The 57,671-nt window shown below is 38.2% G+C and carries 49 protein-coding genes, 3 pseudogenes and 1 other annotated feature (2 of these 53 only partly in view); of the genes and pseudogenes, 45 read left to right on the forward strand and 7 right to left on the reverse strand.

The window, feature by feature from the left end:
- A protein-coding gene (locus ACW0TQ_RS10150; RefSeq protein WP_455725628.1) for an MFS transporter crosses the window boundary here: on the forward strand, positions 1–1,104 show its 3' portion. 315 nt of this gene lie to the left of the window's left edge; the window shows 1,104 of its 1,419 coding nt (coding positions 316–1,419); its start codon lies beyond the left edge, outside the window; its stop codon occupies positions 1,102–1,104.
- A gap of 95 nt (positions 1,105–1,199) precedes the next feature.
- Here ACW0TQ_RS10150 and ACW0TQ_RS10155 read toward each other — a convergent pair whose 3' ends face one another.
- A complete protein-coding gene (locus ACW0TQ_RS10155) occupies positions 1,200–2,762 on the reverse strand; it encodes a BCCT family transporter (protein ID WP_193063826.1) in 1,563 nt (520 codons plus the stop codon).
- Between the two features lie 411 nt (positions 2,763–3,173).
- Between ACW0TQ_RS10155 and ACW0TQ_RS10160 the strand changes: the two genes are divergently transcribed.
- The 21 genes and pseudogenes from ACW0TQ_RS10160 (at position 3,174) to dsdA (ending at position 26,516) form a co-directional block, all read left to right on the forward strand.
- On the forward strand, positions 3,174–4,214 hold the full coding sequence (locus ACW0TQ_RS10160; RefSeq protein ID WP_042533248.1) for an ornithine cyclodeaminase family protein: 1,041 nt from the start codon (positions 3,174–3,176) through the stop codon (positions 4,212–4,214).
- Between the two features lie 19 nt (positions 4,215–4,233).
- A complete protein-coding gene (gene pruA, locus ACW0TQ_RS10165; protein WP_256706015.1) occupies positions 4,234–5,781 on the forward strand; it encodes an L-glutamate gamma-semialdehyde dehydrogenase in 1,548 nt (515 codons plus the stop codon).
- Positions 5,782–5,815: 34 nt separating this feature from the next.
- Entirely contained in the window at positions 5,816–6,973 is a 1,158-nt protein-coding gene (locus ACW0TQ_RS10170; RefSeq protein WP_042533252.1) for an aromatic ring-hydroxylating oxygenase subunit alpha, read from the forward strand.
- A gap of 108 nt (positions 6,974–7,081) precedes the next feature.
- A complete protein-coding gene (locus ACW0TQ_RS10175; RefSeq protein WP_042533254.1) occupies positions 7,082–7,441 on the forward strand; it encodes a Rieske (2Fe-2S) protein in 360 nt (119 codons plus the stop codon).
- Between the two features lie 75 nt (positions 7,442–7,516).
- Positions 7,517–8,752: an NAD(P)/FAD-dependent oxidoreductase gene (locus ACW0TQ_RS10180; protein WP_256706016.1), complete on the forward strand. Its 1,236-nt coding sequence runs from the start codon at positions 7,517–7,519 to the stop codon at positions 8,750–8,752.
- A 229-nt stretch (positions 8,753–8,981) separates the two neighbouring features.
- Complete coding sequence (locus ACW0TQ_RS10185) at positions 8,982–10,079, forward strand: alcohol dehydrogenase family protein (protein WP_256706017.1); 1,098 nt, start codon at positions 8,982–8,984, stop codon at positions 10,077–10,079.
- Between the two features lie 54 nt (positions 10,080–10,133).
- Positions 10,134–11,186 carry a proline racemase family protein gene (locus tag ACW0TQ_RS10190; RefSeq protein ID WP_139089098.1) on the forward strand — a complete coding sequence of 351 codons (1,053 nt, stop codon included), beginning with the start codon at positions 10,134–10,136 and terminating at the stop codon, positions 11,184–11,186.
- A gap of 150 nt (positions 11,187–11,336) precedes the next feature.
- Positions 11,337–11,678 carry an SDR family oxidoreductase gene (locus ACW0TQ_RS10195; RefSeq protein WP_256706299.1) on the forward strand — a complete coding sequence of 114 codons (342 nt, stop codon included), beginning with the start codon at positions 11,337–11,339 and terminating at the stop codon, positions 11,676–11,678.
- A gap of 88 nt (positions 11,679–11,766) precedes the next feature.
- Positions 11,767–12,775, forward strand: a pseudogene (namA, locus tag ACW0TQ_RS10200) (NADPH dehydrogenase NamA).
- A 320-nt stretch (positions 12,776–13,095) separates the two neighbouring features.
- A complete protein-coding gene (locus ACW0TQ_RS10205; protein ID WP_256706300.1) occupies positions 13,096–14,607 on the forward strand; it encodes a BCCT family transporter in 1,512 nt (503 codons plus the stop codon).
- Between the two features lie 104 nt (positions 14,608–14,711).
- Positions 14,712–16,241: a BCCT family transporter gene (locus ACW0TQ_RS10210; RefSeq protein WP_042533262.1), complete on the forward strand. Its 1,530-nt coding sequence runs from the start codon at positions 14,712–14,714 to the stop codon at positions 16,239–16,241.
- A gap of 362 nt (positions 16,242–16,603) precedes the next feature.
- Complete coding sequence (locus tag ACW0TQ_RS10215; RefSeq protein ID WP_193063822.1) at positions 16,604–17,266, forward strand: TetR/AcrR family transcriptional regulator; 663 nt, start codon at positions 16,604–16,606, stop codon at positions 17,264–17,266.
- Positions 17,267–17,563: 297 nt separating this feature from the next.
- Entirely contained in the window at positions 17,564–18,070 is a 507-nt protein-coding gene (locus ACW0TQ_RS10220) for an O-acetyl-ADP-ribose deacetylase (RefSeq protein ID WP_042533266.1), read from the forward strand.
- Between the two features lie 179 nt (positions 18,071–18,249).
- Complete coding sequence (locus ACW0TQ_RS10225) at positions 18,250–19,875, forward strand: helix-turn-helix domain-containing protein (protein ID WP_212928301.1); 1,626 nt, start codon at positions 18,250–18,252, stop codon at positions 19,873–19,875.
- A gap of 83 nt (positions 19,876–19,958) precedes the next feature.
- Positions 19,959–21,410: an aldehyde dehydrogenase family protein gene (locus tag ACW0TQ_RS10230; RefSeq protein ID WP_212928302.1), complete on the forward strand. Its 1,452-nt coding sequence runs from the start codon at positions 19,959–19,961 to the stop codon at positions 21,408–21,410.
- 114 nt (positions 21,411–21,524) lie between these two features.
- Entirely contained in the window at positions 21,525–22,424 is a 900-nt protein-coding gene (locus tag ACW0TQ_RS10235) for an NAD(P)-dependent oxidoreductase (protein WP_341172833.1), read from the forward strand.
- Positions 22,425–22,439: 15 nt separating this feature from the next.
- Entirely contained in the window at positions 22,440–23,240 is an 801-nt protein-coding gene (locus ACW0TQ_RS10240; RefSeq protein WP_042533274.1) for a DUF3100 domain-containing protein, read from the forward strand.
- Positions 23,241–23,253: 13 nt separating this feature from the next.
- The gene (locus tag ACW0TQ_RS10245; RefSeq protein ID WP_042533276.1) at positions 23,254–23,712 is read left to right on the forward strand and encodes a hypothetical protein; all 459 of its coding nucleotides are present in this window, start codon (positions 23,254–23,256) and stop codon (positions 23,710–23,712) included.
- 277 nt (positions 23,713–23,989) lie between these two features.
- Entirely contained in the window at positions 23,990–24,376 is a 387-nt protein-coding gene (locus ACW0TQ_RS10250) for a hypothetical protein (protein ID WP_042533278.1), read from the forward strand.
- 142 nt (positions 24,377–24,518) lie between these two features.
- Positions 24,519–25,088, forward strand: coding sequence for a GNAT family N-acetyltransferase (locus tag ACW0TQ_RS10255; protein ID WP_042533280.1), 570 nt, complete (start codon positions 24,519–24,521; stop codon positions 25,086–25,088).
- 90 nt (positions 25,089–25,178) lie between these two features.
- The gene (gene dsdA, locus ACW0TQ_RS10260; RefSeq protein ID WP_042533282.1) at positions 25,179–26,516 is read left to right on the forward strand and encodes a D-serine ammonia-lyase; all 1,338 of its coding nucleotides are present in this window, start codon (positions 25,179–25,181) and stop codon (positions 26,514–26,516) included.
- 75 nt (positions 26,517–26,591) lie between these two features.
- Here the strand turns inward: dsdA and ACW0TQ_RS10265 are convergent, their stop codons facing one another.
- Positions 26,592–28,628 carry a copper-translocating P-type ATPase gene (locus ACW0TQ_RS10265; RefSeq protein ID WP_042533284.1) on the reverse strand — a complete coding sequence of 679 codons (2,037 nt, stop codon included), beginning with the start codon at positions 28,626–28,628 and terminating at the stop codon, positions 26,592–26,594.
- Between the two features lie 103 nt (positions 28,629–28,731).
- On the opposite strand from ACW0TQ_RS10265, the gene ACW0TQ_RS10270 reads away from it, so the two are divergent.
- The 3 genes from ACW0TQ_RS10270 to ACW0TQ_RS10280 all read left to right on the forward strand — a co-directional run bounded on the left by ACW0TQ_RS10270 (position 28,732) and on the right by ACW0TQ_RS10280 (position 34,061).
- Positions 28,732–29,313, forward strand: coding sequence for an Rpn family recombination-promoting nuclease/putative transposase (locus ACW0TQ_RS10270; protein ID WP_212928303.1), 582 nt, complete (start codon positions 28,732–28,734; stop codon positions 29,311–29,313).
- A 523-nt stretch (positions 29,314–29,836) separates the two neighbouring features.
- Entirely contained in the window at positions 29,837–31,738 is a 1,902-nt protein-coding gene (locus ACW0TQ_RS10275; RefSeq protein WP_042533286.1) for an endonuclease MutS2, read from the forward strand.
- 308 nt (positions 31,739–32,046) lie between these two features.
- Positions 32,047–32,310 (forward strand) — a binding site (T-box leader).
- A 65-nt stretch (positions 32,311–32,375) separates the two neighbouring features.
- Positions 32,376–34,061: a 2-isopropylmalate synthase gene (locus ACW0TQ_RS10280; protein ID WP_042533288.1), complete on the forward strand. Its 1,686-nt coding sequence runs from the start codon at positions 32,376–32,378 to the stop codon at positions 34,059–34,061.
- Between the two features lie 110 nt (positions 34,062–34,171).
- Here ACW0TQ_RS10280 and ACW0TQ_RS10285 read toward each other — a convergent pair whose 3' ends face one another.
- The gene (locus ACW0TQ_RS10285) at positions 34,172–34,654 is read right to left on the reverse strand and encodes a DUF7832 domain-containing protein (protein WP_332094143.1); all 483 of its coding nucleotides are present in this window, start codon (positions 34,652–34,654) and stop codon (positions 34,172–34,174) included.
- Between the two features lie 341 nt (positions 34,655–34,995).
- Between ACW0TQ_RS10285 and ACW0TQ_RS10290 the strand changes: the two genes are divergently transcribed.
- Positions 34,996–35,964: a 2-hydroxyacid dehydrogenase gene (locus ACW0TQ_RS10290; protein WP_341172835.1), complete on the forward strand. Its 969-nt coding sequence runs from the start codon at positions 34,996–34,998 to the stop codon at positions 35,962–35,964.
- 147 nt (positions 35,965–36,111) lie between these two features.
- Here ACW0TQ_RS10290 and ACW0TQ_RS10295 read toward each other — a convergent pair whose 3' ends face one another.
- The gene (locus tag ACW0TQ_RS10295; protein WP_341172836.1) at positions 36,112–36,855 is read right to left on the reverse strand and encodes a GNAT family N-acetyltransferase; all 744 of its coding nucleotides are present in this window, start codon (positions 36,853–36,855) and stop codon (positions 36,112–36,114) included.
- Between the two features lie 194 nt (positions 36,856–37,049).
- On the opposite strand from ACW0TQ_RS10295, the gene ACW0TQ_RS10300 reads away from it, so the two are divergent.
- From ACW0TQ_RS10300 to ACW0TQ_RS10315, 4 genes and pseudogenes are all read left to right on the forward strand, one after another.
- Positions 37,050–37,637, forward strand: a complete 588-nt coding sequence (locus ACW0TQ_RS10300; protein WP_341172837.1) for a TetR/AcrR family transcriptional regulator — start codon at positions 37,050–37,052, stop codon at positions 37,635–37,637.
- On the forward strand, positions 37,634–38,050 hold the full coding sequence (locus tag ACW0TQ_RS10305; protein WP_341172838.1) for a DUF5367 family protein: 417 nt from the start codon (positions 37,634–37,636) through the stop codon (positions 38,048–38,050). The genes ACW0TQ_RS10300 and ACW0TQ_RS10305 overlap by 4 nt, the downstream gene beginning before the upstream one ends.
- A gap of 77 nt (positions 38,051–38,127) precedes the next feature.
- Positions 38,128–38,673, forward strand: a pseudogene (locus ACW0TQ_RS10310) (bifunctional transcriptional activator/DNA repair enzyme AdaA); the annotation flags it as partial.
- Between the two features lie 60 nt (positions 38,674–38,733).
- Positions 38,734–39,213 (forward strand): annotated as a pseudogene (locus ACW0TQ_RS10315) (methylated-DNA--[protein]-cysteine S-methyltransferase); the annotation flags it as partial.
- A 110-nt stretch (positions 39,214–39,323) separates the two neighbouring features.
- Here ACW0TQ_RS10315 and ACW0TQ_RS10320 read toward each other — a convergent pair.
- Positions 39,324–40,427, reverse strand: coding sequence for a 5-methyltetrahydropteroyltriglutamate--homocysteine S-methyltransferase (locus ACW0TQ_RS10320; protein WP_341172839.1), 1,104 nt, complete (start codon positions 40,425–40,427; stop codon positions 39,324–39,326).
- Between the two features lie 303 nt (positions 40,428–40,730).
- Between ACW0TQ_RS10320 and ACW0TQ_RS10325 the strand changes: the two genes are divergently transcribed.
- The 10 genes from ACW0TQ_RS10325 to ACW0TQ_RS10370 all read left to right on the forward strand — a co-directional run bounded on the left by ACW0TQ_RS10325 (position 40,731) and on the right by ACW0TQ_RS10370 (position 50,373).
- Positions 40,731–41,540 (forward strand): DUF817 domain-containing protein, encoded by an 810-nt coding sequence (locus ACW0TQ_RS10325; protein ID WP_455725629.1) that lies wholly within the window; start codon positions 40,731–40,733, stop codon positions 41,538–41,540.
- Between the two features lie 39 nt (positions 41,541–41,579).
- Positions 41,580–42,065 (forward strand): DUF2975 domain-containing protein, encoded by a 486-nt coding sequence (locus ACW0TQ_RS10330; RefSeq protein ID WP_332094141.1) that lies wholly within the window; start codon positions 41,580–41,582, stop codon positions 42,063–42,065.
- An 11-nt stretch (positions 42,066–42,076) separates the two neighbouring features.
- Positions 42,077–42,298 (forward strand): helix-turn-helix domain-containing protein, encoded by a 222-nt coding sequence (locus ACW0TQ_RS10335; protein WP_042533305.1) that lies wholly within the window; start codon positions 42,077–42,079, stop codon positions 42,296–42,298.
- Positions 42,299–42,601: 303 nt separating this feature from the next.
- A complete protein-coding gene (locus tag ACW0TQ_RS10340; protein WP_341172840.1) occupies positions 42,602–44,188 on the forward strand; it encodes a PucR family transcriptional regulator in 1,587 nt (528 codons plus the stop codon).
- 305 nt (positions 44,189–44,493) lie between these two features.
- Positions 44,494–45,147: an aspartate/glutamate racemase family protein gene (locus ACW0TQ_RS10345; protein WP_042533309.1), complete on the forward strand. Its 654-nt coding sequence runs from the start codon at positions 44,494–44,496 to the stop codon at positions 45,145–45,147.
- A complete protein-coding gene (locus ACW0TQ_RS10350; RefSeq protein ID WP_256706022.1) occupies positions 45,137–46,705 on the forward strand; it encodes an OPT/YSL family transporter in 1,569 nt (522 codons plus the stop codon). Before ACW0TQ_RS10345 ends, ACW0TQ_RS10350 begins: the two co-directional genes overlap by 11 nt.
- A 16-nt stretch (positions 46,706–46,721) precedes the next feature.
- Entirely contained in the window at positions 46,722–47,771 is a 1,050-nt protein-coding gene (locus ACW0TQ_RS10355; RefSeq protein WP_042533313.1) for an S-methyl thiohydantoin desulfurase family protein, read from the forward strand.
- Positions 47,772–47,808: 37 nt separating this feature from the next.
- Positions 47,809–48,744 (forward strand): DUF1177 domain-containing protein, encoded by a 936-nt coding sequence (locus ACW0TQ_RS10360; protein WP_289585331.1) that lies wholly within the window; start codon positions 47,809–47,811, stop codon positions 48,742–48,744.
- A 1-nt stretch (position 48,745) separates the two neighbouring features.
- The gene (locus ACW0TQ_RS10365) at positions 48,746–49,420 is read left to right on the forward strand and encodes an AroM family protein (protein WP_256706024.1); all 675 of its coding nucleotides are present in this window, start codon (positions 48,746–48,748) and stop codon (positions 49,418–49,420) included.
- A gap of 29 nt (positions 49,421–49,449) precedes the next feature.
- Positions 49,450–50,373: an aminopeptidase gene (locus ACW0TQ_RS10370; protein ID WP_256706025.1), complete on the forward strand. Its 924-nt coding sequence runs from the start codon at positions 49,450–49,452 to the stop codon at positions 50,371–50,373.
- Between the two features lie 100 nt (positions 50,374–50,473).
- Here the strand turns inward: ACW0TQ_RS10370 and ACW0TQ_RS10375 are convergent, their stop codons facing one another.
- Positions 50,474–51,079 (reverse strand): MerR family transcriptional regulator, encoded by a 606-nt coding sequence (locus ACW0TQ_RS10375; protein ID WP_455725630.1) that lies wholly within the window; start codon positions 51,077–51,079, stop codon positions 50,474–50,476.
- Positions 51,060–51,185, reverse strand: a complete 126-nt coding sequence (locus tag ACW0TQ_RS10380; protein WP_455725631.1) for a MerR family DNA-binding transcriptional regulator — start codon at positions 51,183–51,185, stop codon at positions 51,060–51,062. The genes ACW0TQ_RS10375 and ACW0TQ_RS10380 overlap by 20 nt, the downstream gene beginning before the upstream one ends.
- A 260-nt stretch (positions 51,186–51,445) precedes the next feature.
- Here ACW0TQ_RS10380 and uvrA point away from each other — a divergent pair, with 260 nt between their 5' ends.
- The 5 genes from uvrA to ACW0TQ_RS10405 form a co-directional block, all read left to right on the forward strand.
- Positions 51,446–53,911, forward strand: a complete 2,466-nt coding sequence (gene uvrA, locus ACW0TQ_RS10385; RefSeq protein WP_455725632.1) for an excinuclease ABC subunit UvrA — start codon at positions 51,446–51,448, stop codon at positions 53,909–53,911.
- Positions 53,912–54,152: 241 nt separating this feature from the next.
- A complete protein-coding gene (locus ACW0TQ_RS10390) occupies positions 54,153–54,872 on the forward strand; it encodes a DUF998 domain-containing protein (RefSeq protein ID WP_042533324.1) in 720 nt (239 codons plus the stop codon).
- A gap of 331 nt (positions 54,873–55,203) precedes the next feature.
- Positions 55,204–55,989, forward strand: a complete 786-nt coding sequence (locus tag ACW0TQ_RS10395; RefSeq protein WP_042533326.1) for an ABC transporter ATP-binding protein — start codon at positions 55,204–55,206, stop codon at positions 55,987–55,989.
- Positions 55,990–56,084: 95 nt separating this feature from the next.
- Positions 56,085–57,182, forward strand: a complete 1,098-nt coding sequence (locus ACW0TQ_RS10400; RefSeq protein ID WP_455725633.1) for a hypothetical protein — start codon at positions 56,085–56,087, stop codon at positions 57,180–57,182.
- Positions 57,183–57,510: 328 nt separating this feature from the next.
- Positions 57,511–57,671 carry the beginning of a diacylglycerol/lipid kinase family protein gene (locus ACW0TQ_RS10405; protein WP_289585441.1) on the forward strand. It continues 739 nt past the right edge of the window, so the window shows 161 of its 900 coding nt (coding positions 1–161); its start codon is at positions 57,511–57,513; its stop codon lies beyond the right edge, outside the window.

The raw sequence follows: 57,671 nt of genomic DNA on the forward strand, positions 1-57,671 counted from the left end.
CTAAGTCTAAATATATTCCGTGGAATTCAAGGCTTGGGTTCCGCTTTAATTGCCCCTTCAGCTCTATCTATGGTTATGCGGCTATTTAGTTTCAGCTCGGCTGAAAAAGCAAAAGCACTTGCTTTTTGGGGCTTATCGGGGGCAGCAGGCGGGGCATTCGGAATTGTATTTGGCGGACTTTTAACTGGGACACTCGGCTGGCGCTGGACATTGTTCATCTATGTACCATTGAGCATTATCGTTTTGATTTTCAGTCCTAAACTATTACAAAAATCTGGTCAACGATTGAAAGGACGTATTGATTATGTCGGAGCTGTTCTAGTCACAGCATCTCTGATGTTGCTTGTTTATGGCATTGTATCAGCGGAACACAGCGGCTGGACATCAAGCAATGTTATGATTTCGCTTATTGCAGGTGTTGTTCTGTTTCTGATTTTCCTTCTTGTAGAATCCAAGATGAAAGAAGCGCTACTACCACTTAATATATTTAAAACACCTGACTTAGGTATTGGTAATATCGGTGTCTTTTTAACACAGGCAGCATGGTTCCCGTTAATATATATGTTGATTCTTTATCTGCAGCAAGTGTTACAGTACTCTCCGACAGCCGGCGCAATGGCAGTATTGCCTGTGCCATTATTTATGGCATTCTTCATGATCGTCGTAGCTGAAAAGGTATTGGCTAAGTTAGGTATAAAAATGACGATGGCTACAGGTTTTGTGATTCTCGGATTGGGTAATATTTTATTTTCACAATTTGCAACAGTGGATGGCACTTACTTTATAAGTGTATTAATCCCTTCATTTGTTGCAGCGCTTGGAAATGCACTTGCTTATTTAGCTTCTACAACAGCGTCTGTATCAGAAGTAGAGCCCAAAAAATCAGGGCTTGCTTCCGGTTTATACAATACGAACTTCCAAATCGGCTCTGCCATTGGTCTATCAATTATGGTTGCGATTGCCGGTGCAGCAACCAGAGCGAGTGACGTTGCTGATTCAGTCGTTGCTCTGAATGAAGGTTTCCAGCAAGGCTTCTTCTGGGCAGGTATGTTTGCTTTCGTTGGAGCTGTGTTGGCGTTGTTGTTTATTCAATCCAAAAAATAATGGTGAACACAAAAAGATTCCATCTATCATATTTTGATAGATGGAATCTTTTTTTACAATGTTGATCCTAAATGTTCTCTGTATAACTTGTACACTTATTTAGCGCGGGATTTATAATTGTAATCACTATATCGAGCCACTTTATATTTTTTATTTGCGATTTTAGAGTGTCTAATTTTATCTTCATTTCTTAACTCTTTCAGCACTGCCCAGCAAATAAAAACAGTAATAATGGTAAATGGGGTGGCTATGACGATAGCTATTGTTCTGACTGCTTCCAGTCCGCCGGCTAATAGGAAAACGACAGCAGACCCTGCAGTGATTAGTCCCCATGTTATTTTAAGATTTCTTGACGGATTTGGTTTACCATTGCTGCTCAGCATCCCTAATACAAATGTAGCGGAATCTGCTGAGGTGATAAAGAAAATAAAAATTAGCAAGAGAGCCAATATGCTTAAAAAGTTGCCCAGTGGGAATTCACTTAGAAAAGCAAACAAAGCTCCGTCTACATTTGCGTTTATCGTTTCCGCTAATTGGCTGTTGCCTAAATCATGAATTAAATGAATAGCACTGCCTCCGAGAACTGAAAACCAGATAAAGGATATCAAGGAGGGTACTAATAATACGCCCAAAACAAATTCCTTAATGGTTCTTCCCTTCGAAATTCTGGCCACAAATGAGCCTACAAAAGGAGACCATGTGGTCCACCAGGCCCAGTAGAACACCGTCCATGTGCCTATCCAATTGCTTCCTTCACTATTAAAAGGTTCCATCCGAAGACTCGTAGGCAGTATACTTCCTACATAACTTCCTGTAGTGGAGATCAGTATTTCAAAGATTTGTCTGGTAGGCCCTAGGATAAGTATGATAGACACAACAAAAGCTAAAAGTACTATGTTGAAGTAAGATAAATATTTCAATCCCCGATTTAATCCTGACCACGAGGAAATAATAAATAACAAAGTAGCAAATCCGATGATAAGCATTTGAATAGGGAATGTAATGGGCACTCCCCATTGAGCATTCATTCCATTGTTAATTTGTAAAGTACTTAATCCAAATGTACTAGCTACACCAACTGCAGTGATAAATACAGAAACAATATCAATTATTTTGCCAGGAGTTTCATAAATCCGATTCCCCAACAACGGATAAAAAATAGAACTTATGGAAGGTGGAAGCCCTTTTCGAAAATGAAAATAAGCTAAACCTAAAGCTACAGTTCCGAATAATGCCCAAGGGTGCATCCCCCAATGAAAAAAGGTGGCTTTCATTGCTTCGGTGGCAGCTTCTGCTGTTGCACCTTCTCCAGTTGGAGGTGTTATATAATGTGAAACTGGTTCAGCAACTGCCCAAAACACCAAACCAACCCCCATGCCTGCACTGAACAGCATGGAAATCCATGACAACGTACTATAAGCAGGCTTATCAGTGTCTTTTCCTAACCGTGTCTTTCCATATTTCGAAAACATTAGAAAAAGACAAAACCCTACAAATATAGTGCCTACAAGTAAATAAAACCAGTTGAAATAAGTGACTGTAAAATTCAAAAATACAGATGCTTTCTGCCCTAGCCAATCATTAAAAGCAACCCCGATGATTACAAACAAAATACTTAATATTAAAGATATACTAAGAACGCTATTTTCCTTAAACAAAAAATCTCCTCCCAGTTTCAATACTCCCTAAAGTAATCCGACAAATTATCCCAGCTCGTCTTATGGTAATTTTAACAAATTTTAGTAGTAGTTATAAGTTTAAAATCACTTCCTTAAAAAACAAATACTAGACTTAAATGTAATTAATAGATATAATTGGAATCGCTTACACAATCAAGATTATATCATAATCATGATTGAATACAAATAATTTTTTATAAATTTTTAATAAATAAAGTATTGCATTTATTAATAATCATGATTATAATATAACCGTAATTAACTTTTCAAACTTGATTATCTGAAAGAAGGGATTTATGAGAAATAGCATAGAACATTAACCAAAAGAACGAAATATCTTTACTTAAATGAAAGTTAACTAAAAAATAAAAAAAAGGAAGTGTTTGTTTAATGAGTAATTCTAAAGAAGTAGACGTTTTATGGTTGTCTCAAGAGGAATGTATTGAAAGCGGCGCAAAAGATATGGATATGATTCTGGAATATGTAGAAAAAGTAAATTTATGGTTGGCAGAAGATAAAGTGGTTGAACCAGAATTATTACACCTGTTATGGGAAGAAGGAAACTACTCAGGTAAAAGAATTGGTGTACACGCTGCTTTGATCCGTTCAGAAGAAATGCGTGTTGCTGCTGTTAAAGGTATCCCGAGTAATCCTTTGAACCCGGTAGAAAGACAGACACCAAGATCAAATGGAATGATTATTCTTTATAATGAAGATACAGGATATCCATTTGCGGTTATGGATGATACGATTGTAAGCGCTTTACGTACAGGGGCTTCCAGTGCTCTAGGAGCGAAGTATTGTGCCCGTCCAGACTCGGAAGTACTTGGATTAGTAGGATGCGGTGTTATTCAAAATGCTCATATCGAGGCAACAAGCAAAGTAATGAAAAATATTAAAACCGTACGACTATATGACATGAATGAGGATCGCGCAAAACAATTCGCTGATAGATGGAAGCATTTAGGCTATAATTTTGAAATCTGTAAAGATGTAGAACAGGCGGTAGCGCAATCTGATATTGTATATACAGCAACAAACGTCAACTTAGGAAATGAATATATTCCGAAAGAATGGATTAAAAAAGGATCTTTCCACTCTGGAGTGTCGATGTGGGATCATAAAAACGAAGCTATTTTAGAAGGATTTAATAAATATTGCATGGATTATAAGCTCCGTTTAAAAGATGATAAATATCCTTTATCTGAACTTACAAAAGCTGGTAAATTAGCTCAGGACGATATTATTGAATTAGGTCAGGTAATTAAAGGAGATAAAGTTATTCGGGAAAATGACGATGACAGCATCTTCTTTGTAACACTGGGTATTTGCGCAACAGATACAGCAAACAGCTATCAGATTTATCAAAATGCGAAAGAGCGCGGATTAGGTACTCCAGTGAAATTATGGTCTGAGCCTGCAATGTATTAATCTTTAGGAGGTGTCTTTATTGCCTATCACACCATTTAAAAACGATATGCCGACAGATTGGGGAAAATCTGAAAATCGAGAAGCATTAAATAAAAATTTAGAATATGTAAGAACAGAATTTGGCAAGGAATATCCTCTGATTATTGGAGGAAAAGAAGTTTCAAAAGAAAACAAACTGGCTTCTTATAATCCGGCTTCCCATCATGAAGTGATCGGTTATGTTAGCCAAGCTGGTAAAGAAGATATTGAAGAAGCAATAACTGCTGCCAAAAAAGCACATGAAGGCTGGGGCGCTATAACTTTCCTGGAAAGGGCCCGTTATTTATTCAAAGCAGCTAAAATTATGGAGCGGCGCAAACCGGAATTGGTTGCCTGGCAAATATATGAAGCAGGTAAAAATTGGGCGGAAGCTGATGGAGAAATTAACGAGGCAATTGATTTTCTGGAAATGTATGCTCGTAAAGCCATCAAGCTTGAACAGGGAGAAAATCTGGTTACCATACCGGGGATTGAAAACCATCTTGAATATAAGCCGCTTGGGGTTGGAGCTGTCATTTCTCCTTGGAATTTCCCGTTGGCAATTGTTACGGGAATGACTGTGTCCGCCATCGTTACCGGCAATACTGTACTATTGAAGCCAGCTTCCTTGACTCCAATCGTAGCAGCTAAATTTATGGAAATCATGCATGAAGCAGGTGTTCCTGATGGAGTTATTAATTATATTCCAGGTTCCTCCAGAGAAATAGGGGACGATTTAGTAACACACAGAGATATCAATTTTATTTCGTTTACCGGTTCCATGGAAGCAGGTCTGCACATCGATGAATTGGCTCATAAAAGAATACCAAATCAACGCTGGGTAAAGCGGGTTGTTGCTGAAATGGGCGGAAAGAACGGTATTGTTGTAGATGAATCAGCAGATTTAGACGCTGCTGCAGATGGAATTGTAACATCGGCATTTGGTTACCAAGGACAAAAGTGTTCTGCGGGCTCCAGAGCTATCATTCATGAGAGCGTTTACGATGAAATGGTTGATAAAATTGTTGAACGTACGAAAAAACTTCATGTCGGCCCAGGTACTGAAAATAATCCAATTGGTCCTGTGATTGATGATAAAGCGTTTAAAAATATCAACGAATATATAGAAATTGGGAAAGAAGAAGGAAAACTGGCTTTTGGCGGCAACAGTGATAATACGGAAGGGTATTATATTACGCCAACCATTTTCAAAGATGTCGCTCCAGGATCAAGGATAATGAAAGAGGAAATTTTTGGGCCGGTTCTGGCTATATGCAAAGCATCGAGTGTTGAAGAAGGAATCGATGTATATAATGATACTCAGTTTGGATTGACAGGAGCTTTATATACGAACAATCGTGAACAAATCTCCTATGCTCGAAGAAAAATGGAATGCGGAAATTTATTTTTAAACGGTAAATGTACAGGAGCATTAGTAGGAATCCAGCCATTTGGCGGTTATTATATGTCCGGTACTGGGGAGAAAACAGGAACTTTAGAGTATTTATTGCATTTTGTGCAAGCAAAAACAATTGCTGAAAATTTTTAACTTATAAATCTATTTAAAATGGGAGGTTAATAGTATGAAATCAATTGAAGGCGGTTTTCCAAGTTACGCAAAGTTTGAGCCTACGTCTCCAGGGAGTGATTATTATGATCCGAATCACTTTCATGAAGAGTTAGAGAAAATATGGTTTAAGACATGGCTGCTTGCAGGAAGAGAAGAAGAAATCCCGAACAGCGGCGATTATAAGACAGTTCAGATTGCACATGAGAATTTTATTGTTACCCGCGGTTCAGATGGCGAAATTAATACGTACTATAATGTCTGCCGCCATCGCGGTTCCCGCTTGTGTACGACAGAGGCAGGAAACTTCCCTAGAGGGAGAATCATCTGCCCTTATCATAGCTGGATGTATAGTGGGGATACTGGTGAATTGACAAAAGCGCCAAATATTTCGGATGAAGATGAAGGCTTTGATAGAAGTGAGCATTCCCTGGTTAGCATAAGAACAGAAACATGGGATGGATTTATTTGGATCAATGCGGATTCAGAAGCTCCTTCACTAAAAGAGAGTTTTAATTTGCCAGAATCCTGGTCTATTTATGAGCAATACCAAATGCACAGACTGAAAATTGGTAAAACAGGAACCTATAATGTAAAAGCAAATTGGAAATTGTTAATGGATAACGCAGAGGAATGCTATCATTGCGGCACGATTCATCCGGAATTAAGCAAAGCAACTCCGCCAATGCAGCCTAGACAATGGGTTGATGAAGAGGTGCCGGAAACAAAGGTTATCAAACACGTTGGATCTATGGGATTAAATCCTGGATTTGAGCGCGTGAATGTAGACGGGAAAGCTTACCGGCCTGTATTCCCTGGATTAAGTGAAGAGGATCAGCGTAAAATTGCTTATTTGCATATTTTCCCGCATTCTTATATCTGCATGGCTTCTGACTATGTATTTATTGCGGCAATCTTCCCGATTAAAGCAGATGAATCTGTGGTGAAAGGATACTGGTTGTTTGACCCGGATGTTTTAGAAAAAGATGACGCATATATCGATGATGCAGTTGAATTCTGGGATGTAACCTGTCAAGAGGATTGGGAGGCTTGCGCACTTGCACAGCAAGGAAATGAATCCAGATCATATAAAGATGGCGGCACGCTGACGCCAATTGACTGGCGAGTTGCCAATTTTAAGAAGTACGTGCAGGACGAAATGGAAAAGAACTAAACGATAGGTAGGGATATAGTGGTGGGAGACGATTTTAACATCATTATATCCCTTCTTCCAAAAACACTGTTTTCGTTTTGAGAAGCTATCGAGGAGGGAGATAAAAAAATGACAAATCAGACAGAAAACCTTCCGTTAGAGGAAAATAAGTATACCTTTGCAGCAGCAAGTGATTCAGTTAAAGAAGGGGAAATGATTGATATATTTCTTGGAAAAGAAACCGTAGTTCTGGCAAGAGTAGACGGTTCCGTGTATGCGGTAGATGGCATTTGTTCGCATGCCTATTCAGAAATGGTGGATGGGGAACTAGAGGACCATTGTTTATATTGCCCGCTTCACTTTGCTTGTTTTGACATTCGCGACGGCTCTGTATTAGAGGGGCCAGCTGTTACGCCATTGTCTGTCTATGACGTAATGGAACAAGACGGCTCGATATGGATAAAAGCTTTGGATATATATGGAGAATGATGAAGCGAAATAATTTAATATGATACAGAAATGTAAAATATATTCCGTTTTAAAGAAGATTGGAGAGGATGAAAGATGACTAATTCTGCTGAAACGATTATGATTATCGGAGCTGGTATAGCAGGAATACATGCAGCCGAAGCGCTGCGTAATGAGGAGTATGAAGGCCGAATTGTGTTAATTGACCGAGATACAGAGCTGCCGTATGACCGCCCGCCGCTTTCAAAGGAATTTATGCTGGGTGAATCCACAGAAACGGATATCGCTTTGCATACGCAAGAAAATCTTGAAGAGCTGCAAATCGATTTGAAGCTTGGTGTTGAAATCGTTTCGATTGATTCAGAGAAGCAAAGCGCCGTTTTATCAGATGGAGAAACAATAAACTGGGATAAGCTTTTATTAACGACAGGTTCCAGCTTAAGAAGGTTGCCGATACAAGGATCTGATCTGGAAGGTGTTCACTATTTGAAGACATTGTCTGATGCAAAAGCAATAAGGGGGAATTTGGATGATATTCAACAGATTGCTATTGTTGGAGCAGGTTTTATTGGAGCAGAGCTTGCATCTTCATTCAAAAAGCTGGGTAAAGAAGTAACTTTGTTGGAGCGTGCACCACTCCCTTTAGCTCACATTCTAGGTGACGAAATGGGAGAATATTTCCTTCAAATGCATCAAGCTGAAGGCGTAGAAGCTATTATGGAAGATACCGTTGTACAATTTAATGGAGAGACACAGGTTGAAGAAGTTCTGACAGAGAAAGGGAAAACCATTCCATGCCAGGCAGTCATTGTAGGTGTCGGAGTTATTCCAAATACAGCATTGCTTGATAAAGAATTACAGATTGACAGTGGTTATATCGTTAATGAATTTGGTGAGACATCATTACCAAATGTATATGCTGCCGGGGATTGCGCGATGTGGCCATTTTTAGGAAATAACATTCACATAGAACATTGGGACCATGCAATCAATCATGGTAAATGTGTTGCGAAAAATATGCTGGGAGGAGAGCAAACCTCTTATTCTACCGTTCCATATTTTTGGTCCGATCAATACGATTACCGGTTACAATATTTTGGACATACGAAAAATTGGGAAACGACAGTGTTACGGGGAAATGTAGAAGATAAGGAATTTAGCTATTTTTATCTAAATAAAAGTAATGTAATCGAGGCGGCTTTACTCGTAAATCAACCCAAAAATGCTTTGGCAGTGCGCAGATTAATTAACCAGCAGAAGCCTGTAGTTCCAGAGCTATTACCTAATACGGATATAAAATTGAAAGAGTGTATGTATGTAGAGGTGGATTAAGGTTATCCTTCTTCATAAAGGTGAAATTAAAAAGCAGCTCTGAGGAATAATAAATTTCAAAAAACAACTTCCTAAAATGTAGAAAATATGGAGTAATATTATTTATATTATTCCTCAGAATTGAAAAGAAATACGTTGGATGAAATTTTGTCATCCAAGTATTTAGAATGTTTTTTAATTTAGATTAATACTAGCTGGCATAGTGAAATGTTTTAAAAGGAGAGAAACGATGAATACAATACCAAAAAAAATGCGTGGAGTATATTTAACAGGAAATGGCGGGTTTGAAAAGTTAGAATACCGTACAGATATTGATGTACCAACTCCAAAAGCAGGAGAAGTACTGGTGAAAATTGGCGGAGCAGCTGTAAATAATACAGATGTGAACACGCGTATAGGGTGGTATTCAAAAAGTGTAAAATCAGAAACGAATGAAGGCGGAGCATCAGGATTCAAGGAAGAAGTAACAGATGATGGTTCATGGCTCGGGAAGGCGATGGAGTTCCCGAGGATTCAGGGAGCAGATGGCTGCGGCATTATAGTAGCTGTCGGAGAAGGTGTCAGTCAAGACAGACTTGGCGAAAGAATACTAATACGTTCCGTTCAACAAAGAGAAACAAGTGAAAATGGTTTAGAATCAATTACATTTGGTTCAGAATGTGATGGTGCTTTTGCCGAATATGCAACTGTACTGGCAGAAGAAGCTTTTGTAATCAATTCCAGTTTATCTGATAAGGAACTTGCCACTTTTCCTTGTTCATATGGAACCGCTGAAAACCTTATTTCCAGAGTGGGAGTCGAAAAAGATGATGTCGTTCTGGTAACTGGTGCTTCAGGGGGCGTTGGCGCTGCACTCGTACAGTTAGTGAAAGTAAGAGGTGCGAAGGTTATTGCTGTTTGCGGCAGTGATAAAGTAGAAAGAGTTAAAAGCTACGGCGCTGATGAAATAATCTATCGAGGGGACAGCTACGTTGAAAAAATTGGAAAAATGAAGGTGGATGTCGTTTTAGACGTAGCTGCCGGAAAGATGTGGCCGGAGCTTTTAGAAGTTTTGAAGAAAGGCGGAAAATACGGCGTTATTGGAGCAATTGGCGGGCCGCTTGTAGAGCTTGATGTTCGGGATCTTTATTTAAAAGATTTAAGTTTGTTTGGTAGTACCTATCAAACAAAAGAAGCCTTCCAGAATCTGATTCGTTATATTGAAGAAGGGAAAATCAAACCAGCCATAGCAAAAGAATTTCCATTAAAAGATATTGTAGAAGCTCAAAAAGCTTTCTTGTCTAAAACACTAGCTGGTAAATTTATAATCGATGTTACTGCGAAATAGTTACACGCGATTAATAATTAAGAATGAAAAAGCTGTCTATAGGGGGGATTTCCTGTGAGAATTAAAAGATCGTTTGATGCGATAGAAGTGCATGCCGGATTACCTATGAGGGTTGTTACGTCAGGGATTCCGACAATTCCGGGAAAATCAGTATATGAGCAAGCGCTTTGGCTTGAAAAAAATGATGATCAGCTGAGAAAATTGATGCTTAGGGAGCCCAGAGGATACCCGCCTATTTGTTGTAACCTTATTGTGCCTGCCAAGCATCCTGATGCAGCTGCGGGATATATTATAATGGAACAGCTGGAATATCCTATGATGTCAGGCGGTAATACAATAAGTGTTGCGACAGCACTTTTGGAAACTGGTATGATACCAATGCAGGAGCCTGTAACAAAGTTTGCTCTTGAAGCACCTGCAGGAGTCATTCCTATTACAGCAGATTGTAAAGATGGTAAAGTAACGCAGGTTTATTTTGATAATGTGGCATCTTATGCGGTCCATATCGATGCAGAGATTGATGTTCCTACCCTTGGTAAAGTAAAAGTCGATGTGGCCTGGGGCGGAATGTATTATTGCATTATAAATAGCAGACAATTTGATTGGCTTGAGCTTGTACCGGATCAAGGGAAAGAAATAACAAGAATTTCTGCTCTTTGTACACAAGCAGCAAAGGAACAGCTTGAAGTCCCTGAACATCCGGATTATCCAGGTATTGGGATTACGATTTCCATAATGCACGGGCCGACAGATAATCCAGATGCTGATTCTACAATTGTAAATACGATGTATACCGGTGAGATTGATTTTAATGACGAAAGTACATGGACTGGTGCTCTGGATAGATGTGCATGCGGGACTGGAACTTCTGCCCTAATAGCTGTTAAATACGCCAAGGGAGAATTAAAAGTAGGCGACAGATGGAGAAATGAAGGGCTGATTGGTATTATTTTTGAAGGAAATATTTCGGGAACCTCAAAAGTTGGGGAAAGGGATGCTATCCGCATAAAAGTAGGCGGGCAAGCATGGATTTATGGATTTACAAAGTATATTTTAGATGAAACGGATCCATTCACAGAAGGATATACCGTAGGAGATTTATGGTGAATGTTCGGAATATTGGGAATGGTGTTTGGTTAATTAAATAATTACAGCCAGTTCATTTTGATCTGTTAGCTAAGAATAATAAATTCTGGTATTACTGGAGAGATAATAAGGGATGAATCAAAGGCCGGCATAAACAACCTCATATTTAAACTGAATTTAAAGAGAGGGCGGGGAGTATTACATGAAAGTTCTTGTAATAGGAGCAAATGGTCAAATTGGAAAACATTTTGTAACCCAGTTGCAAAACATTATGCGGACAGGTTCCTTCAAGCGAGTGGTTTGAATTACACGATTCTCCACCCGGGCGGTTTGTTAAATGAACCGGGTACAGGAAAAATTAAGGCAGCAGATTATGTAGTTAGAGATACAATTCCGCGAGAAGACGTAGCACAGACTGCTGTTGCAGCTTTAAATGAAGAAAAAACATATCACCGTGCATTTGACCTTGTTACAGGTGAGACAGAAATAAAAGAAGCGCTAAAAAATATCTAGATGCAGGGGGTACAATTTTAACCCCTGCAAAATGAATCATTTAGTTAATCGATATGAGAAACTGAAAAAGGAGAGCAAAAGACTGAATATGCCCAAATTATTCACACCAATAACATTTCGTGGCATGGAGATAAAGAATAGAATTGTTATGTCACCGATGTGTATGTACTCATGTAAAGAAGATGGAATCATCACACCCTTTCACTTGACACATTTAGCGAGCCGGGCAGTCGGTCAGGTTGGACTGATTATCACGGAAGCAACCGCAGTTCAGCCAGAAGGGCGTATTTCTGTGGAGGATTTAGGAATTTGGGATGATATTCATGTAGAAGGGTTAAAGGATTTGAATGAACAGATACATGCATATGGAGCAAAAGCAGGTATCCAGTTAGCCCATGCAGGCAGAAAGGCAGTAGTAGACTCTGACATTTTCGCTCCTTCTTCGTTTCGCTTTAACAGTAAAAGTAAGGTTCCTATTGGAATGGACGCCGAAGATATCGAACGAACAGTTGAAGCATTCAGACAAGCAGCTCGGCGTGCAAAGGAAGCAGCTTTTGATGTCGTGGAAATACATGGAGCGCATGGATATTTAATCAACCAATTTTTGTCCCCGTTAGCAAATAAACGAACAGATCAATATGGCGGGTCACAGGAGAATCGTTACCGTTTTCTTTCTGAAATTATAGAAGCAGTAAAAAAAGAATGGAGCGGACCTGTATTCGTACGAATTTCTACTGATGAGTACCATAAGAGGGGAATCCTTGGAAAATATGATTTATTTCACAAATGAAATGAAAAAACAAGGTGTCGATCTTATTGATTGCAGTTCCGGCGGTGTTGTGCCAGCCGAAATCAACCCGTATCCCGGTTATCAAGTGCCGCGATGTGAAGCAATTAAACGAGAAACAATGATTGCTACTGGTGCTGTTGGACTGATCACAAATGGCATACAAGCGGAAGAAATATTACAAAATGAACGAGCAGATGTGGTAGTACTCGGGAGAGCCTTACTAAAGAATCCGTATTGGGCAAAAGCGGCAGCCGTTGAATTAGGGTATGATATTGAGGCGCCGGTTCAATATCGCGGCTGGAAATAAAAAAGATTAAGAGAGTGATATGATATATTTCAAGTTTTATAAAAGAGTAATAATTTGGTTGGATTCTTTAGTGAATTAAATATTGTCATAAAACGAAATGCACGTGTAGATACATGCAGGATTTTTTCACAGATGGCTTGAGGGTAAAAATCTTTTAATATTCATTTTATTTCAGGAAAGCAGAATGAAATAAGAAAGACCATGACTTCAAGTAGATTACCTAGCTAAATATATTCATTTATCTAGCTGTACTATAAAAAAATAAGTCAGAAAGTTGGGACTTTTTAAATTGGTTTAGGAGGATTATTATCAAACAACATATCGTTTTAAGAGTTTCAATAATCATTTCTTGCTGTTTAATTGTTCTGGGTCTCTTATTTAGAAATTGGTTAGAAAAAATGGCTCCAACGTTTTTAAGTTTTAACGTTAATTACTTTGGAGTTTTTTATTTGTTCGCAGGCTTTATCGTTGTCGGAATATGCGCATATTTAGCTTTTTCGAAATTTGGAAATATTAAATTAGGAAAAGATACCGAGAAGCCTGAGTTCAGCACTGTTTCATGGATCTCAATGTTATTTGCAGCCGGTATGGCGATAGGTTTAGTATTTTGGGCAACTGCTGAACCAATTACTCACTATTTATATCCGCCGCAAGGGGAAGGATCTACTGCAGAATCTGCGGATACTGCGATAAAATATACTTTCTTCCATTGGGGGCTCCAGCCTTGGGGGTTATATGGGATTATTGGGCTGGGTATGGCTTACTTTCAATTTAGAAAAGGGCTGCCTGCTAGATTTAGTTCTATTTTTTATCCGCTTTTAAAAGAAAGAATATACGGTCCAATCGGAAACGCCATCGATATATTTGTAATCATTATCTCTGCTATCGGTTTAGCGAATTCGTTTGGATTAGGAGCCCTACAAATTTCTGAAGGGGCTAATATATTATGGGGATTATCTAATACAACAGCTGTTTCCATAGTAATTATAATCATTGGTACCATATTATTTATGACGTCTGCAGTTACCGGACTGAAACGTGGTATCAAGTATCTTTCTAATTTTAATATGATACTAGCCATTCTGATTACATTATTTATATTTGGTTTCGGACCGGCTAAACATATAATTGATGTGTTTATTACTGGTACTGGCAGTTATTTAAATGATTTTTTATCCATGAGCACCAGACTGGCTCCGTTTAATAGTGAAGAACAAAATTGGATTTCAAATTGGACTGTGTTTTACCTTGCATGGTGGCTGTCATGTGCTCCGTTTGTTGGAGCATTTATCGCAAGAGTATCCAGAGGACGAACAATTAAAGAGTTTGTGCTGGCAGTACTCGTTGTGCCTTCACTGATGTGTTTTGTATGGTTTTCTGTATTTGGAGGTACAGGTATTTACCTGATACATGAATTAGGGAATACAGTGTTAGGAGATATTGTTAGTTCAAATGTTACTTCTGCGTTATTTGCATTTCTTGATTATTTTCCAATGAGTTCTTTCACAAGCATTCTAGTTATGCTGTTAAGCTTAGTCTTTTTTATCACACAAGCAGATTCTGGAGCTTTTGTGTTAGCAATGTTCAGTTCAGGGGGGAGCCTTAACCCGCCTAATAGAATAAAGCTGATCTGGGGAGGTGTTCTTTTTAGCTATGCAATTATTTTAGTTATAGCTGGAGGATTAGAGACTGCAAAATCAGTACTTATAGTCTTCACTTCGCCGCTTGCTTTATTAATTTTAATCATGTGTTACGCAATTTTAAAAGGTTTAATGAAAGATGAGTCTGAAATAAAAAGTGAGTATGCAGAAGATGGAAAGGAAGTTAGCTGACTTAAAAAAGAAAAGAAGGAACGTTTAATTGTAAACGCTTACCTAAGGCGGGGCTATGAAACCTATCTTTGTTTTCATTAAAAATGAATTAGAAAGGAATTTCTATGTTTAAAAATAATTTGATTTTACGTGTCTCTTTAATTATTTCATTATCCTTTATGGTCTTTGGTATTGTATTTAGAGAGTGGTTGGAAAAAGCTGCTCCTGCTTTCTTGAGTTTTAATGTGAATTATTTTGGCCCGATTTATCTTGTGGTTAGTTTATTAATTGTAATTACCAGTATCTATCTTATGTTTTCAAAATATGGTTCGATAAAATTAGGAAAGGATTCGGACCAGCCTGAATTTAGTACGTTGTCTTGGATATCCATGTTATTTGCTGCAGGGATGGGGATTGGTTTGGTTTTTTGGGCGACTGCCGAGCCCGTCATGCATTATACGTCCCCGCCTGTTGGTGAAGGATTAACTTCTGAGTCAGCCGAACTTTCAATAAAGTATACATTTTTTCATTGGGGATTACACCCATGGGCATTGTTTGGTTTAGTTGGATTAGGAATGGCTTACTTTCAATTTAGAAAAAATCTTCCTGCCAGAGTAAGCTCTATTTTTTACCCTGTTTTGGGTGATAGAATTTATGGGCCATGGGGCAAAACAATTGATATTTATGCAATTTTCATTACAGTTATAGGTATTGCTCAGGCATTTGGATTAGGAGCAATTCAAATTTCTGAGGGAGCAAATTTTCTTTGGGGATTTTCTAATACAATAGCTGTTTCAATGATTATTATCATTGTTGGCACGATATTATTTATGATATCTGCGCTTACAGGGGTCAATCGCGGGATAAAATATCTTTCTAATTTTAATATGCTGTTAGCTCTTAGCTTGATGCTGTTTATTTTCCTTATAGGGCCTACAAAACAGATAATAGATATTTTTATCAGCGGGACAGGAAGTTATTTAAGTGATATATTGACAATGAGTTCACAGTTAGCTCCTTTTAATGGCGACCAGCAAAATTGGGTTTCCAATTGGACAATATTTTACCTTGCATGGTGGTTAACCTGGGCATCGTTTGTTGGCGCATTTATATCCAGAATATCAAAAGGAAGGACAATCAGGGAGTTTGTCATTGCAGTTCTTTTCTTCCCCACTATATTATGCTTTATTTGGTTTTCCATTTTTGGCGGAGCAGGTATACACCTCATCCATGACCTGGGGAATAGTATGCTGGGCGATGCTGTCAACACAGATGTTACGCAGGCGTTATTTTCGTTCCTGGAATATTTTCCATTGAGCTCTCTAACCAGTGCTTTAATGATGCTTCTATGTTTAGTATTTTTCATCACTTCAGCCGACTCAGGCACGTTTGTGCTTGCAATGTTTAGCTCTGAAGGGAATATTAATCCTGATAACAAGATAAAGTTTATCTGGGGATTAGTTATTTTTTGTATATCAGCCGTATTTATATTAGCTGGAGGCTTAGAAACGATAAAGACAGTAGTCATTGTAGTGTCCACTCCGTTTATTATATTTATGCTATTTATGACATATACGATATTAAAAGCATTGAAAAGTGAATTTAAATATTCGAAAGTAAAAAAGGAAGAAGAGGTTAAATCGAAAACCGGATAAGCAGGATTTCGATATCATCTCAAGGATAAATAATTCAGTAAAACAGCCTTTCATATATATGGTCAATACGCTGATAAACAGGAGTTGATCAATTCCAGTTTGATATTTGATGTAAAGATTCAATTAAAATTGTATTTATGTAAAATAAATCAAGGCAGCCTGATCAACTGACATTTCAATGTATAAGCAGCATTCGCGGAAAAAAGAGCGCATGCTGCTTTGCTGTTTTACGGATAGCTTTTATAGGCAATTTTGTGTCATTTGTTTGTTCTTTCCCGACTATTGTTGATTCCCAATTGAAAAACCTTTATAGTAGTAACGTAGTTCTGCATAATTAATAAAGAGTAAGGGAGGGATTCCAAATGTCAAACAAAGAAATTCAAATGCAGCGCATGTGGCAATATTTCGTAGATGCTACAGTTGAAATTATTGAGCAAAAGGGCATTGAAAATGTTACTATACGAGAGATTGCTACGAAAGCAGGATATAATAGTGCCACTATCTATAATTATTTTCAGGAAGTTTCTCACCTCATCTTTTTTGCAGCACTGAAATATTTAAATAAATATATTGAAGGTCTTCCTGAATATATGGAAAAGGAAGAAAATCCTTTGGATAAATACTTATTGAGTTGGGAAAGCTTTTGTAAACATTCTTTTGAAGATCCGGAAATTTATTATGCTATCTTTTTAGCTGATCTGGGAGAAAATCCAGAAGAATTATTGAAATATTATTATAATGTCTACCAATCAGATTTATACGGAGAGGTTTCAGAAGATATAAAGACTATTATAACGGATTATAACCTTTCATCGAGAAGCCGAAATGAATTGTATAAGTCTGTTCAGGAAGGTATGCTATCTGAAGAAACAGCTGCTATTATTAACGAGAGAACCGTGCTGGTATGGCAGGGGATGTTAATCACTGTATTGAATAATCGGCGTCATTTGAATGCGGATGAAGCAGCAGAGAAGACGATGGAACATATAAAAGGAATTGTAAACAACTATACCTTAGCCAAGTAATGGATTCGTTCATTATTTAGATACCTTGCATTAATAGGGTTTAAATAATGAGCGATTTTTTTGATTTCAAATCCAGAGGACTGGTAAATGAATCCATCTTTATTTGCAACACAAACCTCACTTCCTTATAATTATATTACATAAGTCAGCTACAGACGCTTCATAATCATCCAGCTACCAATAAGTATTATCCGTTTTAATGTTATTTTTTGTATTTTCCTATGCAGTCATTTCTCTATTATGAAAATGGGAAATAACTAGATTAGAAGGATTAATAATTTACCTGGAGGGACGTTTATGTCTTTTAACATCATTCAAGGTGATATTACAAAAGTCAATGCAGCTGCTATTGTAAATCCTGCTAACTCTACTTTGCTTGGAGGAGGCGGGGCTGATGGAGCAATTCACCGGGCGGCAGGACCTGAACTGTATGAGGAATGCCGGAACCTTGGCGGCTGTGAAACAGGTCAAGCGAAAATAACAAAAGGCTATCAGCTGCCGGCTGAATATGTTATCCATACTGTCGGACCAGTTTGGCACGGTGGGCAAAGAAATGAAGAAAAGCTATTGGCCGACTGCTACAAGCATTCGCTTGCTTTAGCGAAGGAGTATCAAATGGAAAGTATTGCTTTTCCGCTTATTTCTTCCGGCGTTTATGGATATCCAAAGGAACAAGCGTTTAACATTGCTGTCTCAGTCATTCATGACTTTTTATCAGAGAATGAGATGCGTGTGTATCTTATTGCGTATGACGAAGAAGCCTTTACCTTGTTTCAAAAATGGTATGCATCCATTGTGGGATAATTCTTATATATAGTACGACAGCCCCTGGAATTAGATGGAATCATCTAACTCCAGGGGCGTTTTGTGTTTGTCGAGGCATTTTATCGTGATACTTTGAGATATCACAATTATTTTAAAGTAATTGTGATAAGATAATAAATAAATTATTTATTTAGACTTTTGGAAAAGTGGTGAAATGAATGGATGAAAACTTTAAGGATATTCATAAAGCAAAAAAACTGCTGGAAATAAATAAAATGCTGACAAAGTCATTAAAAATAGAAGAAATCCTAAAAAGTGTTATTATAGCAGCCACGGAGTTAATTGATGTGTCAGGAGTTTTTATTATCTATTTATATGATGAAAAAACGAAAACACTTAAATTTGCTGAAGGGCAGGATGTGAATAAGGAAGCATTTGAAAAAATTGCATTCGCTCCCGGTGAATCGATTGCTGGCAGGGTGTTTCAAGAAAAAAAGTCAAAACTATTCACTTCGGAAGAAGAAATTGATGACTATATGAAAAATATGACTGCAAAAAATTATCAATATTATTATAAAGGAATCAAAGAAAGAAAAATAAAAAGCACATTTGTTGTTCCGATTGTAAATAAGAACCGCTGCTATGGCATGGTTGTTGTCAATAATTTCAGCCGTAAAAATATATTTACAAAAGAGGATATGCAGGTTATTGAAGTGGTTGCGGATCAAACGGCTATCGCAATCGATAATTCGAATGTTTACCAGGATTTAAAGGAGAAAAATAATTTACTGAGACAATCGTATGCTATTCATAATCAATTTTATGAATTAATTATTGAAGGGCGAGGCATTGAAAATGTCATTTCTTTATTGGAAAAAATTATTGAATCGCCGGTTCAGTTTGATCATGAGATAAAAGAATACGATAAAGAAAATATTTTTCCTATTGTAAGAGGAAATGAAAGGCTGGGATTATTGAAATTTGAAAAAGCCTTTAATGATTTTTCTTATATGAGCAAAATTGCTATTGAACAAGCAAGCCTTCCCATTGCATTAGAATTGGTTAAAAACAATGCGCTTTTTGAAAAAGAAATCCATTTCAGAGAAGAAGTGTTTAATCAGTTAATGGAAGGAATTTCAGATAGAGATCTGCAGCATGCTTTACAATATGTGAAATGGAAGAAAGATTGGACTGTGCAATGTATGATAATGGAAGGGAAGGATAAATCATTATGGCAGCTAGATAAATTAATAGAAAAAGAACGATTTATCCAGTCAATAGAGCGAATTAGTCAGTCACTGGGAATAGACAGTTTAATTTTTACGCGTACCTTTCAGGTAATTGTTATTGTACCGGAGCCAAAAAAGAATCGTTTATATGAGCTTATTAAACAAATAAAAAAATATTGGAATAACATGGAGGTTATTTATGGTATTGGCAGAGAAACGAATATAAAGGAACTGTCTGTTTCCTATCAGGAAGCTATTCGCTCCATTGGATATGCCAAACATCACCAGATGGAGATAGTTGAATATGCTATGCTGGGAGTTGAGAGGCTTTTATATGAAGTAGACGAGGATGTTCTGAAAATGTTTATGCATGATAAGCTGCAGCATTTATATTCTCTGGATGAAAGCTTTATTGAAACACTTCAAGTATTTATCCATTTAAATAAAAATCATAAACTAACTGCTGAGCATTTGCATATACATGCCAATACACTTTACTATCGTTTACGAAAAATAGAGGAAGCATTAGACATTCAATTTGATGATGAGAAGGATTGGATTGATTTCGTGATAGCCTTTCGTCTATATGTGGCGAGCAACAAAAAAGATGGGTAATCTTTGTTGCTCGCCCTATTTAATTTTAAGCGCTTTCATTTTAAGATGAAATATATCAAGTATTCAAAGGAGGCTATTTAGAAATGAGCAATACGTATTTTAATTTTATAAATGGGGAATGGGTTCCATCAAAAACAAATGAAACATACGCAAGCATAAATCCTGCAAAAACAGATGAAATAGTAGGCTTTTTCCAACAATCTAATGAGGAAGATGTCGAGTTAGCTATACAAGCTTCTGAAAACGCTTTTTTAAAATGGTCGCGCACAGCAGCTCCGAAAAGAGGGGATGTCATTTTCAATTTGATTCAGCTTCTTGAAAGCAATAAGGAAGAATTGGCTGTCATTATTACAAAAGAAGTTGGCAAATCACTCCGGGAGGCACATGGAGAAGTACGTAAAACGATTGAGGCGATGAAGCAATTTAGCGGAGAAGCAACCAGACTGACAGGTGAAACCATACCTTCTCAAGATAATGATATCTTCGGCTATACTATTCGAGAACCGCTTGGGGTGGTTGGTGTGATAGCTCCTTATAATTTTCCGTTAGGTATCGGGATTTGGAAAATAGCTCCGGCAATTATTGCAGGAAACACCGTAGTCTTTAAGCCTGCAAGCAATACGTCGCTAATTAGTGTGAAAATCATGGAATTATTTGAAGAGGCTGGGGTACCGGCTGGAGTAATTAACATGGTGACAGGACCTGGCGGCGTGATTGGGAGCGCTATTGGAAATCATCCGAAAATCAAGGCTGTATCGTTTACAGGATCAACGGATGTAGGATTGGCGCTTGGAAAAGCTGTAACGGCTCGCGGAGCAAAAATGCAGGCTGAAATGGGCGGAAAAAATCCATCTATTATTCTTGAAGATGCCAATATTGACGAAACGGTTGAAAATCTGGTGATTAGCGGGTTTTTAGATAATGGACAGCGTTGTACAGGGACCAGCCGTGTGATTGTATTAAAGTCTATCGCAAAAGAATTAATTGAAAAATTAGTAAAACGGGCAGAAAAATTAGTTATTGCTGATGGATTTACAGAGAACGTAGATAATGGCCCGGTAATTGATGAAGGACAGTTAAACACCTATTTACATTATGTTCACTCTGCTATAGATGAAGGAGCCACATTGGAATATGGAGGAAAGCGTTTGACAGACGACGGAAAGGACAAAGGATATTTTGTCTTGCCGACCATATTCAGTAATGTAACAAAGGAAATGACGATTAACCGGGAAGAAATTTTTGGTCCGGTAATGGGAATTACAATAGTAGATACGTATGAGGAAGCAATTGAGCTGGCGAATGATAATGAATTTGGGCTTTCGTCAACGATATATACCAATGATATGAATAAAGCGTTTCATTTTATTCGTGAAATTGAATCGGGGGTTACACATGTGAATATACCGTCTAATTATTTTGAAAATCAATATCCATTTGGCGGCAAAAAAGCATCCAGCATTGGTCCTCGTGAACAAGGGTCAACAGCATTAGATTTTTGGACAGAGTATAAAACTGTTTATATTAAAGCATAAAAAGATAATAAACAGACGGCTCATATCCTGGAATGCACATCTATATTCTAATAAACCTGATATTCGCCGTCTGTCTATTATCTAAATGAAGTCAACCAGGAAAGGGAGAGTTTCGTGAAAAATATAGGAATCGTCGGATGCGGATTAATGGGAGCTGGAATTGCTTCCAATTTATTAAAAAAAGATTATCATGTACATGTTTTTGATATTAATGATGAACTTGTACAGGCATTGACGGATAAAGGAGCCATTGGTGCTGAAAATGTTAGAACATTAGCAAAATTGGTTGATGTTATAATTTTATCCCTGCCGTCTCCTTCCGTTATTCAGCAATTAATGACAGATCAAGAGCAGGGAGCATTTTCTGTGATGAAGAAAGGGGCTTATATCTTAGATATGAGCACAAATGATGTAGCAATTACAAGACAATTGCATGAAATCGCTAAAACATATGAAATAGAATATTTTGATTGCCCATTAAGCGGCGGTCCGGAAGGTGCTCATAATGGTACGCTGACGATTATGGCCGGAGGAAGCGAACAAGCTTTTCCAGAGGTATTACCTGTTTTAGAAGCGGTGGGGGAGAATATCGAATACGTAGGGGAAAGCGGTGCAGGACAAATTGTGAAATTGTGTCATAACATGGTGGTTGGAGGAGTAATCACCTTGTTGAGTGAAGCACTTATTACTGGTGAAAAGGCGGGTGTTTCCAAGGAGAAAATTGCTTCTATTTTACAAAATGGAACTGCGCAAACACGTGTAATGGATGTTTTTGGAGCAAATATGTTAAAAGACACATTTAATGATGTGAAATTTTCATTAGCGAATATGATGAAAGATATGAATTTATACCGGGACCTTGCTGAAGGTCAGCAAATCCCGACGGTCTCCAGTCAATCCGCACACCAATTATTTCAAATCGCCAGTTATAACGGGAAGAATCATAAAGATTCTACAGCTGTCTATGAAATGATTGGTCAATTAAGACAAGTAGAATTGCTGAATAAAAATTAAAAGGAGGGTTCCAAAATGAGTAAAAAATCCAGTACAGTTATGGGGTTATGGAAGGATTGGCGTTTGCATGCTATCGTACTTGTCATTGTTTTGATAACAGAAGCAATTGGACAATTTAGTATCACGGTCGGTCCCGGAGTAATTTTACTTTTACCTATGCTATATGCCTTAATTATCGGGCTGGTTTTATTTTTTACCCCATTGGTTAAAGAAGAGCAATCAAAAAATGCAGAGCCTATTATTGTGCTCGGAGTTGCTTTATTATTAGCAAAAATCGGAGTTATCATTGGCCCATCTTTACCGGAAGTAATTGCTGCAGGTCCGGCATTGCTTTTGCAAGAACTTGGTAATTTAGGGACAATACTATTTGCTCTCCCTGTTGCAATTTGGCTGGGGTTGAAACGAGAAGCTGTTGGAATGACTCATTCGATTGGGAGAGAGCCAAATGTAGGGCTGATCATGGATAAATTTGGAGTTAATTCTCCGGAAGGCCGCGGTGTTATGGCAATGTATATTTTTGGAACGGTTTTTGGAGCCGTATTCTTGGGGCTGATTTCCGGTCTTCTTGCAACGATTACTCCGTTAAATCCGCTTTCTTTTGCCATGGCCTCAGGAGTAGGAAGCGGCAGTATGATGGCAGCAGCCAGCGGTTCGCTCGTAGCTGCATTTCCAGATTTAGAGACCCAAATTGTCGCATTTGCTGGAGCAAGTAATTTATTATCACTTTCAACTGGACTATGGGTCAGCCTGTTTATTGGTTTGCCGCTGACAGAAAAAATATACCGTGTGATGACTCGAAGCAGATCGTCTAAATGATAAGGAGGGCTTAATGATGTTATTAAAAAACATACAAGAATGGACATTATTATTAGTTATTTTTGGGTTTACAGCCCTTATAGGAAATTGGGCAGGCTATGAAATTATGCCATTAACAGCGCTTCCTGGGATGATCACACTCATACTGATTTGTTTAGCTGGATTTATTTTAAGAGAACTTATACCGGTTAACTTCCCGAGTATTGCTTATATTTCACTGATAGGCGTTCTGGTATCTATGCCATGGATGCCCGGTTCGGAGAAAATTGTTGAATGGACGAGTCAGGTCGAGCTTCTCGCACTTGCAACGCCTATATTAGCTTATGCCGGTATTGCCATCGGCCGTTCGTGGACAGATTTTGTGAAATTAGGATGGAAGACGATTGTTGTGGCAAGCTTAGTCATGTTAGGAACATTTATAGGTTCGGCATTAATTGCAGAAATTATATTGCGATTCCAAGGAATTATTTAAATGATAAGTAGCGCTGTTCTTAAAGAATATAGTCTTAATGAATACAGCGAGTTATGTATAAATCGTGTACGGCATAAATAATCTTTTTAAATAACTCAACATTCACACCTAACAATAAGCATATATATATTGCTATTCCAAGATGAACATGTTCCCCATTATCATACTTCCTTTGATTGCGTAAAGCTGTATAAATTTAAAGAGATAAGTAAGGAATTATTTTTTGTTTTCGTGTAGGCTATGATTATAAGCATTTTCTGACAGAGGGGAGTCTGCTATGAGGGAAGCAATTATGTTGATTGTCGATTTAATCAATGATATGCATGATGTGATTGCCAGTACATTTGGTTCGAATATGACAGATAAAGAATTGCATTTCTGGATTTTTGGTATCCTGGGAATCGTAACTTTCTTTATTGTCTATGTAGTATTTAAAATTCTATCTAAAATAAAGTGGAGTATTGCCATTTTGGCTTTTCTCTACACATTTACCGTAATGGTCGTCCTTGTATTTGCTGTGGAGATTCAGCAGGCCTATACACAACGCGGAAATATGGAATTTGCTGATGCTGTCATGGGCTTATGGGGCTTTATTGTCTTTTTTGCAGTTTATGCAGTGATTGGTATCATTGGTTATTTTATATATAAAGCGTTTAAGAAATAAGCAGAGCACCTTGTTAAGTCAGGCAGATAACAAGGTGCTTTTTCTATGACTTTCTTTGTGTCAATTCGATTGAAAAAGAATGGCTTTCATTGGAAATTAGGACTATATCCATGTATGTTAATGAAAAAGGGGGAGCTGCGGTATGATAGATTTAAGTCATAAACCTTGGCTGAAAGGTGAAAAGGTTACACTTCGGCCATTTAAGGAAGAAGATTTTCCTCATATAAATGCATGCCTGACGGATGAGGAAGTTTTAAAATTAACTGGAAGCGATATGGATTTTGACTTTGAGGAGGAAGAAGAAAATATTCTTGGCTGGTACCGTTCAAGACACACTCAAACGGACCGTCTGGACTTGGCTATTGTTGATTCATTCCTGGACATTTTGGTGGGCGAAGCAGTAATCAATTTATACGACGAATCCACGCATAGTATGAATTTCAGAATACTTATCGGTCCACAGGGGAGAAATCGCGGCTTAGGAACAGAGGCGACACAGCTTCTTATCGATTATGTGTTTAAAAACACGACACTTCATTATCTGACCCTGGACGTTTTGGAATTTAATCCAAGGGCGAGGCATGTTTATGAAAAAATTGGTTTTGTGAAAGTTGGCATCAATGAAAACGAGCTGGAATTTGAAGGGGAATGGATCGATTCTATGCAAATGAAATTAACGAGGGAAACGTGGTTAAGCGAAGAAAAAACATAATAGAATACCTGCCATCAAATTATTTGTTTTAAGTGGAGAGTGTTATAATCTAGCTTAACAGAACAATTTTCAAAAAGAGGTGACAGGATAATGACAATCGTAAAGGGGAAACCGATGGAGAAATGGATCAGAGAATTTCCGGATCTGGGCCCCATATTAAATTACACCCCGTTTTATTGGAGTAATCCAGGTGTGAAGGATAATAAGGAAGCATTGCAAGACCAGCCGCTTCAATTAAAAGATATGAAAGATGCGGAGGAACGCTTAAAACGATTTGCACCTTTTATAGCAAAGGCCTATCCCGAAACGGAAAAGGACAGGGGAATTATTGAATCACCGCTGATAGAAGGGAATCAAATCAAGGCCAGAATCGAAACGATTACAGGTCAAAAAATCCCTGGTGCATTTTACATAAAGCTGGATAGTCATTTGCCGATTTCCGGTTCGATTAAAGCCAGAGGCGGTATTTATGAAGTTCTCAAATATGCAGAAACCCTGTTACAGGAGCATCATTTGTTATCCGAAACAGATGATTATAGTAAAATGACGGAAGCAACGTATCGGGAATTTTTCTCGCAGTATACGATTCTTGTAGGCTCTACAGGTAATTTGGGTCTGAGTATCGGCGTCATCAGCGCCAAGCTTGGTTTTCAAGTCATTGTCCATATGTCTGCAGATGCAAAGCAATGGAAAAAAGATTTGTTAAGATCGCGCGGAGTTCAGGTTATGGAGCATCCATCTGATTATAGCAAGGCAGTGGAAGAGGGAAGAAAAGAAGCTGAAAATGATTCGAAAAGCTATTTCATCGATGATGAAAATTCTAAGGATTTATTTTTAGGATATACGGTGGCAGCTATTCGTTTGAAAAAGCAATTCGAAGAACGGGAAATTCAAGTGAGTCCGGAGAAGCCGCTCCATGTTTACTTGCCTTGCGGTGTCGGCGGAGGCCCGGGCGGTGTTGCGTTTGGTTTGAAGGTTATCTTTGGTGACGCTGTAAAATGTTATTTTGCAGAACCGACTCATTCCCCTTGTATGCTGGTCGGAATGATGACAGGACTGCATAATGAGATTTCCGTCAATGACTTTGGATTAGACAATCAAACAGCCGCAGATGGGCTAGCTGTCGGCAGACCCTCTGGTTTTGTCGGAAAAGTCATGGAGCCGCTGTTAGAAGGAATTTATACGGTAAGTGATGAGCAAATGTTCCGCCTAATTGCAGAAATGGCTGATGCAGAGGGCATTCATTTGGAACCTTCTGCTGTAACCGGGTTGATGGGACCTTCTTATGTCGTTCAAAATGAACTGAAAGTGACCGATGGAGATACGCATTTAATTTGGGCTACCGGTGGAAGCATGGTGCCGGGTGACATTCAGGAAGCGGAATATCAAAAGGGACTGGAATATAAAAACAATCCTGATATAAGGTGATTATTGAAAGAATAGAAAAAACGCAAATCAGACGCGCCAGCCGATTTGCGTTTTTCTACATGGCAGAGGCCTTCTTTAGGCATGTTTATTTTTCAATAACCTGGCATTGAACGCTACCATAATCGTACTGAGTGACATTAATACTGCGCCAACGGCAGGGTTTAGTACAATGCCCCAAGGGGCTAGTATTCCTGCTGCTAATGGAATGGCAATAATATTATAGCCTGCTGCCCACCAAAGGTTTTGAATCATTTTGCGATAGGTTGAGCGGGAAAGCTCTATGATGGAAACAACATCGACCGGGTCACTATTCACTAAGACAACATCAGCTGTTTCCATCGCGACATCTGTACCGGCCCCGACTGCTACGCCTAAATCAGCAGTGGCTAAAGCAGGGGAGTCATTGATGCCGTCGCCGGTCATCGCTGTTCTTTTTTTATTTGCCTGCAGCTGTTTGATTTGATCGGCTTTTTGGTCTGGGAGCACCTCAGCGATAACGTGGTCAATGCCGATTTCTTTGGCCACGCCGGTCGCTACGGTCTGATTATCACCAGTCAGCATCTGTGCTTCAATGCCAAGCTCATGTAAACGGCGTACAGCTTCTTTGGAGGAAGCTTTGACTTGGTCAGCAAGGGCAATCATTCCAATGAACTGTTCTTCCTCCAGAACAAAAATTACTGTTTTACCTGCATCAGCAAGCTGGTTAAAAGCTTCTTTATCATAAGGGATTCCGTTTTTATCCATATAACCGGGGCTTACTGCTAGAAGCCAGGAACCTTCCAATTTTGCTTTTACACCTGCACCTGTTATGGAATCAAAGGTTTCTGGTGTGGTCAAGTTTATTTGCTGCTTCTTCGCAGACGCAACAACCCCTGCAGCAATCGGATGCTCCGACTGTGCTTCAATAGAAGCTGTTTTTTGCAGAAGCTCTTTTTCGGTTATATTGCTGCTGGAAATAATATCTGTTACAGCAAATTCCCCTTTGGTCAACGTGCCTGTTTTATCAAATACGACTGTATCGATTTTTCGTGCATCTTCAAAGCCTGCACGATTACGGATAAACAAACCGTTTTGAGCTGACAGATAAGTGGAACGGGCAACTACCAAAGGAATTGCCAGCCCTAAGGCGTGTGGACAGGAAATAACGAGAACTGTTACCATTCGTGTCATCGCTTCTTCCATTCCATAGCCAAGAGAAATCCAAATAACAAATGTAAGGATTCCGGCAGTTATAGCAACATAAAACAGTAATTTTGCTGCACGGTCGGAAAGCTTTTGCGTTTTTGACTTACTTTCCTGTGCTTCTTTAACAAGCTGAACCACCTGTGAAAGATAGCCTTCTTCACTTGTTTTAGAAACCTCAATTGTCAATGAACCAGATGTGTTAATTGAACCGCCGATTGCTTCATCTTTCACTTGTTTTTCAACAGGGACCGATTCGCCAGTCAGCATGGATTCATCCACAGAGGATTTTCCGTTAATAATGATACCATCTGCTGGTATTTTTTCACCTGGTTTAATCAGAACATGATTCCCTTTTTTTAGCTCTGAAACGGGGATGACTTCGGTGTTGCCCGTTTTGTCTATTTTGGTTGCCTCCTGTGGCATCAGCTCTACTAATGATTCCATGGAATCAGAGGCTTTGCTGACAGATTTCATTTCTATCCAATGCCCCAGCAGCATAATGGCAATCAGTGTTGCTAATTCCCAGAATAAATCATGACCTTCCAAACCCAATACAGTAGCGGCACTATAAACATAGGCTACAGTAATTGCAAATCCAATCAGGGTCATCATTCCAGGAGATTTTTGTTTTAATTCGTCCACAGCACCTGTTAAAAATGGCCAGCCGCCGTAGAAGAAAATAATAGATGCCAGAATGAGCTCAACCCAATGGTCCCCTGCAAATGTTAGCGAATAATTAAAGAACGACTGAATCATATCCGAAAGCAGAATAATCGGCAGTGCCAGTACAAGCGAAATGTAAAACCGCTTTTTAAAATCTGCAATCATATGCTCATGATGATCGTGGTGGGAATGAGCATGATGCTTCTCTTGATGATGTTCATGGTCGGAATGATGCGCGTTGTGATGATTATGTTGTTCATGCATTTGTAATCCACTCCTTTCCTTTTATTATACCCCTGCAAGGTATTTGCGAAACATGTAATTATTCAATCTTGAGAGGGAATTTTTATGGTCAGCGAACTTTCGTTTGTACCTGCTGGAAGAGTATAAGGATTTCCCGCCCGATCTGCAGAAATATGTCCCTGATTATGAATTTTTTCTATACGATGTATCTGGTTATAAAGACGAAAATGTCCAATTGAATGTGTTCCTGCGAATTATTCTGATGGTGTTTCGGGATATCCGCAAAAAGGATATCCACGCCGTGGTAAATACCATCTATCAGGCAGTCGATTACCTGCGGCAGCTGCAGGATCAAGCAAGAGCCACAGCGTATTTGAAGACGTTGTTTTATTATATTTTCCGTGTCCAGCGGCATCTTACCAAAAAACAATTTTATGATATAATCGACCATATAGGAAACACTTATCAAGAAGGAAGCGAGTTGACAATGACATTAGCGGAGATTTTTCGGAATGAAGGGAAGGAAGAAGGCAGAGCGGAAGGTATAGCCAATACCACAATTCGATTAATCACAAAGTTTGTAGCTCCACCTTCAGAAGATATAAAGAAAAAGATACACGAACAGGAAATAAGCACACTGGAAGCAATAATAGATCATATAGATGAATTGGAAACCATAGAAGACGTCAAACAATACTTGAAATAGAAAAGAGATGGGATGCCTTGACCTAATGTAAGAAGAAATACATCTCATATAAATTTGCAGTTCCATTTCATTTTTAAATATTGTATAATGTGATTATAAATTAGATTTCAATGCTATTTAAATAAATAAGGAGTGTGCTGTGTGAGTATTGTAGTAGGTTCTAAATAGGATAATTTCAAACGAAATAAATATAGAAATAATTAGGGTGAGTAGACCCTTTATTTGTAATGTATTTATTTCAACCTATGAAGATACCTGCTGAACTTATAAGCACCTCATCATAATCGTCTTGTCTCGTTGTGCTATCTGTTGTTATTCTGAAACAGATGTACATGACAGATGGGTTATTATGTAAAAAAGCTGCGGTATTCCTGCGGCTTTTTTTATTGATAAAATTCATTCTCAAAATGGATGAGAAGATACGTATTGAAATCTAATGGGCAGGTATCTTCATTCATACGCTCCCTTGTAAACAAGAGAGGAACTTGATTACTTCAACGCATATCGTAAAGGAGAACAAAAAATGAATGAGATAACCTTTGATAAACTGCAATATAATGAACTAAAAAAAATTATCAAATCTTATTGTATCAGCGGGCTGGGAATGCAGTTAATGGATAAATTAAAGCCCAGCTCAAATATTAACGTGGTGAAAAGCAGATTGAATGAAACGACGGAAGCGGTGGCCATTTTGAATACGAATAGCCGTGTTCCTTTCCTGGGCGTTTCCAATATTGAAAATATCATGCAAAATCTAGAAAAGGGAATCATCTTACAGCCGGATGATCTAGTAAATGTATCGGATTTCCTGCGGGGCTGCCGGAAAATCAAAAAATACATGCTCGATAAAGCATTTTTTGCACCTGTATTAGCCTCTTATGCAAATTCAATGGCCGTATTTCAAAGTATAGAAGAAGAGCTTGATTTTTCGATAAAAGGAAATCGAATCGATTCCGCAGCAAGCAAAGAATTAAAACGGATTCGAAACCATATCCAAGCTGTTGAGACGAAGATGGAGGAACGTTTAAACCGATTTTTGAAAAGCAGTGTGTATAAAAAATATATCCAGGAAGCATTTATCAGTAAAAAAGATGATCGATATACAATTCCAGTAAAAGCTGCTTATAAGCATCATGTCGATGGCGTCATTGTAGACACCTCTTCCAAAGGCTCTACGGTTTTTATTGAACCTGCTGCAGTCAGTAAATTAAATAATGAACTTGCTGTATTAAAAGCTGAGGAGCAGATGGAAGAATATCAAATTCTGGCAACTTTATCGGGAATGATTTTAGAGAATATCAGCGAATTAAAAATAAATATGGAATTGATTGGCCAATATGATATGGTGTTTGCCAAAGCTAAATTTAGTAAGCAGACGGACGGAATTGAGCCCAAATTGAATGACCATGGGTATATGAAACTGATCGATTGTAAACATCCGCTGTTAACAGGGAAAGCAGTGCCTTTGAATTTTGAGATAGGTGAAGATTTCAGGAGCCTGATTATCACCGGACCAAATGCCGGCGGAAAAACCGTTGTATTAAAAACGATTGGGCTTCTGACATTATCTGTGATGTCAGGGTTTCATATAACGGCTAATAAGGAAACGGAAATCAGCTTATTCGAAAATATTTTTGTGGATATTGGCGATAATCAAAGCATGGAAAATGCGCTAAGTACATTCTCCTCTCATATGCAAAATATAGCTGAGATTATGCAGCAGGCGAATCATCATTCTTTAGTACTCTTTGATGAGATTGGCAGCGGAACAGAGCCGAATGAAGGAGCAGCTCTTGCTATCTCTATTTTAGAAGAATTTTATCAGATGGGCTGTATTACTGTAGCTACAACCCACTATGGTGAAATCAAGCGTTTTTCAGAAATGCATCCGGACTTCATGAATGCGGCGATGCAATTTAATAGTGAAACATTAGAGCCGCTGTATAAATTGATTATGGGGAAATCAGGAGAAAGTAATGCGCTGTGGATCTCCAGGAAAATGAACATGAAAGAACAAGTTCTTCAAAAAGCGAAGGAATATATGAATAATAAAGAATATCATTTTGACCTTGTTAATCATAATAAAATTAGAAAGCCTAAGACAGTTAAACAGAAATCAGCTGTATTTACGGAGTACGAAAAAGGAGATCGGGTCAAGCTGTTGGAATACGATGATTTCGGAATTATCTATGAAGGAGCTGATTCACAATATAATGTGGTCGTTTTTTATAAAAATGAGCTGATTACGGTGAATGTAAAGCGAATCTCCTTAGAGATTAAAGGGAAGGATTTATATCCTGCAGGTTACGATATGGATACTTTATTCGAGAATTATCATTCTCTGAAAATGCAGCATGATTTGGAGCGGGGATCTAAAAAAGCGTTGCGGAAGGTGGAGAAGGAGATTAGAAACAGGGAAAAGTAAGCTGGCCTTTTGTCCGTGCTGACTATAAAAAAGGGTAGGCATCTTCTGTTATTTGAACCTTACGTAAACCTCTCCCTCCAAATAGAGAGTATAAATGAATTTATTTAGGCGGGGATTTTACGGGTGTTAACTCCCTGAATGAAATTTTGCTTATGAATTTGGAGGGTTATTAAAAAACATTTAATATTTGATACAAATAGTGCCAAGCTGATGTTTTCAATATGAATTTACAAGCAACAAAAAATATTTTTAAAATTCCCCCTTCCCATTCTCTGATAAATCTGATAAGATAGTGAAAATATCAAAATTGGAATGCAAGGATAAGGAATAGTACTTGTCTGACTTGTTTACAGAAAGTTGCTGGCTGATGAGAAGCAATGACAGGGAAGCAGGGAACTCGCCTTAGAGCAGCCTTAGTGAAATCAAGTTAAGAAAGTAATTAAGGACGGAACCCCACCGTTACACGGGAAGGATATAAGACAGTTTTGTCTGTATCTGGATAAGTGCATGGTAATTTGGTTTACCATGAAATCGGGGTGGTACCGCGTAAGAATAAGTCTTTCGTCTCCTAGCAAAGTGAATTGCTGGAGAAGAAAGGCTTTTTTTATTTCAATTTAAATTTGAGGAGGAATGTATCATGTTTAATCATCAAAAATACGGAAAACAATATTTTATGCCACCGACAATATCTTATGACTGGGTGAAGAAAGAAACCTTGGAGAAAGCTCCAACATGGTGCAGCGTGGACTTGCGGGATGGAAACCAAGCGTTGCCTATTCCAATGAATTTGGAAGAAAAGCTGGAATTGTTCCAGCTATTAGTAGATATCGGCTTTAAAGAAATCGAAGTTGGTTTTCCGGCTGCCTCTGATACGGAGTTTAATCTTTTACGGAAATTAATTGATAATAATATGATTCCAGATGACGTAACAATTATGGTGATCACGCAGGCAAGAGAGCATATTATACGCAGAACCTTTGAAGCAATTCAAGGTGCACCAAGAGCTATCGTGCATTTATATAACTCCACTTCGGAAGCTCAGCGCAGGCAAGTATTTAAGAAATCTAAAGAGGAAATTAAACAAATTGCTCTAAATGGAGCTGTTTTAGTGAAAGAGCTTGCGGAAGAAGCAGGAGGAGATATCTATTTCCAATATAGTCCGGAAAGCTTTCCAGGAACAGAGGTAGATTATGCTTTAGATATTTGTAATAGTGTGTTAGATATTTGGAAGCCGACACCTGATCATAAAGCAATCATCAATATCCCGACCACTGTTCAAATTGCGATGCCGCATATTTTTGCTAATCAAATTGAATATATTCACAAAAATCTGGCTTATCGGGATGGAGTTACTTTATCGATTCATCCGCATAACGATCGTGGAAGTGGCGTGAGTGATGCTGAATTTGGCGTTTTAGCTGGTGCAGAGCGAGTAGAAGGTACGTTATTTGGCATCGGTGAGCGTACAGGGAATGTCGATTTGATTACCTTAGCAATGAATATGTATTCCCAAGGGTTTGATCCGGAATTGGATTTCAGTCAGATGAATGCCATCCGTGAAAAGTATGAGAAGCTGACTCGAACAGAAGTGCATGAAAGACATCCGTATTCCGGCGATCTTGTCTTTACAGCCTTTTCTGGTTCACATCAGGATGCAATTTCCAAAGGGATGAAATACCGTCAGGAAACAAATACGGAAAAGTGGGATGTTCCTTATATTCCAGTAGATCCAGTAGATATCGGCAGAAATTATCAGGCAGATGTTATTCGGGTCAACAGTCAGTCCGGAAAAGGCGGAATCGGTTATATTCTGGAAACGAACTTTGGCGTAAAACTTCCGTATAAAATGAACGAAGCAATGGGATATGCAACGAAAAAAGTGTCTGATCAAACAAGCAGAGAGCTTTCCGCGGAAGAAATTTATCAGGTCTTTAGAGAAAATTATGTGGAATATCATCCAAACTTTGAATTAGTAGATTACTATTTTAATAAAGGAACCGGGCAGGAAGTAACGTTAACCATCCAAAAAGAAAAGGAGCAAATCGAGCTGCAAGGTAAAGGAGCCGGAAGTCTGGATGCGATCAGTAATGCGTTAAAAGCGCATTTTGACATCGATTATGCTTTAGAAGTTTATGAACAGCAATCTTTAGGTAAAGATTCCGCTGCAGAGGCTTGTGCACAGATTGGTATTTCCCATCAGGGAGAAATTTACTGGGGAGCAGGCATTCATGAGGATATCACTGCGGCATCTGTATATGCTTTAGTGGTAGCAGTGAATCGACTGGAGGATGCCTTGATAAGTCAAAAAGAAACGGTAAAATGATGTGTTTTAGGAATCTCAAGTAAAAGAAGAGTAACAAGAGACTTCAAAAAAAGTATCAATGAATGGAAGAGCTTCTCTTAGACATATGTATGTTTAAGAGAAGCTCTTCTTTAATTCAGATAGAGTTTCTGATCTTTGTAGTCTTGGTAGGCATGATCGATAGTATACTCGAAATCATGATAATTTTCCCATGTACCGATGAAACCAAATGGTACTTCTTTTAAATCATCTATTACCCATAATCCATAATCAGTCAGATAGTATCTTTCATAATAAGCATTTACAAACGGAAAAATTTCTTCAGAGACATCTTCCTCTGTGAATTTTCCATCACAATTTTTAATAAAAAATTCTATCCCGGACATTGTTTCGTTTCGTACAGCCTGGAGATCTTCATTTGCTGTTTCTTTTAACAATTCCCCTTCAAACTGATGTTGAACAATCCAGGTCAGAAAGAAGCCGATATGGTTTCCAGCATAATATTCAATTACATCCATATCTGTTTCTGTCAGTTCTTCCTCGTCTTTTTGAAATTTTTGCATATACGGTTCGTAAGCAGACGCGTGATGATAATCAATTCGATCAAAATACATGTTTTTATCCCCTTTAAATATATGTTATGTACTTCCAGCTTTTATCTAATAAGTGTATCATCATACAATAGAATAGCTGTTTACAGTTATCCGGCAGAATAGATTGATGAAGACAGGCACGTTTTTACTGTATTCAAGTGATAGGAACAGAAGTTAAAATTTAGCTGCATAACTGGATTAAAAAGGGCGCAATGTTCAAAATGAATTAGATGTGACCGAAAAGAATGATGGTCATTTCTTGAGTTAACATAATGTTTATCATTATAATGAAACAATAGATAGTTTAAAATGTAGACTAAAAAACTAAACCAGCAGCTAAGAAGGATAGCAGAAAGGATTGAATGACAGGTATGTTAGTCAAATTATTAGAACCGCTAAATGTTCCAGATTCACTTATTGAAAAATTAGCAGAACCAATTAAACAGAAAGGGCATGAATTTGTTTACTATAATGAAAAAACAACCGATACGAAAGAACTGGCAAAACGGAGTGAGAATGCAGATGTAGTAATGATTGCAAATAATCCGTATCCGACTGAAGTAATTAATCAAAATGACAATTTAAAATTAATCAATGTTGCTTTTACAGGAGTGGATCATGTAGGGATTGCAGATGCAAAAAATCAAGATATCCTCGTATGTAATGCAGCCGGATATGCCAATCAGGCAGTTGCTGAATTAGCCATCGGCCTGGTGATGGATTTGTATCGCCGCATAACGCAGGGGAATAGTGATATCCGTGTTGCAGATTATCCTGGAGCTTTTCAGGGAAAAGAAATCAAAGGAAAAACAGTCGGTATTATCGGTACAGGAAAAATTGGTATCGAGACTGCCCGTTTATTCAAAGCATTTGGCGCTAAATTAGTTGCCTCCAACCAGCCGAGTATCAATCCAGAAGCAGTAGAACTGGGCGTGGAGTATATGGATTTAGATGAGGTATTGGCTCAATCAGATATTGTAACCTTACATGTGCCGCTGATGCCGAACACGAAGGGGCTGATTTCTAAAGAAAAACTAAGCTTGATGAAAGAAACAGCTGTTTTAATTAATTGTGCACGGGGGCCGATTGTGGATAATGACGCGTTGGCAGATGCGTTGAACAGCGGCAAAATCGCAGGAGCTGGTATTGATGTGTTTGATATGGAACCGCCAATTCCAGGAGATTATAAATTATTGCATGCGAAAAATGCTATTTTAACTCCACATGTCGGCTTTTTAACAGATGAAGCCATGGAAGCACGAGCTAAAATTGCTTTTGATAATACGGTGGCATTTTTAGAAGGAGAGCCTCAAAACGTTATGAAGCGGTAATATGCCGGATACCGGCTGAGATAAGAAAATAATTTATTGTTTTAGAAAGAAAAGAAGGGCTGATTGTGTATTTATAATAATAGATACAATCGGCCCTTTTGCAAGCTTATTGATCCGCTGTTGCAGTTCCGGCAGAAGAACGGGCGTTTACTTATTTTCTTTTACTCTGTACCAATATCTGTAAACTTCTGAAAAACCAATTTTGGAATAGAGTCGTAATGCAGGTTCATTATTCAGCAAAACAGCCAGGTAACTATATTTTGCTCCCTTATCTTTTCCCCATTTTAGTAAGTGCAATATCAGCTGTTCGGCAAATCCTTGATTCCTGTATTGACTATCGGTGACAATATCGTAAAGTCCTATGTATTCCCTTTCGATAACACCAAGACCGCAGGCAATTACTTCTTCATTATAATAGAGGGATATAAAGCACTTTTGCGTTACGATATTGGATAGCATCTGCATCATAGTATCCTTATTTTTTTCTTCTACATTATTAAGTTGGCAAAAACAATCCAGCCACTCTCTGTTTATCTTTTCATCTATTATTACCCTATGTAGAGCCGGCTCGCTGATAGTATCTAAAGCTATAGTTTGGACGCTGGTATAGTCCACCATTGAATAAGCCTGCTCCTTTAATATATCATCTAAGTTTTCTGGCTGAACAAAAGGAGTGATTTTAAACGTAGGACGTAAATTATTATCTGAATAGATTTTCTCGCAAACGTCAATTTTTTGTTCCAATTCGTAAGTGGAATAGAGGATAGGCTGAATGGAATTCGCCCGTTTGGTATAACCATTCGCAAATCTCAGCACCCAGCCGTCATAAAGTAATGTAGATAAAGGCTGCCAATTGTTTAAAGATAATTCTTCCATCGTCTTATCAAGCATAATATCCCTCCGATAGCTTTTGAATTATTATACATTTATTTGTATAAATATTCAATACGAAAAGATATTCTTTTTTTCGGTATAGTAACAGACTTTTACGTCGTGTAATAACATCCGGAAGAATCATTGTAAAAAACATTTGGTTATGATAATTTATAGTTAGTCAGTTGAATAACTAAAAGGACGGTGTGCGAATGGCAAAACCTAATGGTGTCAGCAAGCAGGAGTTAATTCAATATGCCAAGGAATGTCTGGTTGAGAAGGGGACGGAGAAGTTTACTTTGAGAGCGGTAGCAGATACAGCCGGAGTAACTCAAGGGACGATTTATTACCATTTTCGGACCAAGGAACAGCTGCTCTTGAGTATTGTCGAGGACATATGTGAAAAAAGCTGGGATGAAATTTCTAAAAGTAATACCTATGTGCTAAAGCAGGCGATTGCTTCGGCTAAAAGCCGCTGTTCCTATAATTCTTTTTTTCATCAGCTGTTTATTTTAATGACAGCAGCCAGTTTCAAAAATGAGAAGATCAGAAATCAGCTCTCAGAGATTATGCAGGCAGAAAATCAGGCATTATCCGAGAATCTATTAAAAATATGGCCGGCATCTCCGGTGCATGGTGTTTCTATGGAAGCATGGGGAATTATGTTTAATGCCATGGTGGATGGCTTGGCGATGCAGGCATTACTGCAAAAAGATTTTCCCGTTGAAAAAGTATATCAGGAATTTGAGCAGATTATAGAGGCTCTTACAAATTTAAGCGAGAAGGAGGCAGTGGAATGAAAACCTATTTGTTCACAGCAGCATGGGGTGTCATCGTTTGGGGCGCAGCTACCTTATTTTTCCGGATTTTTGGAGAAGCTGTTCTTTTTCCGCCTGGTACAGATGCATTTATGTATAGTTCCGGAGCACTTCTCGTTGGAACAGCCATTCTATTAACGCTGGTCATCTATCTTTATACCCTATTTGATAAAAAGGAGTATGCCGCGATACGATTTGGAATTGTAGGAACCATGATTGGTTTACTATTGGATAGCTTTGTTTTTTCAAATTATCAAATGATATTTCCTGACTTACACGAGACACAGGTAATTGCTTTTTCATTCTGGATGACTTTTGCCTATGCTTTGTATTTAGTAATACCCTTTTTATTCCAGCAGAAAGTCAGACAAAAACAAGTTGTAAGAGGAAAGTAGAAACTTTCATATCTTGCTTTTTAATTGGATTATTCTTTATTTCTTATCTTTCAAGTGTACAATGAAAGAAGAGGTGGTTGCTGTTGGATACAAAAATAACTGCAGAGCAGCGAAGGGCAATTATAGAGAATGATAAATCGTATGACGGGCAATTCTTTTATGCGGTGAAAACAACAAAAATCTTTTGCCGTCCTTCTTGTAAATCAAGAGTTCCCAACTTTGATAATGTTACCATTTTCAAAAAGGCAGAAGATGCTTTACAGGCTGGATATAGGCCATGTAAGAGATGTAAATCTGGAGGAAGCAGCCTTCCGGATGAAGAATGGGTAACACAGGCGGAAAATTATATCAGAGAAAATTATGCAACGTCTTTAACATTAAATGAGCTTGCAGAAGCGTGTCATGGCAGTCCTTATCATTTGCATCGCGTGTTTAAAAGGTGGACAGGAATAACTCCATTGGCTTATTTGCAGCAAATTCGGCTGGAAAAAGCAAAGGACTGCTTAATAGAAACGGATTTATCTGTGAAGGAGATAGCTCATCTTATCGGTATAACAAATCCAACTCGCTTCACAACACTTTTTAAAGAAAAGAATCAACAAACACCGCGTCAATTTAGAAAAGCGTACAGGGAGAAGGTGTCTGCAATGAAGCATAACCAAGAAGAAACAATTTATTATGGAAAATTAGAGCATAACGGCTGGTCGTTCTATCTTGCGGCAACTGATAATGGATTATGCTATGTCGGATCTCAAAATAAAGAAATAGATGAAATTGAAGCCTGGGCAGATAAAAAAAGAGCAGACTCAGAACTGGTACATGATGAGGGGAAAATTAATTGTTACAAAGAGCAGCTGATTTCCTATTTAGATGGTGAACGAAAAGAATTTGATTTGGCAATGGATTTAAAAGGGACTGCTTTTCAAGAATCTGTTTGGGAAGCGCTGCAGCACATCCCTTATGGAGAAACAGTTTCGTATATGAATATAGCGGAAAAAATAGAAAAACCGAAAGCGGTACGAGCTGTTGGTGCCGCAATCGGCGCCAATCCAGTAATGATTCTGGTTCCATGTCATCGTGTGATTGCAAAGGATGGCAAGCTGACAGGATTTCGCGGAGGTATTCCGATGAAAGAAAGTTTATTAGAGCTGGAGAGGAGATAAATTCTAAGAGCATCTATTAGAATTTCTAGAGATGGAAAAAGCATTAGAAGTCTGGCACAGCCACGCTTTCTAATGCTTTATTATTTCGCAGCTCCGGAGAGCATTCTTCTTTAGAGGAAATCCTGACAGGAAACTAAGAGGTCAATCTTTTTCCACTGTATTTCCTCATCAATAGAATTTCCTTCTTCCACGGAAGCAAAACCGCATTGTGGAGATAGTGCAATGTTATCGCCCACGACGGATTTGGCTTCCAAATATCTTTTCTTAATATCATCATGTGCTTCCAATGCCGGATTTTTGGTAGAGATAAGACCGACTACAAATGTAGCGCCGGTATTTTTAAGCACTTCCCAAGGTGCAAAGGAACCGGAACGGGCATCATCATATTCCACAAAGAAACCGTCATAAGGAATCGTGCTGATAACTTCTGCGACTGAATCATAAAATCCTGAAAAGAGCGGGTTTCCTTTAAAGTTTCCTTTGCAGAAATGCGTTGCAATTGTCATGTCTTCGGGTTTTTTCTCCAAAGCCTTGGCAGAAGCTCGTCTAAACCATTCTAAAACCTCTTCTTTTGTATAAGCCAGAGCGGATACTTTTTCATTGAATGTGTCATCAATCATATAGGTCCATGACGTATCATCAATCTGTAAGTAACGGCATCCATGATCGTATAAATCCTGAACGGCTTCCTGATAGGCTTTTCCAATATCCTCAATAACGAGGTCAATATCGGTGCCATAATATGGTGTATCCTTGATGCCGAGCTGAAGAAAATGATCAACCAGAATCATATTCGGTCCGGAGATAGATTTTTTTGCTTCTACGCCATCGTAATTTTTAGCGAGGCTATGTAAATAATCCCAGGCTTCTATTTCTGGATGATTCTTATTCTTGTTATAAGAAATTTTCCCTTCAATACATCCTAGCTCAATTTTGTTCGTGACGTCGTTGATTACCTTATCAAAATGCTTTGTAGTAAAGCCGTCAAATTCTTTCAGCCAGTCAAGGTGCCACCATCTGCGTCTGAACTCACCGTCTGTAACAAATTTGAGACCGTGTGCCACTTCCTTCTCCACCAAATCGGAAATGGCCTGATCTTCTGCTTCTCTTAATGCATTCAAATCAATTTCTCCATTAAAATATTTTGCACGGGCAATCTTGATTTCATCGGGTCTTAAAAAAGAACCTACAATATCGTATTTTATGTTTAACATCGCTGCAACTCCTCGTAAGTATGTATTTACTTATGCTTAATAGATTAATTATATACAGAATAATAAAAGTCTGTAAAATACTTAAAACATATTGGTAGATATAGTTTTAACATATAGCGGGTATCCTGCTTAATTATAATTTCTATCAGAAATGTTCCATTTAATTTTGAAAAGATGCAATAGCCTGTTATAACAGGGGGAATGAAGAAATTTATTCTTAGTTGAAATATTTTTATTGATTTTCGATAAATAGTTATCTATAATCAATGTTAATAATAAAATTTTAAATTGGAGATTGAGAAAATGAAAGCAATCAAACAGCTTATCCGATTTGGTTATGAACAGGCGCTGTCCTGTATCTTTCCAGTCATTATTTTTGCGTCCTTAGCGATAACAAAGTTTATCGATCTGCCTTTCCTGTCAAGATATGATTGGCTATTGGTTATCTGTCTCATCACACAGGTTTTTATGATAGCCTCCGGATTAGAAACGAAAAAAGAGCTTGTCGTCATTACCTTATTTCATATCATTGGATTGACTTTAGAAATTTTTAAAGTGAATATGGGCTCATGGCTCTATCCGGAAGAAGCGTTTACGAAGATTTTTGGAGTTCCGCTATACAGTGGTTTTATGTATGCAAGTGTCGCCAGCTATTTGTGTCAGGCATGGAGAAGATTAGATGTTCGGCTGGTAAAATGGCCATCTATCTTTTTAGCAGGACCGCTGGCAGCTGCAATTTATTTGAATTTCTTTACCCATCATTATTGGCTGGACATCAGATGGTGGCTGTCTGCATTAGTACTTATCGTATTTTTAAGAGCATGGGTGGATTATAAGGTCGGCAATAAACGCTATCGTATGCCCATCGTCCTTTCTTTTTTCCTGATTGGTTTCTTTATATGGATAGCCGAGAATATAGCAACCTTTTTCCAGGCATGGGAATATCCAAACCAGGCAGAAGTATGGAGCATGGTACATTTAGGAAAAGTAAGCTCCTGGCTGTTATTAGTCATTGTCAGCTTCTTGATTGTAGCAATGTTAAAACAATCACAGGCGAAGATAGAAGGGTTATTGGAAGGAAGTAATCAAGGAATTGCCAGAAGTAAAAGTTAATTAAGAGAAGTATTTTATATATATATAAACGAGGTGATTATGATGCAGAAAAGCTCAACGACATTTTTGAAAACAGTTATTTATTTAATGGGATTAATTATGATTGCCCTATCGGTTATTTTAATTCCGCAAATTATCATCGATATTTCGGATAGTTCTGCGATGGTTAAATGGGTCATATATCCAATTGTAATTGGTGTTTTTTTAACAACGATTCCATTTTATCTGGCACTTTACCAAGCCTTAAAACTACTGAGGCTGATTGACCAAAATCAGACCTTTTCAGAAGAGGCTGTTTTTACTCTGAAAAAGATTAAACAATGTGCCTTAACAATTACTGGGATTTATATTCTGACGATGCCGTTTATTTATTTGTTTGCCGAGAAGGATGATGCTCCAGGTGTAATTATAATTGGCATGGTGCCATTGTTTGTTTCATTTGTTGTTGCTGTATTTGCTTCCCTTTTACAGAAGCTGTTTAAAAATGCGTTAGAAATTAAAACAGAAAATGATTTGACCGTGTGAGGGGTGATGATATGGCAATAGTGATTCATATTGATGTGATGCTGGCAAAACGTAAAATGAGTGTAACGGAATTAACAGAGAAGGTTGGTATTACCATGGCAAATCTGTCTATCTTGAAAAATGGAAAAGCAAAAGCGATTCGGTTCTCTACATTGGAAAAGATTTGTGAGGCTTTGGAATGTCAGCCAGGGGATATTTTAGAGTATGTGCCGGATGAGGAAGAAGGAGTTTGAGAGGTTTTTTCTAAAGTTATACTAAAATGAATCATTGGATTCCCTTGATGAAGTTTATAAAAAAGTATAGGAATTGTCTAAAAGGTTAATTTTTAGTGCAGCCTTTAATAAGAAACTAACAGCCATAAACTCAGGATTATTGAGGTTCATGGCTGTTTATTAATGTGATATAAAAGTGTTTGATGTATTTGACTTCAAATAATGTAAAGAGGTAAGATACTGTAATATCCTATTTCAGATAGTGAACCAATAATTTGTTTTGAAAATTATAAATGAGATTAGGAAATGGTTAGGAGTACGTTTATGAGAATTGCAGAAGCATTAAAAATTGGAGAGTTATCAGAAGGAACACTAATTACAGGGCATGAGGGGTTAAATAATATAATTAATTCTGTTGAAGTAATGGAGGTTCCTGAAGTGCTGGATTGGGTTACACCCGGTATATTGATTATGACTACTTTCTATTCGATTAAGGATGACGAAGAAAAGCAAGTTGACATTGTCCGTACTTTAATTGAGAAAGGTGCGTCTGGGATTGTAGTCAAACTTGGAAGGTTTATTAATAAGCTTCCAGAAAAAATGATTGAATTGGCAAGCAGAAGAGATTTTCCGATTATATCTATTCCAAAGAATATTTCGTATATCAATATTTTGATGCCTCTATATGAAAAATTATATGAAGAGAAACAACTGCAAATTCAAACCCATCATCCATTTACTCAAATACAAGAATCAAATTTTATTTCCATGGAGCAGGCAATTGAAAGTATGGCAGAAGTCGTGAAAGCTTCTGTCTATGTGGAAGATCTGGAAGGAAAACTTTTGTATCGTTCTGCTTATTTTAAAACAGATGGATGGAGGAAAAAGAACGCTTTATTTTCTCCTCCACAAGCTGCTTCTTATTTAAAAGTCATTGAAGGATGGATAGCAGAATTCAATGATCAATCATTTATTATTTATAAAATGCAAGGATATAAAAATAGGATGCTGATTCCTTTGACGTCAAAGAATCAAATCTTTGGAATTATTCATGTGCTCTATGCAGATGAAAAATTAGCCGAAACAGATTCTGTCACTATGAAGAAAATGAGTAATAAATTGAGTGAACTATTTATAAGTGATCAGATTTATTATCAAAAAAATCGGCTATATGAAATAGAGTTAATGGAATCTTTTTTAAATGATTTAAAGGAGAATGAAGATAAGGGAATAACCATTGTACACTTTCAAGCGCCATGGATAAGACAGTCGAACCAGCCTGCGAATTTGTTGGTGGATTCCTCCTGTCTCATCAGGAAAGAATTGGACGTTCTAATAAAGAAATTCGAATTTGGTCAGACATTAATTTTTGAAAAACATAATTATTTTTATGCATTTCATTATGGGAAAAAGGTGAATTATTCAATGCTTGTTAAGGCATGGCAGCAGATTGTTGTACAATATAATGCAAGAAACAGTGCAGTACCGATTCGTATTTCAATAAGTTCTTGCATATCAGATCCTCAAAACTTCGATCAGTCGATGCATTCTGTTACAAAAATGATGGAAATAGGGGAAAAGGTAAAACCGGAAGAAAATGTTTATATCCAAGACCAATTAGGAATTTATGAGATATTGATTAATTTAACCTCGGAAGATGTTGTGCAAAAATATACCGACACAGTTCTGTCTCCCTTGCTTCGGGAAGAAAATGATGATTTACTGCATACGCTAATCGCTTATTTGGATAATAACGGAAATGTCTCTAAAACTTCTGAAAAATTATTTATTCACAGACGTACCTTAAATTACCGAATTAATAAAATTGAAGAGGAGTTAAATATGGATATCAGTAATCCGGAAGCAGGTTTTATATTGCGTTTTTGTTTGAAAATAAAAGAATTATCTTGAAAGATAAAACGATAAAAAATATTGTTATGAATAAAAGATTGTGGAAATGAAAGAAACCGGGGCAATACTCAGACTCTACTGATAGAATTTGAGTGTTGCTCCAGTTTTTTTTGGGAACCAGGGCATTTAATTGATTTCATAACAGCTATAATGAGTTTATTTTTAGTCATTTTTAGAAAGATAAAACGTATGCACTTTTTTTGCAGTTGAAAAAAGTGTGAAAATTTATTGTAAATATATTGCACATTTTTAACATTCTAAAATAATTTATAACTCTTTATAATAGCCGGAAAGGAGATGAAGTAATGTTAGGAATTATCAGAGTATTATCAACAGATAATGAAAATATTTTGATGGAGCATGGAACAAGAATGAAAGAGTTGTATCAAATTGCCTCAAAAACAAAATGTATCGGAGAGCAGCCGAATGGTATATATGATAATGAATCGGAAGCAGCAGCGATACCCAAAATTGTTTCTCTGGCAAAAGAGCTATCCCAAGAAAGGGATATTGATGCAATTACCATCAGCTGTGCGGCGGATCCGGCATTAGATGAAGCTCGTTTGGAAACAGATATTCCAATAATCGGTGCAGGAGTCTCAGGTGCACATGCTGCCAGTATGGTAGGGAGTAAGGTTGGAATTATTGGGATAACCCAAGAGGCTCCAATAAGAATGAAAGAAGAGCTCGGAAGTCGTTTCCACGCTTATACTTCTTCACCAAAACTAAGTAAAACAACAGATTTATTCAAAGAGAACGCAAAACAGGAACTATTGACACTTGTTCATGAGCAGATAGAATCGGGTGCTGATGTTATTTTATTCGCTTGTACAGGCTTTTCAACAATACGTTTAAAGAACTATTTACAGAAAAGGGTGAAAATTCCTGTGATTGATCTAGTCGAAGCGCAGGCGATAGCCTATCAGCTAATAGAAAGCAGGGAAAAAGATGAAGAATAAAACGTTTGATCCTACATTTATTATATTCTCTATTATTATCGCGTTTTTAGGTGCGATTATTGGGATGCAGTTAATTACGTCACTGGGGATTACTCCGAATACCTCTATTATTGGTGCTCTAATTGCAATGCTAATTGCGAGGATTCCGATGCAGATGTTTTATAAATATCGTACATTGGAAAACCAGAATTTGGTGCAAACAACGATATCTGCTGCAACCTTTGGCGCAGCAAACAGTTTATTGATTCCAATTGGATTACCTTATGCAATGGGAGTTCCTGAGTTGATAATACCTATGCTGATTGGTTCAGGAATTGCTCTTGCTATCGATGCTTTAATCTTATATAAAGTGTTTGACACAAAGTTATTTGGTTCAGATGAAGCTTGGCCATCAGGAATAGCAACTGCAGAAGCTATCAAAGCAGGAGATGAAGGTGGAAAGAAAGCCAAATATTTAAGTTTGGGCATTGTTGGCGGGGTAATTGGTTCTTACTTTGGCATCTCGATGTCAGCCTTTGGTGTAGCTTTTATCGGTAATATTTGGGCTCTTGCCATGTTTGGAATAGGTTTATTACTTATGGGATATTCTGATCCTTTATTTGGATTAGACTTAAATGCATATTATATTCCACATGGCATGATGATTGGTGCGGGAAGTGTAGCACTGTTACAGTTTATTTTCATCCTTGTCAAATCGAGAAAAGAACAGAGAAAAATAAATGAACAGATTCCAGAGCGTGAATATACACGTACAGAAAAGGATATCAAAACTGGTTTTGGACTTGGTTATCTATTTTATGCTCTAGGTGCAGTGGTAGTCGCAATTTTAGGTGGAATTATGACAGACATGCCAGTATGGCAGATTGTTATATTTGTTTTATTTGCTGCACTTGCTGCTATCATCAGTGAGATGATTGTCGGAATTGCCGCTATGCACTCTGGATGGTTTCCTGCATTTGCAGTAACGCTGATTTTCTTATTAATCGGAATGATGATTGGATTTCCACCGATTGCCCTTGCGTTACTAACAGGATATACCGCTTCGACTGGACCTGCTTTTGCAGACTTGGGATTTGATTTGAAAACAGGTGTTATTTTACGAAAAGGGGCCACTCTGGAGCAGGAATTGTTTGGAAGGAAGCAACAGCTTAAAAGTGCGTTTATCGGATTTGTTGTCGCATTTGTCGTTGTTTTTTTATTCGCAGAGAGTTTCTTTGAACAAGGACTCATTCCACCTGTTGATGCAGTTTATGCAGCAACAATTGAATCGGGTCTGACAGGAAATGTAGGCATGATGATATTAATATGGGCCATTCCTGGTGCAATTATCCAGCTTATTGGCGGTCCAAAACGTCAAATGGGAGTTTTATTTGCGACAGGTTTGCTGATTGTTAACCCACTTGCCGGCTGGGCTGTTATCGCCGGACTGATTATTCGAATAGCAGTTATCAAGCTTCGAGGCCAAGAGGCAGAAAATACAATGTATACGATGGCAGCCGGATTTATCGCCGGTGATGCGATTTATAGCTTCTTTTCATCTTTATGGAAAGCAAGATAATTAGGGGGATTGGACAATGGTTAGAAAAATGTTGACAAAAGAAGATGCAATCAGTGCTGTATATGGAGGATGTATTCTTGGCGGAGGTGGAGGCGGCTGGATCGCTGACGGCTTAGAAAAGACCGACCTTGCTTTTGCTTTGGGGAATCCGGAGCTGATTACAGTCGATGAATTGCAGGACAATGAATTTGTTCCTTGTGTTTCCTTAGTAGGAGCTCCTTCCGCTAAAGAAATGTATGTTGATTCCGATCAATTAGTTAATACAATTCATCGAATGAAAATGGAATTTGACAAGCCGATTGCAGCATTAATGACAAATGAAAATGGTGCTTCAACAACGATTAATGGCTGGCTGCAAGCTGCTGCTACTGGCTTGCCAGTAGTAGATGCCCCTTCCAATGGGAGAGCACATCCAACAGGTTCCATGGGGTCAATGAATCTTTCCGAAGTAGCGGATTATCAATCGATTCAAACCTTTGCTGGAGGGAAAGGTGATAAAGAAGCAGCTGGTTCCATCACAGGTACATTAGACCTTACTTCCAGTGCAGTCCGCTCCATCTCAGTGCAAGCAGGAGGCATGGTTGGTGTTTGCCGAAATCCAGTCGATACACAGTATATTAAGGAAAATGCAGCAGTTGGAGCAATAACACAGGCAATTGAACTAGGTAATGAATTTTTATCTGTACCTGAGGGTCCAGAACGGATTGAAAAAGCAGTGACGTACTTAAAAGGAAGAATTATTCATTCTGGTAAAGTGAATGAATTTCAATTAGATAAAACAGGTGGATTTGATGTTGGTTATGTTCGCATTGATGATTTAGAGCTTACTTTTTGGAACGAATATATGACCGCAGAAAAGAACGGAGAGCGTAAAGGAACATTTCCTGATCTAATTATGACTTTCGATGTCGAGACGGGGAAACCGCTTGTTAGTGCAGAAATTAAAGAAGGCATAAAAATAGCTGTTATGTCAGTACCAAAAGAGAACTTACTTTTAAGTTCTACCATGTACAATCAGAAGCTATTAAAAACGGTAGAGCCAATTATCAATAAATCAATTATTTAAAAGAATATACAAAACACGTTAAGGAGCTGAAGATAAAATGTCTTTAAAATATACAATGGAAGTTATGGAATTATTAGATAATCCAAGTATCAATGGTGAAAAAATTGTAAAACTGTTCGATGAAATGACTTATTGCGATGCCGGTTTTGAGACAGTAAATGGAGAAGCTGGTTCGACTGATTTCATTAAAATAGTGATTAAAGGAACAAATGGAAAAATAGACGGAGGGGAAGCGCCTTCTTTAGGTATTGTTGGAAGATTAGGCGGACTTGGTGCACGTCCAAATCGTATCGGGTTTGTCTCTGATGGGGATGGTGCGGCTGCAGCAGTTACAACAGCTTTGAAACTAGCAACGATGGCTGAAAAAGGAGATCGCCTGCCTGGAGATATTTATATCACCACACATATTTGTCCAAATGCACCAACTCAGCCACATAAGCCTGTAGACTTTATGGGATCACCGGTTGATATTTTGACGATGAATCAATATGAAGTATTCCCAGAGATGGATGCAGTATTATCTATCGATACGACAAAAGGAAATAAAGTATTTAATCACCGCGGAATAGCATTGTCACCAACTGTGAAGTCTGGATATGTTTTAAAATTCAACGATGACTTAATAAGAATTATGGAGATGACAACGGGAGAATTACCAGTCACTTTTGCGGTCACCACACAGGATATTACTCCATATGGAAATGATGTTTTCCATATTAACAGTATCCTCCAACCATCAGTTGCGACAGATGCACCAGTTATTGGTGTAGCAATAACTGCGCAGACAGCTGTTCCGGGAAGCGGTACAGGAGCAAGCCATGAAGTGGATGTTGCACAGGCTGTCCGTTTTTCAATTGAAGTAGCTAAAGAATTTACTCAGAAGCAAATCGAATTTTATGATGAAGCAGAGTATAATCGTTTGGAAGAACTTTATGGATCGATGAAACATCTGCAAACATTGGGGAAAGCCTAAGATGGGAAAAGGAAGCGTTGGCGTCTTAACTATCGGACAAGCTCCGCGTACAGATGTTACTCCTTCTATTCAGAGAATTCTTGGATCAGAAACAGAAATCATTGAAAAAGGAGCATTGGACCGGCTTGATGTGGATTCATTTCATACCGTTGCTCCGGATGCTTCGGACATAACGTATATATCCAGAGTCAGAAACGGAGGCTCTGTGAAAATGGGAAAATCAAAACTTCTTCCACTGCTCCAGGAAGAAAGAGATATGTTGGAAGAACAGACAGAAGTAATTATTATGCTTTGTACAGGAGATTTTCCAACTTTACAAGGGACCAAGCCAATTATTTATCCAGACGTTGAGTTAAACCAAGCTGTCCACAAGGTAATGCCGTCAGGAAATCTGGGGTTAATTATTCCTTTAGAAGAGCAAAGAGATTCGTTGATTGAAAAGTGGAATCATCCGGAAATAAAAAAGCTTGTGGAAGTAGCTTCTCCTTATGAAAAAAGTAATATAGAAGGAGCTGCAAGAGCTTTAAAAAACCGGGGAGCAGATTTGATTGTCCTTGATTGTATGGGTTACAATGAAGAGCATGAGAAGAGAGCAGTAAATGCAAGTGGACTAAAGGTATTTCTGCCAAGAAAAGTCGCTGCTTATGCAGCAAAAGCACACTTAAATAGATTATAATTTTTAAGGCATAGAAAGAAGGCAGTAAAATGAATTCTTTTCAGCAAACCGTTGCGAAATTAATGAAGAATAATGTATTTGCAGAGAAAGATACGAAAATTTTAGTGGTAACAGATCATAGTACAGAAGCTCTGGGAAAGAAATTTAATGAGGCTTTGGAGCAGGATGGCTGGAATACAAATTTACAAATAATGTCGGACCGCAGTAAATCGGGAGAAGAACCATCGGAAGCAATCTCTGAAGCGATGCTTTCATATGATCTTGTATTCTGCCTGACCAAGCATTCCCTTACTCATACAGCTGCAAGAAAAAATGCAAATGCCCATGGGGTAAGTGTGATTACGATGCCAGGAATTACGGAAGATATGATTCTTCAAGGAGCAATGAGTGCAGATTACAAGCGCGTAGAAAAAGAAACAAACGAAATGACCGCTAAGCTGACAAAAGCGAAAGCAGTAACCATTACAACTGGAAAAGAAAAAAATCTTAAACTCCGTATTCCGCTAGAAGGCAGAGATGGAATAGCAAGCACAGGAATATTCCGCGGTAAAACAGCATCAGGAAACCTTCCATCTGGGGAAGCATATATTGCTCCTGTAGAAGGACTGGCTGAAGGGAAAATAGAAATAAATGGGTCCATGGCAGGAATCGGATTGGTAGATGGGCCTGTTGTTTTGACAGTTGAAAAAGGACGGCTTGTTCAAGCAACCGGAGAACAGGGGGAATTGCTATTAACCCTTCTTGGAGAAGGAAATGGGCGTCTGGCAGCTGAGCTTGGAATTGGCACAAACCATGCTGCGAGAATCACTGGAAATATTTTAGAAGATGAAAAAGCTTATGAAACGGTCCATGTTGCTTTTGGCTCTAATCATACTTTTGGCGGAATGAATAAAGCAGATGTGCATATTGATTGTGTTACCAAAAAACCGCAATTAGATTGGGAATTTGAATAAAATATAAAACAGATATTCCATTTTATGGAATATCTGTTTTATATTTTTATGGGCATTGTGTTACAGCGTTAAAAAATACGAAGCGTTCCCAGAAAAAAGATTAAACAGCTGTATTTTTGCTCTTCAACAAATCAATCAGTCTATATAGATAATAAGCTCCTCTTAATTGCTGCTCGATTTGATAATCCATATAATCCAGTGCATCAATAACAATTTTTCTGGCATCTGTTAAACTATGATGCTGTATCTTATCCAGGATATCGCGTACGGTGTCCAATAAATAAACAGAGGATTGTACCGTTTTGATGATCAATATTCTCCTCATATCCTCCCTTGTATATAGTCGATAACCATTTTCCGGATTTCTTTCAGGAGTGATTAACCCTTCCTTTTCCCAATGTCTGAGGGTGGTTGCAGCAACATGTAATTCGTCTTCTACTTCTCCAATCGAATAATATTTCTTTTGCTGTTTTTTCATGAAATCCTGTATATTATCTGGACTTAAGATAGAAGCAGCATCCAATGCCTGCTGTTTTCTTTCAAATAACTCAGCCTGCACTTGGTTGACTTCCCATAATGCTTCAATATATTTATTTTCCTGCAGCAGAGGCATCACTCTGCGGACGGTCCCCATCCCAAAACCAGGGTACATAGCCCGGATACACTGAAAATAAGCTTCATGGACCTCAGTACACACGATATCCATTTGCTTTCCGAATCGCTTTTGGCACAATGCCCCATTCTTCATAGTGTCTTAATGCACTTGTTCCTACATCTAGTTTCTTAGCAATATCGATTGGCCGCAGTTCCATGATTACCTCCAAAGATTAGATTAAAACCTTATAGACCCATGACGGGTTTTGGTTAATTGAACGTTATTATAGCTTATCATTTTAACTCAAACTTTGCACTTGCACAAATGTTATATGATGGTAATAGATGTTAGAAAGGAGGGATATCAAGATGCAATTGGTTATTAAAACTATCGTTCATCATGTCACCATGAAAAAAACATTGCACTTGAAAACAGAAAACAGAAAGAAAACAAAAATCACGGAGGAGGAATATCAACATGCATAATGTAATGACCGTAAACGGAGCGCGGGAGAATAATCTAAAGAATCTTTCTGTGTCTATCCCTAAAAACAAACTGATTGTGGTTACAGGCCCTTCTGGGTCTGGGAAAAGCACGCTTGCTCTGGACATCTTATTCAATGAATGTCAGCGTCAATATTTAGAATCAATGGGGATGCAGGGAATCAACAAACCCAAAGTTGATTCTATCAGCGGGTTATCACCTGCAATCAGTATCAATCAGCATATCACCAATCGGAATCCACGTTCGACAGTGGGGACGATGACAGATATGTATACCAGCTTGAGAATGGTATTTGAAAAGCTTGGAGAAAGAACATGCCCAAGCTGTCAATATAGCATTAATCCAATGACTTATGAAGGAAACGTGGAAAAAGAAGCGGATAGCTTTACAGAATATATCTTATGTCCGAATTGTAATGTAAAAATGGAAAAGCTGACTCGGACGCACTTTTCTTATAATACAACCGAAGGAGCTTGTTCGAACTGTAAAGGATTGGGAGAAACAGTAGCTATTCATTTGCCATCAGTTTTTCATGAGGAGCTTTCTTTAGAGGATGGCGCTGTGGATATTTTTGCCGGGCGTTATGGCGAATATCAAATTGCTGTTTTAAAAGCAGCTTTTCAATATTATCAGCTTCCGGATGCCGATAACGTAGCTATCAGGGACTTTAATGAAGGGCAAAAGGCTATTCTTTACTATGGTGTAGAAAGTGATGAAGTGAAGCAGCTGTTTCCAAACGTAAAGCCTCCAAAAACAGTAGAAAAAGGAAAATTCCCCGGCGTATTAACCTCGATGTGGCGCCGATATGCAGAGCATGATGGTTCTTCAGCCGAAGCAGATGCTTATTTCTATTCGCAGACTTGTCCAGCTTGTCATGGAGAACGTTTAAATGAAGTGAGCAGATCAGTTACCGTTGAAGGCTGGACAATTCCACAGCTGGTTGTCCATTCTTTAGAGGAAATGGCAGCTTGGATAGATAAATTAGAAGCATCACTGGAGCAGACAAGTTATCAGCTTGTCGAAACATTTGTGGAGGATATAAAAACAAAGCTTTCCCGAATTATCAAAATAGGGCTGGGTTATCTGACACTGGATAGACAAGTGATTACGTTATCCGGCGGGGAGGCACAGCGTATTCGGTTATCTGCACTTTTAGATTCTGCACTTACCGGTGTATTATATATTATGGATGAGCCGACAGTTGGTTTGCACCCGAAGGACACAGCCGGCCTGATTAGTATCTTAAAGCATTTGCGTGATTTAGGGAATACCGTTCTGTTGATTGAGCATGATGTGGATGTCATGCGGGAGGCAGATTATATTATTGATATTGGACCGGGAGCTGGAAAGCTTGGAGGTACTGTGGTTGGTCAAGGAACACTGCAGGAATTGCTTCAGCAAGAAAAGTCAGTTACAGGGCAATATTTGCGTGCAGAGAAGCCTCGGAAAATGAATAATCGGACAAAGAAATACGAAGCCGGGATAACAATACATCACGCTGCTGCCAATAATCTTCAGGATGTGACCGTAACTTTTCCGACAGCCTGCTTAACCGCAGTAACTGGTGTTTCAGGCTCAGGAAAGTCATCGCTGTTATTTGAAGTGCTGGCAAAAGCGAATGATGCCATCCATGAAGACTTTGAAAAAATAACTGGTCTAGATGTCTTTGATCAGATGATTATTGTCGGCCAGTCTCCGCTCAGCAGAATGAAACGGTCCAATACGGCAACTTACATTGATTTATTTACACCTGTTCGAGCTATGTTTGCTAAGCTGCCGGAAGCAAAGGAAAAGAAGCTCACAGCAAAGCATTTCTCCTTCAATACAGCAGGAGGTCGCTGTGAAAATTGTCAGGGACTTGGCTATGTAACGACCAATATGCTCTTTTTCCCTGATTTAGAGGTCGTTTGTCCGGAATGTCTGGGGAGAAGGTTTAAACAAGAGATATTAGCAGTAAAATACCAGGGCTATTCTATCAATGATATTTTAGAAAGCTCTATCCATGAATCCCTTTCTATATTTGAAGGGGAGAAAAAGATACAAGCCATCTTAAAGCTCCTAACAGAAATCGGTTTAGGCTATTTGAAAATGGGACAATCCTTAACCACTTTATCTGGAGGAGAAGGGCAACGATTAAAGCTGGCCAAAGAATTAATGAAGCAAGGGAAAAAGACGTCACTATATTTATTAGATGAGCCGACCACTGGATTGCATCCGAATGATACGATTCAGCTGCTCAAGCTGTTAAATCGGCTGGTGGATGCAGGAAATACAGTGATTATGGTGGAGCACAACAGTCAGGTAATCGAAGCAGCAGACTGGGTGGTAGATTTAGGTCCTGAAGGCGGTGCAAAAGGAGGAAAGGTGATTGCAGAAGGAACACCAGAGATGATAAAGGAAAACAAAGCTTCATATACAGGACAGTATTTGCAGGTTTAATTTATCGCAGTGTGACTGGCGGGAAAACCCCCACTGAGGGAAGTTTCATTTTAAATATACTTTGCTTGAAAAGGACATCCTTAAAAAAGAAGGGTGGCCTTTTCAAATAATAAAGCTTCCAACTAAATGGAATGAATCCTTGCAGGGGGAAGCAACGTAAGTAGAAAGAAAGGGATATGAATTAGTGAATATAACTTTGCCAAATGACCATATATTCAATTAGCAGAGGAGGCAGAAGAAAATGCGTTATGAATTTCACGCAATAACAATGCTGATTGTTGCATTGGCGGCTGTTGCAGTAATATTTTTATTACGTAAATCTAACAGATTATCTATTCTAATCGGTCTGCTCAGCTGGATTGCTTTAAGTGCTTATTTTATCATCGAAGCAGTTGTTATCCGGGCAACTACAGCTCCTTATAGCTTTATGAATCAACCGATGAGTGACCTTGGAGTAACGGCTTGTGGAACGGATACGTATGTACTTGCAAGCTACGCTATCTGTTCACCCTACCATTGGCTGATGAACTGGACATTTTTCTTAACCGGGTTAGCTGTTTTGATGGGTGCTGTTTTGCTGTACCCGCTATGGCCCAAGGTTCGTTCTGCTAAAATAGCAAGTATTTTTATTGGAATTTTTGGAGTGAGTTATGGCATCTCTGGTATCATTCCTGCAGATATTCATTTTTATTGGCATACGTTCACAGCACTCCCGGGAATGATTGTGCAGATTCCTGCGATGATTTTAATCAGTATTGCGATTTATAAAAAAATGCCGCGTCTATTTTGGTGGACGATGATTTGTACGACAGTCACTTCAGCAGCTCTTTTCAGTCTTTTCTTACAGCCTGTATTGACCAGTCTGCCCGGCGGTTTGCTTCAGCGTATTCTCTATGCCTCGGTATATATCTGGCTGACAGGTACGGCTATTGGTCTCTGGAGCAGGGGATATGATATATGAAGCTGAATTGCAAAGACATGGATAAATGCATGAAATAACTCCTTTTCATAGAATTATCAATCTGTTTGCTGACTAAACTTAACAATTCAATAAATAAGATTGAACTGACAGCGGCTTAGTGCTTTGATTTGGATATTCTGATAATTATGAAATTGTTAAGGTGGAGAAGGAAAAAGACCTAAGCAGCCGACAATAAACAAATAGATAGAATTAACCGAAAAACTAGCGGCAACAGAAATCATAAAGTGCATTTTACTAGAAAAGCAGCACATCTTATAGTATTCTAGCGGAATAATTAACAGACTTTTCAATTAGATAGAGGGGATAAGAAATGGAGAACATTGTTTATTTTAATGAGATAACATGGCGCAGAAATGATCAGGAAATTTTACAGGATATTAATTGGCAAATTAAAGAGGGAGAGCATTGGGCGATTTTAGGTTTAAATGGATCAGGTAAAACCTCGCTCTTAAATATTATTACTGGTTATAATTATCCGACGTCTGGAAAAATGACCGTGCTGGATCGGCTTTTTGGAAGAACAGATTTATCTGAATTACGAAAATCAATCGGCTATGTAAGCAGTGCATTGGAGCGTTTTCAAGAGACGATCCAGCTGGAGCCGGTTGAAAATGTGATTATCAGCGGTAAATTTGCTTCCTTTGGGATTTATGAAGAGGTATCTGAAGCGGATTGGCAGCAGGCTGATCAGATTCTTTCAGACCTTCGATTAGACTACTTAAAAGGAAAAAAATATCAAGTGCTTTCGCAAGGGGAAAGAAGAAGAGTTCTTATTGGCCGGGCGTTAATGAGTCAACCGGAAATACTGATTTTAGATGAACCCTGCTCCGGTTTAGATATTTTATCGCGTGAAGAGGTACTGGAATTAATGAACGATATACAAGCGAATACGCACCTGCTTTATGTTACACATCATATCGAAGAAATTACAGAAGCCATTTCCCACGTGGCCTTAGTTCGTGACGGAAAATTAGTAGCGACTGGAGAAAAGCACGATGTTTTAACCGATGCTTTATTAAGTGAAACATTTAAAATCCCTGTTCAGGTACATTGGGATGGAGGCAGACCCTGGTTAACGATTGAAAAAAGAAGGTAGCGGCTTGCATGACTTTTCCCTGTTTGAAGATATTTCTAATTTACTGGAAAAGGTGTATGATAAAGAAGAAGAAATTAGAAATGGGGGAAAATATAGTGAAAAGCAGATTGTTTAGGCTGATGGCTGTAGCTGCGGCTATCGTATTATTGCTGGGAGCCTGCAGCAATAATGATGACGAAGAAGCTCAAAAGCCAATGCCAGAACCGGATGAACAGACAGAAGAAATCCCTGAATTAGAGGCAGAAGAAGCAGAAGAGGTATTACAAACCTACAATGAAGCATTCCAAAATGTGATTGAAAATGCAGCGGAAGACGGAGAAGTAACGGATTTTGATTCTCCGGAAGAGCTTCAGGAGGAATTCTCGACCATTATGTCCGAGGATTTAGCAGCAAAGATGGCAGATGCTTATTTTGAAGAGAATGAAGAGGGATCCATCTACATAGTTGCTTCCGAAGAACCTGTCTGGTTTGATGAAGAAGAAACATATGAATTAGAAAAAGCAGAAGATAATTTGTATGAAGTAGAGCAGGAACAGACGGATAATATGCTTAGCGTTACTTATTCTATTTTCTGGAATGAAGAGAAGTGGATCGTATCTGATGTGGAAACAGAAGATATTCCAGTTGAGGAAAATGACGGAGATACTTCAAATAGTGAGGCTGAAGCGGATTCGAATCAGACCGAACAGGAAAATAATACAGACAATGACACTGCAGACCAGGATACGGATGGAGCAGCTGCAGAAGAAACAAATGAATCAACAGATGAAGATACAGCTAATAATGAAGCAAATGCAACGGAAGAAGAAAATGATCAGGTAAGTCCTGACAGTGAGGAAAATAATTCTGGTCAGGGTGGTACAGATACCAGTGACAGTGATACATCAGACGATACCGATATGGACAACTCTGAGAGCAATCAGAATCCGGAATCAGAAGAGAATGAAGAAGAGAATACAGATGAGAATGCCTCATCGATTGATGCTGCAGCAGCTGAAAAATTAGTTAAAGAACACTTAAATATGGTCGACGATAGTTTAGAGGTTGTTACTAGTCACCAGGATGAAGAAGGAAACTATGTGGTACAGGTATATGAGCTTGTTGATCAGGATGACGGCTTAGCACATACCGCTACGTATGGATGGTATACGGTAGATCAGACTACCGGAGAAGTAAAAGAGACAGAATTCTAAATAAGAATAGATTAACAGCTGGTAGAATGTTCTAGGAAAACGTTTCGCCAGCTTTTTTCTTTTGAAGGAATAACATCTTACAAATAATTTAGGCTGTGTTTTAGCAAGAACAGCAGGTCTCATGTACAATGGAATAAAGGTATTTTTCATGAAGAAGCGCTTGTAAAACTGACGTCTTCCAAGAGAGTGTGAAAAAGTATTTATTTAGGCAGGAGATAACAGGCGCAGGCTCACGTTGAATGAAGTCTCACTTTATGATTATTTATAAATGTAATGGAGAACTTTAAACATATTGATGCAGTAAAATATGGATTTGTGAGGAGCGGAAATGGTGAAAAAAGTCGCTTTAATTATAAACCCGAACGCCGGAAAACAAAAGCTGGCACAACAATTAGATAAAATTCAATCTAGATTAACGGAAATATTTGAAGAGGTAACTATCTTGCAGACCAAAAAGGAAGGGGATGGAGAACGTTTTGTTGAAAAGCA

It is taken from the genome of Oceanobacillus sp. M60 (assembly GCF_053839645.1).

Excerpts from the sequence above, each read along its gene's own strand:
- ACW0TQ_RS10160 (WP_042533248.1), top strand. The coding sequence starts at position 3,174 with ATGAGTAATTCTAAAGAAGTAGACGTTTTATGGTTGTCTCAAGAGGAA.
- ACW0TQ_RS10170 (WP_042533252.1), top strand. The coding sequence starts at position 5,816 with ATGAAATCAATTGAAGGCGGTTTTCCAAGTTACGCAAAGTTTGAGCCT.
- ACW0TQ_RS10175 (WP_042533254.1), top strand. The coding sequence starts at position 7,082 with ATGACAAATCAGACAGAAAACCTTCCGTTAGAGGAAAATAAGTATACC.
- ACW0TQ_RS10180 (WP_256706016.1), top strand. The coding sequence starts at position 7,517 with ATGACTAATTCTGCTGAAACGATTATGATTATCGGAGCTGGTATAGCA.
- ACW0TQ_RS10185 (WP_256706017.1), top strand. The coding sequence starts at position 8,982 with ATGAATACAATACCAAAAAAAATGCGTGGAGTATATTTAACAGGAAAT.
- ACW0TQ_RS10210 (WP_042533262.1), top strand. The coding sequence starts at position 14,712 with ATGTTTAAAAATAATTTGATTTTACGTGTCTCTTTAATTATTTCATTA.
- ACW0TQ_RS10215 (WP_193063822.1), top strand. The coding sequence starts at position 16,604 with ATGTCAAACAAAGAAATTCAAATGCAGCGCATGTGGCAATATTTCGTA.
- ACW0TQ_RS10220 (WP_042533266.1), top strand. The coding sequence starts at position 17,564 with ATGTCTTTTAACATCATTCAAGGTGATATTACAAAAGTCAATGCAGCT.
- ACW0TQ_RS10225 (WP_212928301.1), top strand. The coding sequence starts at position 18,250 with ATGGATGAAAACTTTAAGGATATTCATAAAGCAAAAAAACTGCTGGAA.
- ACW0TQ_RS10230 (WP_212928302.1), top strand. The coding sequence starts at position 19,959 with ATGAGCAATACGTATTTTAATTTTATAAATGGGGAATGGGTTCCATCA.
- ACW0TQ_RS10240 (WP_042533274.1), top strand. The coding sequence starts at position 22,440 with ATGAGTAAAAAATCCAGTACAGTTATGGGGTTATGGAAGGATTGGCGT.
- ACW0TQ_RS10245 (WP_042533276.1), top strand. The coding sequence starts at position 23,254 with ATGATGTTATTAAAAAACATACAAGAATGGACATTATTATTAGTTATT.
- ACW0TQ_RS10250 (WP_042533278.1), top strand. The coding sequence starts at position 23,990 with ATGAGGGAAGCAATTATGTTGATTGTCGATTTAATCAATGATATGCAT.
- ACW0TQ_RS10255 (WP_042533280.1), top strand. The coding sequence starts at position 24,519 with ATGATAGATTTAAGTCATAAACCTTGGCTGAAAGGTGAAAAGGTTACA.
- dsdA (WP_042533282.1), top strand. The coding sequence starts at position 25,179 with ATGACAATCGTAAAGGGGAAACCGATGGAGAAATGGATCAGAGAATTT.
- ACW0TQ_RS10265 (WP_042533284.1), bottom strand. The coding sequence starts at position 28,628 with ATGCATGAACAACATAATCATCACAACGCGCATCATTCCGACCATGAA.
- ACW0TQ_RS10275 (WP_042533286.1), top strand. The coding sequence starts at position 29,837 with ATGAATGAGATAACCTTTGATAAACTGCAATATAATGAACTAAAAAAA.
- ACW0TQ_RS10280 (WP_042533288.1), top strand. The coding sequence starts at position 32,376 with ATGTTTAATCATCAAAAATACGGAAAACAATATTTTATGCCACCGACA.
- ACW0TQ_RS10285 (WP_332094143.1), bottom strand. The coding sequence starts at position 34,654 with ATGTATTTTGATCGAATTGATTATCATCACGCGTCTGCTTACGAACCG.
- ACW0TQ_RS10290 (WP_341172835.1), top strand. The coding sequence starts at position 34,996 with ATGACAGGTATGTTAGTCAAATTATTAGAACCGCTAAATGTTCCAGAT.
- ACW0TQ_RS10295 (WP_341172836.1), bottom strand. The coding sequence starts at position 36,855 with ATGCTTGATAAGACGATGGAAGAATTATCTTTAAACAATTGGCAGCCT.
- ACW0TQ_RS10300 (WP_341172837.1), top strand. The coding sequence starts at position 37,050 with ATGGCAAAACCTAATGGTGTCAGCAAGCAGGAGTTAATTCAATATGCC.
- ACW0TQ_RS10305 (WP_341172838.1), top strand. The coding sequence starts at position 37,634 with ATGAAAACCTATTTGTTCACAGCAGCATGGGGTGTCATCGTTTGGGGC.
- ACW0TQ_RS10320 (WP_341172839.1), bottom strand. The coding sequence starts at position 40,427 with ATGTTAAACATAAAATACGATATTGTAGGTTCTTTTTTAAGACCCGAT.
- ACW0TQ_RS10325 (WP_455725629.1), top strand. The coding sequence starts at position 40,731 with ATGAAAGCAATCAAACAGCTTATCCGATTTGGTTATGAACAGGCGCTG.
- ACW0TQ_RS10330 (WP_332094141.1), top strand. The coding sequence starts at position 41,580 with ATGATGCAGAAAAGCTCAACGACATTTTTGAAAACAGTTATTTATTTA.
- ACW0TQ_RS10335 (WP_042533305.1), top strand. The coding sequence starts at position 42,077 with ATGGCAATAGTGATTCATATTGATGTGATGCTGGCAAAACGTAAAATG.
- ACW0TQ_RS10340 (WP_341172840.1), top strand. The coding sequence starts at position 42,602 with ATGAGAATTGCAGAAGCATTAAAAATTGGAGAGTTATCAGAAGGAACA.
- ACW0TQ_RS10345 (WP_042533309.1), top strand. The coding sequence starts at position 44,494 with ATGTTAGGAATTATCAGAGTATTATCAACAGATAATGAAAATATTTTG.
- ACW0TQ_RS10350 (WP_256706022.1), top strand. The coding sequence starts at position 45,137 with ATGAAGAATAAAACGTTTGATCCTACATTTATTATATTCTCTATTATT.
- ACW0TQ_RS10355 (WP_042533313.1), top strand. The coding sequence starts at position 46,722 with ATGGTTAGAAAAATGTTGACAAAAGAAGATGCAATCAGTGCTGTATAT.
- ACW0TQ_RS10360 (WP_289585331.1), top strand. The coding sequence starts at position 47,809 with ATGTCTTTAAAATATACAATGGAAGTTATGGAATTATTAGATAATCCA.
- ACW0TQ_RS10365 (WP_256706024.1), top strand. The coding sequence starts at position 48,746 with ATGGGAAAAGGAAGCGTTGGCGTCTTAACTATCGGACAAGCTCCGCGT.
- ACW0TQ_RS10370 (WP_256706025.1), top strand. The coding sequence starts at position 49,450 with ATGAATTCTTTTCAGCAAACCGTTGCGAAATTAATGAAGAATAATGTA.
- ACW0TQ_RS10375 (WP_455725630.1), bottom strand. The coding sequence starts at position 51,079 with ATGGATATCGTGTGTACTGAGGTCCATGAAGCTTATTTTCAGTGTATC.
- ACW0TQ_RS10380 (WP_455725631.1), bottom strand. The coding sequence starts at position 51,185 with ATGGAACTGCGGCCAATCGATATTGCTAAGAAACTAGATGTAGGAACA.
- uvrA (WP_455725632.1), top strand. The coding sequence starts at position 51,446 with ATGCATAATGTAATGACCGTAAACGGAGCGCGGGAGAATAATCTAAAG.
- ACW0TQ_RS10390 (WP_042533324.1), top strand. The coding sequence starts at position 54,153 with ATGCGTTATGAATTTCACGCAATAACAATGCTGATTGTTGCATTGGCG.
- ACW0TQ_RS10395 (WP_042533326.1), top strand. The coding sequence starts at position 55,204 with ATGGAGAACATTGTTTATTTTAATGAGATAACATGGCGCAGAAATGAT.